This window comes from Novosphingobium fuchskuhlense, assembly GCF_001519075.1.
Taxonomy (GTDB): domain Bacteria; phylum Pseudomonadota; class Alphaproteobacteria; order Sphingomonadales; family Sphingomonadaceae; genus Novosphingobium; species Novosphingobium fuchskuhlense.
This window is the reverse complement of record NZ_KQ954245.1, coordinates 885,909-943,579: the sequence shown is the minus strand read 5'-3', so window position 1 is coordinate 943,579 and position 57,671 is coordinate 885,909. Positions and strand designations below refer to the sequence as shown.

Below are 57,671 nucleotides of genomic sequence, written 5' to 3'. Positions count from 1 at the left end.
GCGAGCCTGCGAATCGACCTGGCCTTCGCCGCCGTTGGCAACGGTATCGAGCACGCCCCAGTTGGTGACTGCGGCAACACCGTTGGCATCGTAGTAGATCTCGCTCGGCGTATGGGCGCCAGCGCCCAGCTCGCTCTGATGGTTCGCCCAGATGTCATAGGTCACGCCGCCGGTCGTGGTCAGCAAGCTGATCATGCGCGGCGTGTAGTCGACGATGTTGTTGATCTGGATCTGCGTGCCGTCAGTCGCGACATGGTTGCCGGTCGCGCTGGCCGTAACCGAATAGTCCGTGCTGTTGGCGCCGTTCAGGTTGAAGCCGCCGTTGGCGACGCCGTTGCTGTAGCTCTTCCAGTAGGTCTTGGCGGCGGCAAACGCATTGGCGTCGGTGCCGGTGAGCGCGGTCAGATAGTTGCCGTAGCTGGCGGCGTAGCGCGCGAAGTTCTGATCGACCGCGCCCCAGGTCGACTGGTCACCCACCAGGTTGTTGTGCAGGCCGCTGACATAGCGCGTGCCGGTAAGATCGGTCGGCGTGTCATAGGACGTGCCGTAAGCTGCCTGCGCCTGCGCGGCAGAAAGGCCGGTGCCATCCCAGATCTGCTGGCCATAACCATCGAAGATCGGGCCGGTGCCGTCCCATGCGATGATTGCGTTGCCCGTCGCATCGAACAGCGGCCGGAAGTTCACCTGTGCAGTGATGAAGTCGATGTCGGAGCCGTTGATCATGAACGGCTTGAGAAACGGATTAAGCATGGTCGATCACCCCGATTGTCCCGCCCAATTCAGGCAAGGTTTTGTAACAAGCGGACTGCTACCCGTGATGGAGATCCGATAAATCCGTGTAACGCGGTAGGTTAGCGCCTTTTTTTATAGTTAATACGGTGTTTAAATTTGGCACAAATTCTGTTTCGAAGTAATTTCTTATTTAGATTTTATTAACCACGACGTTTAACTGTGAAAATTGAGCAAAGGCGCTCCCAAACGCACGTAAAGCCCGCCGCGCCCGGGTTTGCCGGGGCGGCGAGCTGCCGGAAAGTATTTGGGGATGACGCACATGCGGCGCCGTCGTCCTGCCTGCAGAGGCAGGTTGCATGTCCGGACCGACGGCCCGGATCAGGCAGTTATCAGCAAATCCTGATAGGTAATATTGGGATGCGCGGAGCCGGTGCCCAGCACCGCCACCAGCACGGCCGCGGCGCCGCCGATGCCGTCGCTGTCGTAAAACAGCTTGCCGCTTGCCGAGTCGTAGATCACCCGGTCGCTGGCATCATGCGCGCCTGTCGCACCGGCGGCACTGTGGAATTCGTCCGCAGTCAGCGCGCCGGTATGGCCGAAACCGCCGAATGCGCTGCGGCCAAAGCGCAGCCTGTCGTGGTCGGCCAGTGAAAAGTCGGTGACCCTGTCGGCCTCGTTGTTGCCCGCCGGAAGATAATCGAACAGGAACGTGTCGCGCCCCGCGCCGCCGGTCAGCAGATCGCGGCCCGCGCCGCCTGAAAGCGTGTCGTCTCCGCCGCCACCCGCGAGCCGGTCGTTGCCCTCCGCACCGATCAGTATATTCGCAGCGCCATTGCCGATGATCAGGTTGTCGAGTTCGTTGCCGCGTCCCCCGATCGCGCCGGTACCCGTCAGCACCAGGTTCTCGACATATTCATCGAGCAGGAAACTAACCGAGGCGCGGACCGTGTCGGTGCCCTCGTTGGCGTGCTCGTGGGTGTGATCAAGCACGTTGTCGACGATGAAGGTGTCGTTGCCTTCGCCGCCCTCCATGTGGTCTGCGCCGGCCCCGCCGTCGAGCAGGTCGTTTCCGCCCTCGCCATAGATCGAATCGTTGCCGGCCTTGCCCTTCAGCACGTCGTTGCCGCCTGCGCCCAGCAGGTAATCGGCCTGCGACGTTCCAACGAGGGTTTCGTTGGCCACGTCATCCACCACGATGCGGATGGCCTGCGCTGCCTTGTGGGTTCCGTCGGATACCGACACAGTCACATCGTAAACGTTGTCGCCGCCGCTGTCGGCCGGGTTCTCGAAATCGGGGGCCGCGCGAAAGAACAGCTTGCCCGAGGCGTGATCGATCAGGAACAGCGCGGCATCCGCGCCTCCGCTGATGCGGTACGAGAGGATCGTTTGCGGGTCCGCGTCCCAGGCTTTGATGGTCGTCGCCAGCCGCTGGTTTTCCGCCACGTGGAAGCCGCCTGCATCCTGCGGCGCGATCAGGATCACCGGCGCCGCATCGGCTGCCAGCAGAAATTGCGCGTTGATATCCACCGCGTTGTTGAGGGTGGCGCCGCTGCGGGGGCCGCGATCTTCCCACAGCGCGATGACACCCTCCGGGCCAACTGCGGCCAGTGCCGCGTTGCTTTGGTTGCCGGCCGTCGAGGTGTTGACGAGGACTTCAGCGCCTGCCGCAACACCGGCCGCGTCGAACCCGCGCGCCTTGATTGCGGTGCCTTCGATATCGCCGCCCGTCAGGCTTGCATCGCTCCACGCGGCATAGAAACCGCCATTGCCCAGCGCCGCAAGGCTCGGTGCGGTCTGGTTGCCGCCCGTCTCGCCGTTGAGCAACAACTGGCCGCCGATCTTGCTGCCATCCGCGCCGAATATCTGCGCCGCGATTCCCGACCCGTCGGCATCGCCGCCGGTCCCGCTGCGGTCTTCCCACGCCACGACGAGCCCGCCGTCGGCCAGGGCTGCAATCGCTGGCAGGGTCTGGTTCCCGGCCGTCGCCGTGTTGGCCAGCAGTTCGCCCCCCACGCGCGCACCGGCATCGTCGAACAGCTGCAGCTTGATGCTGGCTCCGTCTGCGTCGCCCAGCGTGCCGCTTGCATCCTGCCAGGCCACGGCAAACCCGCCGCCAGCCAGTGCCGCAATCACCGGCGCGGACTGGTTCCCTGCCGTCTGGCTGGTGACCAGCATTTCGCCGCCCTGTTTCGCGCCCGCTGCATCGAATACCTGCGCGCGCACCGCCAGCCCGCTGGTGTCCGCGCCCGAAAGCCCGGCATCGTTCCAGCACACGGCAAAGCCGCCACTCTTCAGCGCCGCAACTTGCGGCAGGAACTGGTCGCCGTTGACACTGGTGTTGATCAGGAACTCACCCCCGATCTTCGCGCCATTCGCGCCCAGCAGCTGCCCCTTGACGCTCGCGCCCTTGCCATCGCCCAGCGTCCGGCTGAGGTCCTGCCACACCACGATGTAGCCGCCGCTCTCCAGCCGCGCCACACTCGGCCAGCCCTGGCTCTTGGCGGTTTCGCTGTTGATCAGGAACTCGCCACCCAGCCGAGTGCCGTCGATCTGCACGAGCTGGCCCTTGATGCTCGTGCCCGAAGGGTCGCCCAGCGTCCCGCTCCAGTCCTGCCATACCGCAAGACCATGCCCGCCTTCGCCCCAGCTGAACGCAGGGTTGATCTGGTCGAAGGCGGTCACACCGGGTACGCCGAATTCGGCACCGATTGGCTGCAGGTCCATGATGGGCTTTCCGGGCTGCGTGCTGCGTCAGACGAGGACGAAGTCGGTTGCCGTCAGCGCCGCATGGTTGGCAAGCTGCGCGATCAGCACGGCCGCCCCGCTGCCCGAGCCATCCGCGTCATAGAGCAGCGCGCCGGTGAAGTGATCGTAGATGATCCGATCATCGGCCTGCAGCGCCTGGTTGCCGAGCGCGAAGGCTGCCGCGCTCAGTGGCTGGCCTGCCGTGCCGATGCCGGCGAAGAGCGCGAGCGAAAGCTCGATCTTGTCGCCATCCGCCTTGGCAAAGTCGGCAATCACCGGCGGGGTGGCCGATCCTGCCGCCAGCACGAACGTGTCCGCGCCCTTGCCGCCGGCAAGGATGTCCGCACCGCCGCCGCTGATCAGACGGTCGTTGCCCGCGCCGCCCAGCAGCGTGTTGGCCCCGGCATTGCCGGTGATCACGTCATTGCCCGCGCCGCCGATCACGTTCTCGATCTGCGCCAGGGTGTCGCTGCCCGCGCCGCCGGTCGCCTTGCCGGTGACGAGGTTGACCGTGACCGCAGCCGTCGCCGTCTCATAGCTTGCGGTATCGATCCCCGCGCCGCCGGTCAGCGTGTCGTTGCCAAGCCCGCCGAGCAGCAGGTCGTCGCCCGCGCCGCCGCCGATCACGTCATTGCCCGCGCCGCCATTGAGGAAGTTCGCGCCCGCATCGCCGGTGATCGTGTCCGCGCCCGCGCCGCCGACCACGTTCTCGATGCCGATCAGCGTATCGGAGCCTGCTGCACCGGTCGCCTTGCCGGTCACAAGGTTGACCACCACGGCTGCCGTGGCGCTCGCATAGACGGCCGCGTCGATCCCGGCGCCGCCGTCGATCGTGTCGTTGCCGGCTTCGCCGCTCAGCGTGTCGTCGCCGGCCCCGCCTGTGAGCACGTTGGCCGCCGCGTTGCCGACAATGAGGTTGGCCAGCGCGTTGCCCGTCCCGTTGATCGCGGCCGTGCCGGTGAGGCCAAGGTTTTCGATATCCGCACCCAGCGTCCAGGTCACGTTCGCCTGCACCTGATCGATACCGCTGCCGCCCGCCTCGCTGACAACGTCCGTTGCGCTGCTGACGACATAGATGTCGTCGCCCGCACCGCCGTTCATGGTGTTGGTGCCAGCGCCGCCGTTGAGCGTGTCGTTACCTGCGCCGCCGATCAGCGTATCATTGCCACCTGCGCCGACAAGCGTGTCATTACCGCCAAGGCCCACGAGGCGGTTGGCATTCGCATCACCGGAGAGAGTGTCGTTCGCCGATCCGCCGGTCACGTTCTCGATCCCGCTCAGCAGGTCCGCACCTGCCTGTGTGCTGGCAGAAGCGCCGAGCGCAAGATTGACCGCAGCGGCCACTGTGGTTGCCGAAAGGTCGTAAGTGTCGATCCCGGCACCGCCATTGTAGCTGTCGATGCCGTCACCTGAAGCGGCCACGAAGCGGTCATCACCCGCCGCGCCGCTGATCACGTCGGCGCCCGCGCCGCCGGTGATGGTGTCTGCACCGGCGCTGCCGGTCAGGGTGTCATTCCCTGCAAGGCCGTTCAGCACGCCGGCTCCGGCCAAGGTCAGCTTGTCTGCCGCCGCTGTGCCGTTTACCTGCACCAGCGCCGCACCTGTCAGTGCCAGCGTCGCGCTGCCTGCCGTAGCGGCAATGCCATCGCTTACCTGATAGCTCAGGCTAACGCTCGCCGCCGAGCCCGGTACGGCGTAGTAGAGCCACGTTCCATCGCCCTGATCGACGAGCTGGCCCGCACTGGCCGTGAGGCCCGTCACTGCCAGCACCGCGCCGTGGTCGACGTCGCTCGACTTGCCGAGCAGTTCGGCCGAGGTGATCAGCCGTGCTGCCGCAAACTGGCCGGAAAGGCTGACCGCGCCCGCAACCACCGGCGCATCGTTGACGCCGACAACGTCGATGGTCACGGCATGGGTGGTGCCATCGATCTCCGAGATGGTGACGACGTCAGTCGCATGTTCGCCCTGCGCCAGCGCATCGGCGGCGGCGGTGGTGACATAGCTCCACTCGCCGTTGTTGTCCGCGGGCATGGCCATGCCGTCCGGCATCACCAGATTGCCGGCGAGCGTCAGCCTGCCGAGCCCGGCGGAGCCGGTGAAGGTGCCGGCAATGAAGCCCTGCTTCATCGGGTCGGCACGGCCGATCTCCATGAGGCCGGTGGTCGCCGCGCCGTTTTCGGTGGCCGATCCGGTGAAGTCACCGCCGATGCCGATCACCTTGAACGGGCGCATCATGTCGTGGTCTTCGTGGCTCAGGATGTGGCAGTGCCACACATAGTCGCCGGGGCGGTCGAAGGTGGCGATCACCTTGATGCCCTCGCCGGGGGCCAGCCACACGGTGTCCTGCGGTCCCTCATCGGTTGCTTCCAGCGGGATCGCGGCGCCGAAGTCGTTGTTGTAGTTGTCTTCGCCGCGCAGAACCACGCCGTCGCCGTTGGTATCGCCCGCACTGGTGCCATCGTTCACGGTCAGCTGGTAGCGGCCCAGCACCTGGAACTCGACCTGGTGGATGTGGATCGGGTGCGCGTCGGCGGTGACGTTGTAGAATTCCCAGACTTCGGTGACCGAGCCGGTGCCGTTCGTCAGGTGGACGATCTCGGTGACCGGGGTCATGTAGCCAAGGCCGCCGGCCGCCACCTGATTGCCGAACTGGTCCACGGTGTTTTCAGCCGTGCCGACAACCGGCATGATGCGGCCGAACTCGTCGGCATATTCGAACAGGCCCAGCTTGCGGGTGGTTGTCGCCGCGCTTTCCGGGATCGGCGTGAAGCCGGGGTTGAGAACGGTGTCCGGCGTCAGCGTGGTGTGGAACGCGGGAAGCGTGCCGTCGACGCGGAATTCCATGATCTGGCTGATGGGGTCGGCTGCCGTCGCCTGAACGACGCCGCCGGCGAGGGTTCCGTCCGGGGCAAAGCCCTTGAACGGTTCGTAGGCCGCGCTGGTGTTGATGAGGTGGACGGCCGTGCCGGTCGGCACGTTGTCGAAGTTGAACAGCAGCTGGTAGCGGTCTGCCGGGGCGAACACGATCTGCTCGTTCGGATCCTGCACACCATCGCCGTTGATCAGCACGACCGGCTTCTGCAGGAGGCCGCCATCGACGCCCAGCAGGGTCACCTTCACGTAGGGATTGTCGAGCTGGAGAATATAGATGCGCGAATCCGAGGCGTTGAGCAGCTCGAATTCGACATCGCCCTTGGCCACGTTCAAATGCGGCCAGGCGACGTTGTTGACGGTGATCACGTTGCCGTAGAACTCCGGCACCGCGGTCGGGAACTGGCCGCCCAGCGTCGCGTAGTCGGCCGGCAGCACGGAATCGACCGTATCCGCCGTGCCGGGAAGCACATCGCCGCTGCCGGCCGGGTAATAGAGCCCGCCGGTGGTGGTGAAGGCCTTGTCCGCGATGAACAGGGTTGTGTCGTTCGCGCCGAGCACGGCCGGCAGCACACCCATCTCCACCAGACGGGCATGGTTGTCATCGGTCAGCTGGTAGCCGCCGGCAAGCCCGGCATAAACGTTGAGCCTGGTCAGGCCCATCGTGTGGTCGTGGTACCAGATCAGCGAACCCTGCTGCGAATTGTCATAGCGATAAGTCGTGCTTTCGCCGGGCAGCTTCACGTAGTTCGGATAGCCGTCGTAGATCGCGGCGGTGTGGCCGCCGTGCAGGTGCGCGACCAGCTGGGGCAGGAAGGCGTTCGCAGCCGGGTTCGGGCCCATCGACATCAGCAGGGTCGGGTCGACCGGCAGGATATGCGGGCCTGCGGGGAGGCCATTGCTCCAGACCAGCGAGATGGGGGTGTTGGCCTGCGTGAGCAGCGTCGGGTTGTAGACCGGGTTGGCGGTGGGCTTGAGCGTGACGGCATCGATCGGCTCGCCGGTCACGGGGTCGACCAGTTCGTAGACCCACATCGTGGTCGCCGCACCGAAGCCGAGGCCGACATCAGTCTGAATCTGAACCGCTTTGAGGCCGAATCGACCGCCAGAAACTGCAGAAACAACTGCCGGCTTCGGAAGGTCGTTGGCAAACGTTATCGGTCCGACCTGCTCAAAAAACGCGCTCATTATATGGCCCCTGAAATAAATCGCTGCGAGGCCAGTGGATTTTCCAAAATAAATCGAATCAAGTAATAGTTCTACCTGATTCCACCGCCCGGAAAGCCTTTGTCACAGTTCATTTACCAGTTCAATAAGCACCAGTGATTAGACAATTGGGGCATTAAATAAGTATATATAATTACTCCAACGCGAATCTGTACTAATTTGGGACAGATTTGTATTCGGGGATGGGCTCGGGGCCAGCGCGTTATGGTTAATGCACTTTCCTACTGCGGCCCTTGGGCGCATCGCACAGCCGCTTTTTGAACTGGAATTTTGCGCGGCGCGCGCTGTCCTTCCTCACCTCGGTCGTCGTCATCGCGAGGCGGTTATTCGGTAAGAAACAGGCCATGTTTCCGTGGTTGGCGCCGAAACCGGGGGAAGCCCCGGGTTTTTGCTCAGAACAGTGTCAACTGTGTCAACCTGCCGCGCGGGGGATCGCGGCCACCGCCACTTCGACATCCGCCAACCCGAGCGGCGCGGCCCGGTGCGAGGCGATGATCAGGCCAGTGCCGTGGACGCCCAGCCAGTTCCGCAGCGCTCCGACCAGCGCTTCCTCGGTGCCGGCATCGAGACCCTCGGTCGGCTCGTCGAGCAGCAGCCAGGGCCGCTCGGCCAGCAGCGCCCGCGCGATCGCAAGGCGCTTGCGCTCGCCGCCCGAAAGCACGCCCCCGTCCTCGCTCAGCACCGTATCAAGCCCTTGCGGCATCCGCGCGATCCGCTCCCACAGCTGCGCCGTCCGCAGCGCGCGCTCCATCGCCTCTGCGTCGATTCCGGGCCGGGCCAGCCGCAGGTTGTCGGCCACGCTCCCCGCCAGCAGCATCGGTTCCTGCGGCGCGATCGCAACTTGGGTGCGGATCGCGGCAGCCGGCAGCATGGCCAGGGGCCTGCCGTCGAGCGTCAGGTCGTGCGCCGGCACGCGCATCCCCGCGAGCGCCTCGAGCACCCGCGTCTTGCCCGAACCGGATTCGCCTGTCAGCGCGATGCGGCTCCCGGGTGCAAACGTCGCGGTGCCAAGGCCAACCGTCTGCGCGGCGTCCGGCGGCACGGCGGTCACTGCCGGGGAGGGAGCTTCAAAGGCGGGCAGGGCGAGCAGCACGCGCAGCCGCGCGATGCCCTCGGCCACCGCCGCCTCGCGCGAAGCCGTGCGGGCAATGGCCGCGACCGCCTCGACGCTCGCACTTGCCGCCAGAACCGCCAGCGCGGTGATCGGGGTCGAAGCGGTGCTGGCCAGCAAGGTCGCCGCCGCCGCAAGCGCGCTGCCGGCGATCAGCAGCCCGCCGCCTGCCGCCTCGATCCGTGCAAGTCGCCGCTGCGCCGTATCGATCCGGTCTGCCTCGGCAACGAGCAGCGCGGTCACCCGGGGCGCGAGACCATAGGTGATGATCTCGCTCCGTGCCGCGGCATAGTCCACCAGCATGCGCCGGAGCGCTGCCGTCGCCGCTGCGGCTTCGGCTGCCGGCGCGGTGCTGAGCCGCTGCGGCAGCACCGCGAGCAGGGCCAGCAGCAGGACGATGACCGCGATATAGGTCAATGCGGCGAGCCATCCGGCCAGCGCCACCGCCGCCAGACCCGCCAGCACGGTGCCCGCCGCTGCCGGTATCCCGGGCCTGCGCACCACGAGATCCTCCAGCGCCGCAATGTCTCCGATCAGCTTCGCGCTTGCATCGCCGCTTGCAAGGTCGGGGGCGTTGCGGCTGTCGGCATGGGCCAGCCGCGTGAACAAGGTTCCGCGCAGCTCCGCCAACGCTTGCAGCGCCGCCTCATGCGACCACAGCCGCTCGCCGTAGCGCGCGGCCGTGCGCAAGACTGCAAGCCCCCGGATTGCCGCACTCGGGATCAGGTAGTTGAACGCTGCGATGGCCGCCGCACCGCTCCCAGCGGCAAGGGCTGCTCCAGTCAGGAACCAGCCCGACACCGCCAGAAGCACCAACCCGCCAATGCCGGCCGCGAGCGCCGCCATGAAGGCAAGCATGATGCGGCCTCGCACGCCCGGCGGCAGCTGCAGGGGGAAGTGCGCCCCGATCACAGCGCGATCACCGTGTCGGCGGCCGCAACCAGACGCTCGTCGTGCGTCGCGACAATGATGGCGCGCTGCCTGGCTTCCGAGGTGAGTAGCGCGATGATCCGTTCCGCGCTCGCGCTGTCGAGATCGGCTGTCGGCTCGTCCGCCAGCAGCAGCGCGCGGTCTGCGATCAGCGCTCGGGCAAGTCCCAGTCGCCGCCGCTCGCCACCGGAAAGCCATGCACCGTGATGGTCGATTGCGGTGTTCAATCCTTCGGCGCGCCGCGCGACGAGGGCGTCGAGGCCCACCGCGCTGACCGCTACGGTCACCGCAGCATCATCCGCCTCGGGTTTTCCGAGCCGCAAGTTGTCGCCGAGCGTCGTCGGCAGCAACAGCGGCACTTGCCCCGCCCAGGCAATGGCCTCGGCCGGCAAAGTGGCAATCGCGCCCTTGCTGGGCGCGACTTGTCCGGCGATTGCGGCCAGCAGGCTGGTCTTGCCGCTCCCCGTGGGGCCCGTGATGCAGACGAGGCCCTGCGCGCCGAGTTCCAGGCTCACCGGGCCGATGCGGTGCCCCGGCCATTCCACGATCACGCCGCGCAGCAGCACCGACGCGGCGCGGGCAGGGCGCTGCGAAGGCTGGGGCAGGTCGGCCAGCGCCTTTTCCGCCGCCTCGCCCAACTGCTTTTCGTGGTAGGCCGCGGCAAGCCGGCGCATCGGGAGGTAGAATTCCGGTGCCAGCACGAGCACGAAGAGCGCAGAGCGGTAGTTCAGCACTTCGATTGCGGGAAATGGCAGAAGGCCAAGCAGGCTGAACCCGCAATAGACCGCCACGAGCGCAACGCTCAGCGCCGCGAAGAATTCGAGCACCGCGCTCGAAATGAAAGCGGCGCGCAGCACCGCGATGGTCCGCGCGGCAACGTCTTGCGCCGCGCGGCCGGCGGCCCGTGCGATCCGGTCCTCTGCGGCAAAATGGCGGATGATCGGCAAGTGGCGGATACGGTCGACATAGAGCGCCGACAGCGCGGTGATGGCCGCCATCTGTCGGTCCGCCGCCTGCCGCGCTGCCCCGCCGGCGAAGATCATGCCGATGACGAAGGGGATCAGCGTCGCGAGAAGGATCAGTGCCGCGACCCAGCTCTGCAACGCGACGATCGCGGCGACGAGCAGGGGAGCCGATGTCGCGGATTGGCGTACCGGATCGAAGCGCGCGGCGCGGGCCTGCTCGGCGGCGATATGATCGATCCCGAGCGTGGCTGTCGCTCCGAGTGCCGGGCCGGACGGGCCAGCCAAGGCCAGCAGGCGCGGGAAAAGCTCGGCGCGGCGCGCCTGCGCCAGCAGACGGCCTTCGTCGAAGCCCAGCACTTGCGCGCCAACCTGACTGGCAAGTCGCAGCAGGCCGCCGAGCATCATCAGCGCACAGCCACTCGCCATGACGGCCATGGTGCCCCCCGCCAGCCTTGCCTCGAGCGCACTGGCCAGACCCCAGGCAAAGATGGCGGCTCCGGCGATATCTGATGTCCAGGCGAAGCCCGCCGCTTTGTATATCCTCATATGCGGGATTCGTTTATTCGGTCGCCAGCGGCAGTGCCAGACTCGGGCGCGCCGATACGCCCGGCCCGCGAAAGGACACAGGCGATGGATATGGCGGTGGTGGAGCTTTCCCGGCTGCAGTTCGCATTGACCGCGCTGTACCATTTCCTGTTCGTGCCGCTCACGCTCGGCTTGTCGTTCATTCTGGTCATCATGGAAAGCGTCTATGTGATGACCGACCGCCCGATCTGGCGGGATATCACCCGTTTCTGGGGCAAGCTCTTCGGAATCAACTTCGTGCTGGGCGTGGCGACCGGCCTCACCATGGAGTTCGAGTTCGGGACGAACTGGTCGTACTACTCGCACTATGTGGGCGACATCTTTGGTGCCCCGCTGGCGATCGAGGGGCTGATGGCCTTCTTTCTCGAGGCGACATTCGTGGGGATGATGTTCTTCGGGTGGGACAAGCTGAGCCCGCGGCAACACTTGCTCACGACCTTCATGGTCGCACTGGGCTCGAACCTCTCGGCGCTGTGGATCCTGATCGCCAACGGCTGGATGCAGCATCCGACCGGCGCAGCGTTCAACCCGATCACGATGCGCATGGAAGTGACGAATTTCTACGACGTGGTGTTCAATCCGGTCGCGCAGGCCAAGTTCGTTCATACCGTGAGTGCGGGCTACGTGACCGCGAGCGTGTTCGTGCTCGGCGTTTCGGCCTGGTACCTGCTCAAGGGGCGGCATCTGGAACTCGCCAAGCGCAGCTTTGCCGTGGCCGCAGCCTTCGGCCTTGCCTCGGCGCTCTCGGTCGTCGTGCTGGGCGATGAAAGCGGCTACACGCTCACAGACAACCAGAAGATGAAGCTCGCGGCGATCGAGGCAGAATGGCACACCGAACCTGCCCCGGCGGGGATCGCGGTGTTTGGCCTGCCCTCGAACGAAGGGCGCGAAACGCTCTGGGCGGTGAAGATTCCCTATATCCTTGGCATCATCGGCACGCGCAGCCTGACCGGGCAGGTCGAGGGGATCTATCCGCTCGTCGCCCATGCCCGCCTTCGGATCGAGCACGGGCTCGTCGCTTATGACGCGGTGGAAAAACTGAAGGTGAACCCCCGGGATATGGCCGCGCGCGCGCAGTTCGAGGGCGCAAAGGACGATCTCGGGTACGCCCTGCTGCTGAAGCGCTATGTGGCGGACCCTCGCGAGGCGGACAGTACCGCGCTCGACAAGGCGGCCTGGTCCACCGTGCCCAACGTGCCCGTGCTGTTCTGGCTGTTCCGGGGCATGGCGGGTATCGGCTTCCTCCTGATCGGCTTCTTCGCGGCGGCACTGATCATGGCGAATACACGCCGGTTCGACGCGAAGTGGTTCCTGCGTGCGGCGGTCCTGATGATCCCGCTGCCCTGGATCGCCATCGAACTGGGCTGGATGGTTGCAGAGATCGGGCGCCAGCCCTGGGCCGTCGATGGCGTACTGCCGACCTTCCTCGGCGCATCGAGCCTGACGACCGCACAGATCTGGACGACTATCGCGGGCTTCACGCTGCTCTACAGCACGCTGGCGGTGATCGAGGTGCGATTGATGCTGGCGGCGATCGGTAAGGGCCCGGAAGGTTATACGCCGTGGCAGCCGCGGCGCGACCCGGTGCCGCCTCCGGCAACGCCGAGCCCGTTCCACAGCGTCCCGGCCGAATGAAGGAGAGGCGCGATGGCGGTGCCGCTTGATTACGAGACGCTGCGGCTGATCTGGTGGGCGCTCATCGGCGTCCTGCTCATCGCGTTTGCCCTCACCGACGGGTTCGATCTCGGCGCGATGGCGCTGCTTCCGTTCGTCGCTCGCAACGATCTGGAGCGCCGCATGGTGATCAACACCGTGAGTGCAACCTGGGAAGGCAACCAGGTGTGGTTCATCCTCGGTGGCGGCGTGATCTTTGCGGCATGGCCCTATGTCTATGCCGTCAGCTTCTCGGGCTTCTACCTCGCGATGTTTCTCGTGCTCGCCGCACTGATCCTGCGGCCGGTGGGGTTCAAGTATCGCTCGAAGCGGCCCGATCCGGCGTGGCGGGCGCGGTGGGACTGGGCGCTGTTTGCAGGCGGACTGGTGCCGGCGCTGGTTCTCGGTGTGGCGGTGGGCAACGTGCTGCTGGGCGCGCCGTTCCGCCTGGATGGCAATCTGCGCACGTTCTACGAAGGCTCCCTCCTGGGTTTGTTCAGCCCGTTTGCCTTGCTGGCGGGTCTGCTGTCCGTCGCGATGCTGGTCATGCACGGTGCTGGCTGGCTGGCGATGAAACTGGAGCCGGGACCCGTGCAGCATCGGGCGCGGCAGTACGGCGCGGTGGCGGCTTTGGCGGCGGTGGCGCTGTTTGCCGCGGGCGGGGCCTGTGTCGCCTGGGGCGGCCTCGGTTTCCGCATGGCCGAGGCGGTTGATACGGGTGGGCCTTCCAACCCGCATCTGGCCCGCGCGGTGACGGCGCCGGGTGCGTGGCTGAACAACTTTGCGGAGCACCGCTGGATGATGACCGCGCCGGTGCTCGGCCTGTTTGGCCCGGTGGTTGCGCTGACCGGCCTGCGCGGACGACGCGATGCGCTGGCCTTTGTCGGATCTGCCTGCGCAGTGTCGGGGATCATCGCGACGGTGGGGCTTTCGATGTTTCCCTTCATCCTGCCAAGCGCGATTGATCCCGCGTCCAGCCTCACGGTCTGGAACGCCTCGTCCAGCCAACTGACCCTGTTCATCATGCTGGTAGTGGTGCTTGTGTTCCTGCCGATCGTGCTGGCTTACACCACATGGGCCTACCGGGTGATGTTCGGCCGGGTGAGGGCCGAGGAAGTGCGCCTCAATCCCGATCTTTACTGAGAGACAACCAATCGATGTGGTATTTTGCGTGGATCCTTGGCCTAGGCCTTGCCGTCAGCGTAGCGATCCTTAACGGCATCTGGCACGAGTTCCATTCGGACGAAGCCGGCGACCGGACCGTGCACGATTGAATGCGGCAAGGCGGGAGGGGCAAACAGCATGGACAGGCGCATAGCCGTCATTTCGGCCGCGGCGAGCGGCATCGGTCTCGCCATCGCCAAAGCGCTCTGCGCCGATGGCTGGCGGGTCTATGCCGGTGATCGCGACACTGCGGCGATTGCGGCGCTGGGATCAGGCAGCGAAACCCTGGCCGCGCGCGTGTGCGAGGTCAGCGATGCCGCCTCGGTGGAAGGCTTCTATGCGTGGATCGAAGGCGATCTTGCCGCGAAGGGCGCCGTGGGCATCGATCTTCTTGTCAACAACGCCGGGATCGCCGGACCGACCGCGCGGCTGGAAGACCAGCCGTTGGACGGCTGGAATGAAACGGTCGGTGTCAACCTCAATGGAACATTCCTGATGACGCGGGGCGCGATCCCGCTGCTGCGCCGCCGGGCGCCGGGCAGCGCGATCATCAACATGAGTTCGACGGCCGGTCTGTTCGGCTGCCCGCTGCGGGGCCCCTACGTGGCGACGAAGTGGGCGATCATCGGCCTGACCAAGACTCTGGCCATGGAATTGGGACCTGAGGGCATCCGCGTCAACGCGATCTGCCCGGGCAGCGTGGAGGGCCCTAGGATCGACCGGGTCATCGCAGCCGACGCGGCGGAGCGGGGGCTGACAGTTGCGGAGGTCGAGCACGAGTACAAGCGGCAGACTTCGCTGCGCACTTTTGCGACGGCGGGAGACGTGACCGCGATGGTGCAGTATCTGATGTCGCCGGCAGGGGCGCGCATCTCCGGGCAGGCCCTCGCGATCGATGGGCATACCGAAAGCCTGTCGCTGGATATGGAGGCCTGATGCGCGCGGTCTGGTACGAGGAAACGGGCCCGGCGGCAGTTGTGCTGCGGCTGGGTGAAATGGAGACGCCGCACCCCGGCCCGGGCGAAGTGCGCGTGCGGCTGCGGGCCTCGGGTATCAATCCCTCCGATGTGAAATCGCGCGCGGGGCTGCGCGGGCCCATAGCGTTTCCGCGCGTCATTCCGCATTCGGATGGTGCGGGCGAGATCGATGCGGTGGGTGAGGGTGTTTCGTCCGCGCGGATCGGGTCGTGGGTCTGGGTGTGGAACGCGGCATACAGGCGGCCCTTCGGCACGTGTGCCGAACACGTCTGCCTCCCGCAGGAGCAGGCCGTGCCGCTCCCGGCGCGCACGAGCTTCGAGGCGGGGGCCTGCCTTGGCATTCCGGCTTCGACCGCCTGCCATGCTGTGTTCGCCGATGGCGACGTTGCTGGCCGGACTGTGCTGGTGACCGGCGGTGCCGGAGCCGTCGGGCACTATGCCATCCAGCTCGCCCGGTGGGGCGGCGCGCGCGTGATCGCGACGGTCAGCGGGGCAGAAAAGGCCCGCGCGGCCGAGGCGGCGGGGGCCCATGCCGTGGTGAACTACCGCGAGGGCGAGGTCGCGGCAGCGATCCTTGCGGCCAACCACGGCAAACCGGTCGACCGGGTGGTCGAGGTGGAACTGGGCGGCAATCTTTCAGTCACCTCCGCCGTGATCGGCGAGGGCGGAGTTATTGCGGCATATGGCTCGATGGCGGATGCGGAGCCGAAGTTGCCGTTCTATCCGCTGATGTTCAGGCATGTGAGCTTGCGCATGCTGCTGGTCTATCTGCTGTCTGGCCGGGAACGCGCCGAGGTGATCAGGCGGCTGACCAACGCGCTTGAGCAGGGCGCGCTCAACCATGCCATCGCCGCGACATTCGATCTTTCAGAGAGTGCCAGAGCGCACGAGGCGGTCGAGTCCGGCACGCTGATCGGCAACACTGTGATCACGATCCCTTGCGTTTAGCGATTGACGAGGCGGCGGGCTTTCGCCCATCCCATGTACAACCGCGGCCATGAACCGATGCGCGCGGATCGGGGGCAAGATCAGGTGATGGCGGCTGAAGACCAGCATTTCGAACAGTTTGCGGGCCATCCCAAAGGGGTCTACTACCTCGCCTTCACCGAAATGTGGGAGCGCTTCTCGTTCTACGGGATGTCCGCGCTGCTTACGCTCTACATGGTGAAGGAGCTTTTGCCGCTCCATGGCGGCAAAGTGCTTGGCCTCGCCGCGCTGCGCCATGGGCTCAGTTTCAATGGCCCGATGAGCGATGTTGCCTTCGCCTCGATCATCTACGGCTGGTATGCGGGTCTCGTCTATTTCACCCCGATCATCGGCGGCTGGGTGGCGGACCGGATCCTTGGCCCCAAGAAGACGGTGCTGATCGGCGTCCTGCTGATGGCTGCAGGTCATGCGGCGATGTCGTTCTACGAAACCTTCGTTATCGCGCTGGCGCTGCTGATCATGGGATCGGGTTTCCTGAAAGGCAATATTTCGGCCCAGGTCGGCACGCTCTACCCGCGCGAGGATGAATCGCGCCGCTCGCAAGGTTACACGATCTTCGCGACCGGCATCAACATCGGCGCGGCCAGCGGTCCGGTGACGACTGGCCTTGTGGCCGCGATCTGGGGCTTTCATACCGGGTTCGCTGTGGCGGCTGTGCTGATGCTGGTGGCCATGGTCGGCTACATCCTCGGCCAGCGCCATCTGCCCGATGCCAAGCCTGTTGCGACCGCGCGCGACAAAGCACCGCCGCTCACGCCTGCCGAGCGCCGCCGCGTGGCTGTGCTGATCTTCGTCATCGCGCTGACATTCCCGGCCGAGATCACCTATCCGATGGTCTGGAGTATCGGGATCCTGTGGGTCGACCAATGGGTCAATCTCGCGACCCCGCTGGGAACCGTGCCTTCCAGCTGGTTTGCAGGCATGGATTCGTTCGGATCGATACTCGCGGCACCGATCCTCGTCGCGCTGTGGAGCTGGCAGGCCAAGCGCGGCCAGGAACCGGCCAATGTGACCAAGCAGGGCATCGGCACGGCCATCGTTTCCTTCGCGGCGCTGCTGTTTGCGTTTGCCAACTTTGGCGTGACCCAGCCGCACGGCGTCGGTGCGTTCTGGGCCGTTGCTGGCTGGCTGATCATGGGGCTTGGGTGGATGTATTACTGGCCCACCACCATGGCGATCGTCAGCAAGGCCGCGCCGCCGCGTGTCGCCTCGACCTTGATGGGCGTCGCGTTCCTCTCGCCGTTTGCCGCGCATGTCACCGCAGGCTGGGTCGGCAGCTACTTTGATACGATGAGCCCATCGGCCTTCTGGACCATGGACGCCGCGATCGGTGTCGTGGGGGCCACCGTGATCCTGCTCCTTCGCAAGCCGCTCATCCGTGAGCTAGATGGCGCTCCGGAAGCTGCCCGCTGATGGAACACACTGAATGGCAAGCGAGGATAGACCTTGCTGCGGCGCACCGGCTCGCGGTCCATTTCGGCTACAACGAAGGCATCGACAACCATTTCACCCTGCTGGTGCCGGGATACACCGACCGCTTCTTCCTTGCCCCGTTCGGGCTGCACTGGTCTGAAATCCGCGCAACGGATTTCCTCATCGTCGATTTCGCCGGCAACAAGCTCGCGGGTGAGGGGCCGGTCGAGGACACCGCCTTCCACATTCATGCCCCGCTCCATGCCGCCCGGCCCGATGTGCGCTGCGTCATGCACACGCATATGCCCTATGCGACGGCCCTCAGCATGCTGGAGGAGCCCGAACTCCTCATGGCGAGCCAGAACGCCATTGGTTTTGCGGGCCTCGTGGCTCAGTGCGACTACGCCGGGTTCGCGCTGGACAGCGGCGAGGGTCGGCGCATGGCGGCCGCGCTGGCCGACAAGACGGTGCTGCTCCTGCGCAATCACGGGGTGGTGACGACGGGCACGAGCGTCGCCGAGGCGTTCAACACGCTCTACTTCTTCGAACGGGCTGCGATGACGCAGATCCTGGCGCAATCGAGCGGACAGAAGGTGCGGCTGGTGCGCGAGCCCGTGCTCACCCTGACGATCGAGCAATATAGCACCTCCGCAAAAGTCGAGGGACAGGACCGCATTGATCTGCACTTCGCGGCGCTGAAGCGCATGCTGGATCGGCAGGGGTCCGACTATGCAAGCTGAGGCCGCCCCGCCTCGCGGCACCGGAGCGGTGGTCCTCGTCGGCCTCATGGCTCTCAGCCTGTTCATCAACTACGTCGACCGCGGCAATCTCGCGACTGGGGCTACGCAGATCCGCGCCGATCTGGGGCTGAGCGCCACAGCCTATGGCGCGCTAGGGGCCGGATTCTACTTCGCCTATGCCTTCTGCCAGCTTCCGGCAGGTACGCTTTCAGATCGGATCGGGGGCAAGCGGGTGCTGGCGCTGGGGGCGCTGCTTTGGTCTGTCTCGACCTTGCTGACAGGCTTCGTGCAGGGGTTCCTCGGGCTTTTCGTGCTGCGGATGATGCTGGGCATCGGCGAAAGCGTGGCCTTCACCACAACGTCGAAGATCATCGCGAGCAACGTGCCCAAGGCGCAGATGGGCCTTGCCAACGGGGTGATCGGCTTCGGCTATCTGGTAGGGCCGGCGGCAGGGACGCTGATCGGCGGCCTGCTGATGGCGCACTGGGGCTGGCGCACCACTTTCATGCTGTTCGGCGCGGTCTCGCTGCTGTGGCTTCTGCCGTGGAGCCGGGTGCATATCCGGGAAGTGAAGCCTGCCGACAATCGAGCCGGGGCCTCGGTGACGCTGCGGCAGATCCTCTCTCGCCGCGCGCTGTGGGGTGCGGCGCTGGGGCACTTTGCCGGCAACTGGAACTGGTACTTCATCCTCGGCTACCTGCCGATGTACCTCGAAATGCAGCGCGGCTTTTCCAAGGAGCAGATGGCCGAAGTGGTCTCGAGCGCCTATCTCGTCAATGCGCTTGCCGCGCTGTTTGCGGGGTGGGCTTTCGACAAGGCGATCCAGCGCGGCTGGTCGCCCTCGCTGACGCTCAAGGCGCCGCTGGCGCTGGCGCATCTGGCGGGGCTGGGCTGCATGCTGGCCATGCCGTTCATGCCGATCAGGGCCTGCATCGCGCTGCTGTTTGTTTACGAGATCTGTCTTGGCTTCTCATCGCCAGCCTACTTCATGATCCCCCAGATCATGGCTGGCCCATCCGCTGCCGCGCGCTGGGTCGGCGTGCAGAACATGATGGGCAACATGCCCGGGGTGATCGGCGTGTTCTTTGCGGGCGTGCTGATCGACGCCGGAAACGGCTCCTATGGCACCGCGTTCCTGCTGGCCGGGCTGGTCAACGTGCTGGGCCTCGTGGGTTGGGTGGCGATCCTGCCGCGCATTGCCCCGGTCGATTGGGAGACCGCTTAACGGCCTTTCCATTCCGGAGCGCGGCCTTCGCCAAAGGCGCGCGGGCCTTCCAGCGCATCGTCTGATTGCAGCATGGCCTGATAAGCGGGGATAGCGCCGCTGCGCATCAGCCGGTAGCCCGCCTCGACTTCCATACCCTCGGTCGCTCGCAGGATATCCCGTGCGGCAGTGAGCGCCAGCGGGGCCGACTGCGCGACAGTGGTGGCAAGCTCAAGCGCACAGGCCATCAGCGCATCGGGTTCGGTCACGCGGCTGACGAGATGGAGCGACAGCGCTTCTGCCGCGTCGAGGCGCCTTCCGGTGAGGATCATTTCGCGCGCGAGACGTGCGGGGATGGCCTTGGGGAGGCGAAGGAGGCCGCCGGAATCGGGGAGCATGCCAAGCTGTGCCTCGGGCAGCCAGAACTTCGCGGTCTCGCTCACGACGATGAGATCGGCCGCCAGCGCCAGTTCGAACCCGCCGCCGACTGCAAGACCATTGACCGCCGCGATCACCGGTTTGGTGAGGCTGAAGTATTCGGTGAGGCCGGCAAAGCCGCCAGGGCCGTGATCGGCATCGACCGCCTCACCATCGTTGGCGGCGCCAAGGTCCCAGCCTGCAGAGAAGAAGCGGCCGGTGCCGGTGATGATCCCCACACGCAGGGCCGGATCGTCATTCAGCGTCTTGAATGCGGCATGGAGTTCGAGGCTGGTGGCCACATCGATGGCATTCGCCTTGGGGCGATCCAACGTGATGATCAGGATGCCACCTTGCTGGTCGAGCTTCACGGCACTCATGCTTCTGCCTCCCTGATGCGGATCACAGCGTCTACGGCCACAGCGCCGCTCGGGAGCGCGAGCAGCGGATTGACGTCCATTTCCTCGAGCCGGTCGGCCTGCGTCGTCGCCCAAGTGGCGATGGCGGCGATGGCATCGATGAGCGCCGGCATGTCGCAGCCCGGCTTGCCGCGATAGCCGCCGAGCACCTTGAAGAGCGGCAACCGGGCAAGCGCGGCCGCGATATCGGACTTACCGACGGGGAGGAGAAGCTGCTCGGTCTGGCGCAGCAACTCGACAAAGATGCCGCCCGCGCCGAGGGTGAGGAAGAGGCCGAACTGCGGATCGCGGCCGACGCCGACGATCAGTTCCGCCACCGCGCCGCCGACCATTTCCTCGACCAGGAAAGTGCCTGAAAGGCGGCTCATGCCCTGGGCGGCAGCGAGCAGGGCCTCGCGGCTACCAAGGTTCAGAGCGACCCCGCCCAATTCGGTCTTGTGTGCAAGATTGGCGCCTACGGCCTTGAGCACCAACGGGAATGGTACAGGCAAAGCCGTGGCCGGATCTTCCAGCTCGGCGAGGGTGAAGACGGCGCCGCGGGCGATGGGAACGCCGGCGGCGGCAAGTGCGGCCTTGCTGCGGACTTCGTCCCAGACGGCAGGTTCACCGGGCAGGACCAGCGGCATTTCAGCGAGCGCGTCGGGTGCCGGCCTTGCCCATGCTTCGCCAATGCTGGCGGCAGCGGCAATGGCGCGGAGGGCTTCGGCGAGCCCGGCAGCGGGGACGATGCCCTCGGCAAGCAAAGCGGCTGCGACCGGCTCGGGCATCGTTTCGGCGAGCGAGCTGACCATCATGCGCACCGTGCCGGCGGGGGTGGGCTTGGCGCAAGCCGCACGGAAGGCGGCAAGGGTGACGTCCCAATCGGCGGCAGAGCAGCGGTCGGCGCGGGGGAAATCGAGGATCAGGAGCGAGGCTTCGAAGCCCGCATCCAGCATGGCGCCGAAGCAGGCAGTCTGTGCGGCCAGATCGCCCCAGATATAGGTGTGGTAATCGAGCGGATTGGCGACGTGGACCCGCGGGCCGAGAACATCTTCCAGCGCGGCCTGCGTGGCTGGCGGGAAGTCTGGCGTTTCAAGGCCGGCCGCTTCGGCAAGATCGGCGGTCAGCGAGGCTTCGCCGCCCGAGCAGCTTGCGCTGGTGATCCGCCGGGCGCGCAAGGGGCCCGCCACGTGAAGCAGCTTGAGCGTTTCGAGGAAGGTTGCAGGATCGTGCGCGCGGGCGACGCCCAGCCGCGCGAACAGGGCATCGACCAGCGCATCGGCTCCGGCGAGCGAGCTGGTGTGCGACATCGTGAGCGCGGCACCTTTGGCCGAGGCGCCGGTCTTCAGCGCCACGATCGGCACGCCTGCCGCGCGTGCGGCAAGACACGCCTCTGAAAAGCGCGCTATCGAGCCGAGGCCTTCGAGATGGAGCCCGATGGCGCTCACGCGTTCGTCCGCGATCAGGGCTTCGATCAGATCGGCAGGTGCCACATCGGCGCAGTTGCCGACCGAGATGACATAACCGATGGGGAGCCCACGCGCCTGCATGGTAAGGTTGAGCGCAAGGTTGCCGCTCTGGCTGACGATGGCGACACCGCGACCTTGATCGATGGGCAGGCAGCCATGCTGGTCTGGCCAGAGCGCCACCCGGTCGAACAGATTGAGCATGCCGTAACAGTTGGGGCCGATCAGGGGCACGCCGTGTGCCGCTTCGAGCAGGGCCGCCTGTCGGGCCTGTCCTTCCTCGCCGCTCTCGGCAAAGTCTGCCGCATAGCATATGGCACCGCCTGAGCCCTGCAGTTCCCCTGCCAGAGCAATGGTGGCCGGCGCGGGGGCCGCGATGAAAACCGCATCGGGCGACGCCGGAAGAGATGCCATGTCCGGGAAGCAGGGCAGGCCCGCCATCTCCGCACGCTTGGGGTTTACCGGCCAGATCGGCCCGGCAAAGCCAAGGGCACGGCACTGGCGCACCGCTTCTTCGGCCGCCTTGCCGCCGACAAGCGCCAGGCTGCGCGGGCGCAGCAGGCGGCTCAGTCTGTCCGCGCTCATGCCTCCAGCGGACGCAGCAGCGCGCGGCTGATGATGTGGCGCTGGATTTCGCTGGTGCCGTCCCAGATACGCTCGACGCGGGCATCACGCCAGAAGCGCTCGATGGGCAGTTCGTCCATCAGACCCATGCCGCCGAAGATCTGCAAGGCGTTGTCCGTCACCCGCGCCAGCGCCTCGGAGGCGAAGAGCTTGGCCATCGCGGCGTCGGTATCGGTCATCGTCCCCTGATCGTCCTTCCACGCAGCGCGGAACGTGAGCAGTTCGGCGGCTTCCAGTTCGGTCTTCATGTCCGCCAGCTTGAAGCCGGTGCCCTGGAACTTGCCGATGGCCTGTCCGAACTGCTTGCGCGTTGCGGCCCACTGCGTCGCCATCTCCAGCACGCGCTGGCCGCGCCCCACCGAGGTTGTCGCAACTTGCAGGCGGGTTGATCCGAGCCATTGGCCCATGAGCTCGAAGCCCTTGTCGAGTTCACCCAGCAGGGCCGAGGCGGGAACGCGGCAGTCCTCGAAGATCAGCTCGCACTGGTGGTAGCCGCGGTGCGAGACGCACCTGGGCCCGCGCCGGCGGGTGAGGCCGGGCGTGTCAAAATCGACAAGGAAGCAGCTGATTGTCTTCTTGCCGCCCGCTTCACCGGTCGCGGCGCACAGGATCACGAAATCGGCGACATCGGCATGGCTGATGAAATGCTTGGTCCCGTTGATGACGAAATCATCCCCATCCCGGCGCGCGAATGTGCGCATCGAGCGGACGTCGGAGCCTGCATCGGGTTCGGTCATGGCAAGGCAATCGTGGCGCTCGCCGCGGATTGTCGGGAGGAGGTACTCCTCGATCTGACTGCCCTCGCATCCGCGCAGGATGTTGCTCGGCCGCGCGATCATCATCTGCAGGCCATAGCTGGCGCGGCCAAGCTCGCGCTCCATCAGCGTGGTATCGAACGTGCCGAGCCCGCCGCCGCCGAGTTCGGCAGGCATGTTGACGGCATAGAGGCCGAGCTCCTTGGCCTTGCGCCGGATGTCTTCCGCGATATCGGCGGGCACGTTGTCCGTGTCTTCGACCAGTTTCTCGTGCGGGTAGAGTTCGGTCTCGACGAAGCGCCTGACCGTTTCGACCAGCATCTGCTGTTCGGAGGAAAGTTCGAAATGCATCACTTCTTGTCCCGTTTGATACCGATTGCGCGGCCGACTTGCGCCGGTCGTTCGAGCCCGGCGTGGGCGGCCAGCACCGCATGAACCCGTGCGTGCAGTTCGGGCGGCATGGGGGCCGACCGGCCTGCAGTCATGTCGACATGCACCAGCATCTGCTCGCCGGTGGCGAGAAGCTCGCCCGTCTCGCCGTGGTGCATGGTGTGGAAGATGTGCAGACGCTTGTCGTCGGCATCGATCAGCTGGAGCGCGAGATCGAGCGGATCGCCGAGGTGCGCTTCGGCCAGATTGAAGATCATCGTCTGCACGGTGAAAAGCGAATGGCCTCCGGCGCGATAGGCCTCGTCGATGCCGATCTTGCGGAAGAATGCGTCCGATTGATCTCCGAAAACAAGGAGATAGCAGGACTCGCTCATATGTCCGTTGTAATCGACCCATTCGCGCGGAACGGTCGGACGGATCAGGCGCAAGGGCGCAGGGATCGTCTCGCCGGGCTGGAACGGCTCCGCAGCCATGCCTTCCAGCGGCGTCTTAAGGCCGTGGGCTTCCTGATCACTTTGCGGCGGCATGGTCCTGTCCTTGCTTTTCGCCTTGGGGAGTGAGGGCAAAGCCTGCCCATTGGCAAGCAGCCGCGGTGTGGCCATCCGGAAATCTAATTGCCTGCATCACGGCTGTTTAGCTCTCGCAGCCGACCACGCGCAGATGCCAAGCGTGGTGCCCTTGGGCAAACGGGCAGGTTCGACCAGGCCGGGCAGCAGCCGGGCACGGCCCTTCATGCAGGCCAAGGTCTCGCCGCCATGGCCGGCGACATCGAGCAGGAGTTGGTCCCAGTGCCGGTACTGCACATCGTGGCCTTCGCCCGGGTACCGGCGAAAGGTGACCTTGCCCGCAACCTTGCCGGCCCAGTATTCGCCTTGCGCGGGCGGGACGAGCGGGTCGGCCTCGCCGTAGTAGAAGAACGCGGGAGCGGGGAAGGCAGTGACTGGCGCCGGTGCATCGCAAAAGCGGTGATACTCCCGCGCGACGGCTCGGGCGTCACCCTGCTGGCCGGCGATGAAGTAGGCATGCGCGCCCTCGTCCGCGGCGCGGTCGATGAAGCCGGAGACCTTGGCGGCGACGCCATCCGGCGGCATGGCCCAGAATACGCGCGGCGCACCGACCTGCTTGCCGAGCATGGCCTCGAGCGCAGCGGGCTCGGCCTTGCAGACGGGACTTTCGGCAGGTGCGGCAGCGATGGCGGCGAGCATGTGCCACGAGGTGATCCGTTCGGGCATGGCAGCGGCAATGTGCCCGGCATAGGCACCGCCGCCCGAAATCGCGACGACCGCGAACTTGTCGACGCCGAGGTGGCCAAGCACCTGCCGCACTTCGCTGGTATAGTCGGCGAAGGACCACGCCGGGTCGAACGCGGTATCGCCGAGGCCATTGCGTTCGACCGCGATGATGCGGACCTTGAGCTGGCGGCGCAGGGTATCGAGGAACGCGACGAGTTCCGGTGCGCGGGCACTGGTGCCGACGCCGCCGATGAACAGCATCGTCCGCCAGCCAGCCTCGCCGGTGTCGGTGTAGTGCACCGTGCGGCCCTCGCTGGTCTTCAAGCTGACAACCGGGGTGCCGATCGGATCGAAGTGAGCGGGAAAGGCGATGGCCGGTGCAGGGCGCGCCTCTGCCGGCGCTGCAAAGGCCAGCGCAGCAACTGCCAGCGCATGCCGGATCATCGCACCGGCTCCGTTTCGAGATTGCGGTCGAGATCAGGGATCATCGCCAGCTCGGCAGCAAGGTTCATCGAGCGGCAGAGCAGGAGATAGACTATGGCCGCGACCGGCAGGCCGACCAGCATCGAGATATCCGCGCCGCCAAGGCTCTTTGCGACAGGGCCGACATAGAGTTCGGTCTTGAAGCAGGGGATCATCGCGATGAAACCGACCGCATAGGCGGTCAGGCCGCGCCAGTTCCAGCGGCCGTAGATGCCGTCTGCCATGAACATCGCGCGGATCGAGTAGCGGCCCCTCCGGACGAAGAAGAAGTCCGCAAGGTTGATCGCTGTCCAGGGGGTGAACAGGTAGACAAGGATGCCGAGAAACGCCTCCAGCCCGTGGAGCACATTGCCGCCCATCGCGAGCGAGAGCGACAGCGAGGCGACGAGGCAGACCACCAGCGCGGCGAGCCGGGCGGGTGCGCCCAGCCGGACCGGGCGCAGGCTGTCGATCACGCTCAGCAGGGTAAGCGAGGAGCCATAGAGATTGAGCGAGGTGATGGTGATGAGGCCGAAGAAGCTGCTCGCCAGCATGACCATGCCGAACCCGCCGAACATGGAATCCGCGCTGCGGCGCAGTGCCACGACAATGTCGGGATCGGTGAAGGTCGCCCCGGCGAACGCGCCCACCAGCATCATCCAGGTGCCGCCGATGAAGGCCCCGCAGAAAGTCCACAGGAACGCGGATCTGATGCCGACCTCGCGCGGCAGGTAGCGCGAATAGTCCGAGACATAGATCGACCAGCTGAGCTGGTAGCCCGCCGCCGCGAAGAACTGGACGAGGAAAAGCGTGGACTTGAACGGACCGGGCCGGAGCAGAGTTCCGAGATCGACCGTTGCGAAGAAGCCCGCAGTATAGACTGCCAGCGCGGCCAGCATGATATAGGCCAGAACGCGCTGCGTGGCGTGTATGACGTCATAGCCGATCCCCGCAACCAGCGCGGCGACAAGGCCGAACAGGATGATGGCCGGCGCTTCGGGCAGGCCGACGAGTTCGTGCAATGTGCTCGCCGCCAGCGACTGGTTGAGCGCGTTGAACCCGATATAAGTGACGAGCGCCACGACCCAGACCAGCAGCGCGCCGATATAGCCGAACTGCGGGCGGGACTGGATCATCTGCGGCAGGCCGAGGTGAGGCCCTTGCGTGCAGTGGAGCGCCATCAACACCGTGCCGAAGGCGCAGCCGCCGGTCACCGCAAGGCTGGACCAGAACAGGTCGAGCCCGCCGACGACGCTGATCGCGCCGGTTGCGAGCGTCGCCAGATGGGCATCGCCCATGAACCACACCGGCCAGAGATGATGCACCTTGCCGCGCCGTTCGGCGAGAGGGACGTAGTCGATCGAGCGGCTTTCAACCAAGGCCATGCTGTATGCGCTTCCCCCTGCGGCTGCTGCTATCCCGGCATCCGGATCTGGCGGCCTTGGCCCTCCGGTGGCGGCAGATGGGCCTGCCCGGCCACCAGCGCCTGCGCCGCCTGCTGCATCGCCTCCGGTGCCGGCGCAGACTTCTCGGCTGCCGCATCGACATGGACCAGCATGTGTTCGGCGGTCGCGATGACGGCTTCCTCCGCCCCGCGCACCATCTCGTGGAAGAGGTGGAGCCGCTTGCCATCGGCGGCCAGCACGCGCGTGCGCACTTCCACACTGTCGCCCAGCCGCGCCTGCCCGAGATGGCGGATATGCGTCTCGACCGTGTACCACGAGTGGCCGGCAGCAACGTAGTCCGCGCCCGCGCCGATGGCGGCCAGAACTACATCGGTCGCATCGCCGAACAGCTTGAGATAGCAGTATTCGGTGAGGTGCTCGTTGTAGTCGATCCACTCCGGCTGCACGGGGGTGGCGATGGTCAGCATCCGACCATCTTCGCGGACCGAACCGATGGCGGCGCCGGTGCCCTTGCCGGCTTCCGCCAGCCGCGCCCGGTGCGCGCGGGCGATCTGGCCCGAGGCGAAATCGTTGCGCTCGAGGGCGTGGGTCAGGTCGACAAGGCAATCGTCACGCAGCTTCTCATAGGTGCGCAGGTCGATGCCGCCCGCCTGTTCATCGGACTGGCGGGCGATCGTCTCGATCAGCTCGTCAGTCAGCTTGGGGCCGATCAGCTTGGTCCAGGGCCATTCCATCGAGGGGCCGAACTGATGGAGGAAGTGGCGCATGCCTTCCTCTCCGCCAGCGAGGCGGTAGACGAGGAACGTGCCCATGAACGACCAGCGCATGCCTGCGCCGAAACGGACGGCGTCGTCGATTTCGGAGGCGGTCGCGATCCCGTCGTTGATCAGCCACAGCGCCTCGCGCCAGACGGCTTCGAGCAAGCGGTCGGCGATGAAACCGTCGATCTCCTTGCGGACGTGGAGAACCTTCATGCCGATCCGCGTGTAGACGGCAGCGGCGATGTCCTTCGTTTCCTGGCTGGTCTGGTCGCCGCCACAGATTTCCACGAGCGGCAGGAGGTACACCGGATTGAACGGGTGGCCCACGACCAGCCGGTCGGGTCGCGCCATGCCGGATTGCAGCTTTGTCGGCAGCAGGCCCGAGGTTGACGAGCCGATCACCGCATGGGCGGGCATGGCCGCATCCATTTCGGCAAGCAGGCGGATCTTGAGATCCTCGCGCTCGGGCAGACTTTCCTGAATGAAATCAGCCTCTCGCACCGCGTCCTGCAGACTGGCTGCAAAGGTGACGGTTCCTTCGGCTGGCAGGGCGTTGCCGAACAGGCGGGTGAGCGCGCGGCGGGCATTGGCGATGACAGCTGCGGTCTTGCGCTCGATCTCGGGGTCGGGATCGAAGATCGCGACGTCGATGCCATTGAGCACAAAGCGCGCGGCCCAGCCGGCGCCGATCACGCCGCCGCCGACGATGCCGACTTTACGGATTTCAGGTGCCATCATTGTTCTTTCAGCGCTTCTGCAGCTTGAGCCTGGTGCGGACCTCGGCGGGAGTCAGGATCCGTGCGCCCATGCCGGTAAGGATTTGGACCGCGCGTTCGGTCAGCTGGCCATTGGTCGCAAGCTGGCCGCGCCCGAGATAAAGGTTGTCCTCGAGGCCAACCCGCACATTGCCGCCCGCAAGCGCCGCCATGGCCACGAACGGCAGCTGGTTGCGGCCGATCGAGAAGCCGCTGAACACCGCGCCCGGCGGCAGCTGGTGGACCATCGCCATCGTGGTGAGCGGGTCGTCCGGCGCGCCATAGGGGATGCCCATGCACAGCTGGATCATCACCGGATCATCGAGCAGCCCGTCGCGGATCATCTCCTTCACGAAGACAAGATGCCCGGTATCGAACACTTCAAGTTCAGGCCGCACGCCAAGGCGCTGCACTTCGGCTGCCATGGTGCGCAGCATGCCGGGCGTGTTGGTCATCACGTAATCGGCTTCGGCGAAATTCATCGTGCCGCAATCGAGCGTGCAGATCTCGGGCAGCAGTTCCTGCACATGGAGCAGCCGCTCCATCGGGCCGACCATGTCGGTGCCGGCTGCGTCAAGCGGGAAGGGGTTCTCGCCCGGTCCGAACACGATATCGCCGCCCATCCCGGCGGTGAGGTTGATCACGACGTCGGTGTCGGAGGCGCGGATGCGCTCCACCACTTCGCGGTACAGCGCGACATCGCGGCTGCCTTTGCCGGTTTCGGGATCGCGCACGTGAATATGCGCGATGGCCGCGCCCGCCTTGGCGGCCTCGACCGCGGCATCGGCGATCTGCGCCGGCGTGATGGGCAGGCCCGGATGCTTGTCGGCGGTGTTGCCCGAACCGGTGACAGCGCAGGTGATGAACGTCTCGAAATTCATTCAGGGTCCCTCTCGGCCTTTGCCGCAGAGCTTAGTCAGGCCGGGCGGGATTGGAATGCCGAATTGTGCGGATCGCGGGAAATCGGTGCCAGCCTCAGTAATCCTAATGGTGAGGCCAAGCGCCGCTCATACTTGGAGCATCCTCGCCATCGCGCCGAGCAGGTCACGCGTGAAGGCTTTGGCGGTGGGCGCCTCGGCAATCGCGTTGAAGGCGTGGATCGCACCGGGATAGGAGTGCAGTTCTACCGGCACGCCCGCTTTCACAAGGCGCAGCGCGTAGTCGAGGTCCTCGTCGAGGAAGAGATCGAGGCTGCCGGTGCCGATCCACGTAGGCGGGAGGCCGGCTAGGTCCTCCGCCAGCGCGGGTGAGAACCAGCCCTTGCGTGCGTCACCTGCCTGATAGTCCCCGCGCAAGGCTTCCCAGCCGAACTGGTTATGCACGCGGGTCCAGACGAACTCGCCGGTGACCGGGTTGGCATAGGGGCAGGCATCGCTGCCGGTGCGATGGTCTAGCATCGGGTAGGTGAGGAACTGCGCGGCGAGCGCGGGGCCGCCGAGATCGCGCGCCATCAGCGCGGTTGCCGCAGCCAGTCCGCCACCGGCGCTTTCGCCTGTCACGCCGATCCGGGCCGGATCGATCCCGAGGTCCTCGGCATGCGCCGCAAGCCACTTGAGTGCGGTGTAGCAATCGTTCTGCGGGGCGGGGAAGGGGTGATCAGGTGCCAGCCGGTATTCGACCGAAGCAACCGGAATGCCGAGCGCCGCCGCCATTCCGGAGGGTGCCGGTTGCATCGACCGGGCGGAGCCGATCACCATGCCGCCGCCGTGGATGTGGAGCAGGGCGGCGCGGCCCTTCGTGCCGGGCGCGGGATCATACCAGTAGATTTCCAGCGGACCGCCTTCGCCTGCGATCACCTTCACCTCTGCCGCGATCGGCGGCGCACCGACAAAGGCGAAGCGGTTTTCGGATTCGGCGCGGATGGTCGGCAGATCCTCGCGCGTGAAGGCGTTGTCCGGCAGCAGATCGATCAGCGGCAGGAAATCGGGATCGACAAGATGGCGGGTGGTCATGGGGCATCCTCGTGGTTCTGACTTGGCGCTTCTGGCTTGGCGCTCTTCGCTTCTTCATTGCGGCGCGGTTGCTTCTCGGCAAGGGGCAAAGTGCGCCGGCGGGTCGGGCAGCGTTTCGCACCGCGCACCTGCGCGACGCGGCGGTTGTGTTTGCCGCTCCCCGCGCGCAGAACCGCGGCGAGGGATCCACGGGAGAGACCATGACGACCGTCCGCGAGGCGACTTTCGCCCTGCTTGAAGCCTATGGAATGACAACGGTGTTCGGCAATCCGGGATCGACCGAACTGCCGATGTTCCGCGATTTTCCCGAGCATTTCCGCTACGTTCTCGGCCTGCAGGAATCGGTCGTGCTGGGTATCGCCGATGGCTATGCCCAGGCGAGCCGCAATGCCGCGCTCGTCAATCTGCACAGTTCGGCGGGGACCGGACACGCGCTTGGCAATCTCTTCACCGCCTACAAGAACCAGACGCCGCTGGTGGTAACGGCCGGGCAGCAGGCGCGCTCGATCCTGCCGTACGAGCCGTTCCTCTATGCCCAGCAAGCCACCGAATTCCCGCAGCCATTCGTGAAGTGGGCGTGCGAGCCGGCGCGGGCGGAAGATGTGCCGGCAGCGATCGCGCGGGCCTATCATGTCGCGATGGAGCCGCCGTGGGGGCCGACGTTCGTCTCGGTGCCGATCGACGACTGGGACCGGGAATGCGATCCGATCCCGGTGCGGCGGATGTTTGCGCGCAATCCGGGCGATCCGGCGGCGCTGGCGGAAGCGGCGGCGGCATTGGCCAAGGCCGAACGACCTGCCTTCGTGGTGGGCGCAGGCGTGGCGCGCGATGGGGCGTGGGATCAGGTGATTGCGCTTGCCGAGCGGCATGCGGCAGGCGTGTGGGTCGCGCCGCTTTCCGCCCAGTGCAGTTTCCCCGAGGATCACCCGCTGTTCCGCGGGTTTCTGACGGCCGGACGCGAGGCGATTGTCGAGAGCCTTGGCGGGCATGACCTGATCCTCGTGCTGGGCGGGCCGATGTCGCTCTATCACGTCGAGGGCTTCGGGCCGCACGTACCGGAAGGAGCGGGCCTGTGGTTCATCGGCGACAACCCGGTTCATGCCGCGTGGCTGCCGGAAGGCAACGCTGTGGTCGCCGATTGCCGGCTGGCGCTGGACACGCTGCTGGCGGGGCCGGAGCCGGTTCGACGCGCGCCTCTGCCGCCGCGGGCCGTGTTGCCGAGGCTCGGCGGCGGCGTGATGACCGATGCCTATCTGCTGCAGCAGATCGCGGCACTGCGCCCGAAAGGTTCGATCATCGTCGAGGAAGCGGCATCGAGCCGGGGCGCAATGCACGACCGGCTGCCGATCCTTGCGCGCGACACGTTCTACACCACCGCCAGTGGCGGGCTTGGGTATGGTCTGCCGGCCGCGATCGGAACGGCCCTTGCGCGAACCGGCGACAAGGTGATTGCCGTGCTGGGTGACGGGGCGAGCATGTACGCGATCCAGGGGCTGCACACGGCGGCGCAGTTGGGCACCCCGGTCAGCTTCGTGATCGTGCGCAACGGGCGCTACGAAGCGCTGCACAGCTTCGGCCGCAAGTTCGGCATGCAGTCGCTCCCGGGCACGCAGTTGCCGGAGCTGGATTTCTGCGCGCTGGCACAGGCGCAAGGCGTGGTGGCGCGGCGGGCGGAAACGGCGGCGGAGCTCGACGCCGCGCTGAAGTGGTCGTTTGCTGCCGATTTCCCGAGCCTGGTGGAGGCTGTTGTCGATTGAAGGAGGGGACATGACCATACCGACCGGAGCGTTCATTCAGGTCTGCCATGTGGTGGACAACCTTGAGGCGGCCTGCGAACGCTATAACCGGCTGTTTGGCATGGGGCCCTTCATTGGCGGCGGAAACGGTGTGCTTTCCGACCATGTCTATCGCGGCCAACCGGCCGATCCGATCCGCATCCGCGGCGTCTTCGTGCAGAGCGGCGATCTCAATATCGAGCTGGTCGAGCTGGTTTCGACCGGGCCGAGCGCGTTTCACGACATGTACCCCGATGGCGGGCGCGGTGGGGGCGGGGGCATCCACCATATGGCGATGTTCTGCGAGGACTACGAGGGAACGCGGGATCGCTATGTCGCGGCGGGGATGCCGGTCGCGAGCGAGTTCGTGGTCAGCTTCGGGGCGCAAATCTGCTATATCGATGCGCGCGAGACCATGGGCCAAATGATCGAGCTCTATCCCGAAAGCCAGATCATCCGCGGCATGTATGCGCGGGCGCGCCATGAAGCGGAGAATTGGGACGGCAAGCAGCTGATCATTCCCTGGTAGGCTAGGTTGGCTGCTGGCCCCAGCCGCCGCCGCCCGGCGTTTCGATCACCAGCATGTCGCCGGTTTCCAGCGCCGCTTCGGCGCGGCCCGGAATCGTCTCGATCCGGCCATCGGCGCGTTCGATCCATTGCCGCCCGGGCGCGCCTGCCGCGCCGCCCGCCATGCCGAAGGGCGGCACTTCGCGCGATGAGGATACGAGCGTGGCGACCATCGGTTCAAGCGCGCGGACGGCGCGCACGGCGCCATCGCCTCCGCGCCATCGGCCTGCACCGCCCGAGCCTGCGCGCGTCCCGAAGCGTTCGAGACGGACAGGGAGGCGCGTTTCCAGCACTTCAGGATCGGTGATGCGAGTGTTGGTCATATGGCACTGCACAGGCCCCGCGCCGTGCCAGCCCGGGCCTGCGCCCATGCCGCCGCCGATGGTTTCGTAGTACTGATGGCGGTCGTTGCCGAACAGGAAGTTGTTCATCGTGCCCTGTGCGGCAGCGGCAGCGCCGAAGGCGGCGAGAAGGGCGTTGAGGACTTGCTGGCTGACTTCGGTGTTGCCCGCTACGACCGCGCGCCCCGGATCGGGATCGAGCAGCGAGCCCTTGGGGATGATGAGCTCGACCGGGCGTAGGCAGCCGTCATTGAGCGGAATGTCGCGCCCGACGAGCGTGCGCAGGGCATAGAGCACGACGGCGCGGGTGACGGCGGCGGGTGCGTTGAAATTGCCGCTGTCCTGCACGCCGGTCCCGGTGAAATCGATGCGCGCCGAGCCCGCCTCCTGATCAACGGTGACGGAAACCTTGAGCGGGCGGCCATCGTCCAGCCCGGTTTCGAACGTACCGCCCTCCAGCCGTGCAAGAACGGTGCGGACGGCGGTTTCCCCGTTGCCCAGGACGTGAGCCATGTAGGCCTCGACCTCGGCAAGGCCATGGCGGTCGACGAGCGCGGCGAAATCGCGCGCACCGGCCATGTTGGCGGCGACCTGAGCCTTGAGATCGGCAAGGTTGGCATCGGGATTGCGCGCGGGCCAGGGCGCATCGATGAGGAGGCGGCGCATCCCAGCCTCGTCCAGCACGCCGCTGCGCACGAGAAGGACGTTGTCGAGTACGACGCCTTCCTCTGTCAGCGTGGTTGCATGTGGCGGGCTGGAGCCAGGGGTGGTGCCGCCGATATCGGCGTGGTGGCCGCGATTGGCGACGAATGCGACGGGGGCATCGCGATCTGCCGCGAAGACCGGGGTGATGACGGTGATGTCCGGCAGGTGCGTGCCGCCGTTGTAGGGATTGTTGAGAACGAAGGCGTCGCCGGGTTTCAGATCGTCGCCGCGCGCCGCCATGATCGCGCGGACGCTCTGGCCCATCGCGCCGAGGTGGACTGGAACGTGCGGCGCGTTGGCGATCAGGTGGCCCTCGGAATCGAACACCGCGCAGGAGAAATCGAGCCGCTCGCGCATGTTGACGCTGGTGGCAGTGCTGCGCAGCACTTCACCCATCTGTTCGGCCAGCGCCATGAAGCGGGCGGCGTAGAGTTCGAGGAGGACAGGATCGGGCCCCTTCGTGCCGGTGGTGGCGAAGGTCTGAGCGGCAGGAGCCTGCGCGGTGAGCAGCAATTCGCCGCGCGGCAGGACGCGACCGTGCCAGCCGGGCTCGATCACGGTCGTGGCGAGGCCCTCGCGGATCATGGCGGGGCCAGTGATCGCGGTGCCGGGCGGCAGGGCGGCGCGGTCCCAGACAGGCGCGCGATGCCGCACACCTCCGGAAAACAGCGGGACTTGGTCGATGGGTGCCGCGGACGTGGTGGCGCCGGGCAGGGCCTCGTCGGCTACTGCGTCCTGGGCGGCGAGGATTTCGACCACGATCTCGGCAACGGTGAGCGCGCGGCCGGGCTCCGCATAGCCGAAGCGGGCGTGGTGCTCGCGTTCGAAGGCGGTGCGCATGGTTTCTGCCGAGGCCAGGGGGATGCCAAGTGCGGTGTCTGTGCCGGTGTAACGCAGGCGGACCGTGCAAGTGGTCTGTGCGGCCGGCGCTGCGAGTTCGGCCGCGGCGGAGGTTGCGAGGGCATCGCTTTGCGGGGCGAGCCAGTGCAGCGCGTCGTCATCCAGCGCGCGTTCAAGGGTGGCCGTGCGCAGCGCGCTGCGGCGGGCAAGGCCCATGCCGAGCGCGGAAAGCACACCGGCGAAGGGGTGGATGAGCACTTCGCGCATGCCCAGTTCGGCGGCAACGAGGCAGGCGTGCTGGCCGCCGGCGCCGCCGAAGCACTGGAGGACATGGTCCCGCACGTCGATCCCGCGGCCAAGCGCGAGCCGGCGGATCGCGGCGGCCATCGCGGCGACGGCGACGGCGAGGAAACCCTCGGCAACCTGCTGCGGGCTGCGCGCGCCGCCCATCTGCGCGGCAAGGCCTGCGAAGCGGGCGGCGACCACGTCGGCATCGAGCGGCTCATCCCCGCCGGGGCCGAAGATCGCGGGGAAGTGTGCCGGGCTGATCTTGCCGAGCATGACGTTGGCATCGGTGAGCGCAAGCGGCCCTCCGCGCCGGTAGCAGGCGGGGCCGGGGTCTGCGCCCGCGCTTTCCGGCCCGACCCGGATGCGTGCGCCGTCGAACGTGAGGATCGAGCCGCCGCCCGCTGCAATGGTATCGATGGCGAGCATAGGCGCGCGGATATCGGCACCGGCAACCTGTGCTTCGAAGGTGCGCTCGAACTGGCCGGCATAGAGCGCGATGTCGGTCGAGGTGCCGCCCATGTCGAACGCGACGATGCGCGCAAAGCCCGCGGCCTCGGCCGTGCGCGCCGCGCCGACGATGCCGCCTGCGGGGCCGGAGAGGATGGCATCGCGACCGTGGAAATCGGCGGCAGCGCTGAGTCCGCCGTCGGAGCGCATGAAGGCGAGCGGCGTATCAGCGCCGAGATCTGCGGTGACGCGGCCGACATATTCACGGAGGACCGGCGAGAGATAGGCGTCGACCAGCGCCGTGCGCCCACGTGCGACAAGGCCGATGGCGCTGCTGGCTGCATGGCTGGCGGTGATCTGGGTGAAGCCGGCTTCGACAGCGAGCGCGGCGATCCGCGCTTCCATGTCGGGATAGCGCCAGCCGTGGATCAGCGCGATGGCGCAGGCCTTGATGCCGGCGGCGCGGTGGCAGGCAAGGGCGGCGCGCACGGCGGCCTCATCGAGCGGGGCCAGCACTTCGCCCGTCGCCGCAACCCGCCCGCCGACTTCCTCGACCGCTGCGTAGAGCGCTTCGGGCAAGCGCACATCGAGATCGAACAGGCGTGGACGCGCCGTGTGGCCAAGCTGGAGAAGGTCCCCGAAGCCCTTGGTGATCAGCAGCAGTACCGGTTCACCCTTGCGTTCGAGCAGGGCGTTGGTGGCGACCGTGGTGCCCATGCGCACTTCGACGATGCGGCCCTGCGGGATCGGCGCGCCGGGGGCAAGGCCGAGAATGCGGCGGATGCCGGCCGTGGCGGCATCGCCGTAGTGCGCGGGGTTTTCGCTGAGCAGTTTGGCGGTGTGAAGCCCCCCTCCTGGCGCGCGCGCGACGATATCGGTAAAGGTGCCGCCGCGATCGATCCAGAAATGCCAGCCCGCCGATGTTGCTATGGTCTGTGTCACGCGGCCCACAGCCCTTCACTGAGAAAGCGGGCCATGCGGGACTCGTCGGCGCTTACATCAAGGCCATGCGCCGCCAGCCAGGCATCGTTGTAGAGCGTCGAGGCATAGCGTTCGCCCGAATCGCACAGGATCGAGACGATTGCGCCGTCTTCCCCACGCGCCGCCATTTCCGCCGCGATGCGGGCGCAGGCGACGAGGTTGGTGCCGGTCGAACCGCCGACACGGCGGCCGAGATGGCGCGAGAGCGCGCGAGCGGCGCCGATGGAGGCACGGTCGGCCACGACTTCGGCGCGGTCGATCACGCTGGGCACGAACGAGGCTTCGACGCGGGGGCGGCCGATGCCTTCGATATGGCAGGGCTCGCCGGAGCCGTTGCTTTGCGTGCGGTCCTGCCAGTGGCGGTGGAAGGCGGACGAGGCGGGATCGGCAAGGCACAGCTGCGTGGGATGGCGATAGTAGCGCAGGAACCGGCCGATGGTGGCGGACGTGCCTCCGGTTCCCGCGCCGCACACGATCCATGTTGGTACGGGGTGCGGTTCGCGCCACATCTGCGCAAACACGCTCTCGGCGATGTTGTTGTTGCCGCGCCAATCGGTCGCGCGCTCGGCGAAGGTGAACTGGTCCATGTGATGCCCGCCGCATTCCGACGCGAGCCGCGCGGCCACGGCATGGACGGTGCCGGGATCGGCGACCGGATGGCAGGTGCCGCCCAGCGCCTCGATCGCCGCGATTTTCTCGCGCGCGGTCCTCTCGGGAATCACCGCTATGAAGGGAAGACCGAGCATGCGCGCGAAATAAGCCTCCGACACGGCGGTGGAGCCGGATGAAGCCTCGACCACTGTCGTATCCGGGCCGATCCAGCCGCTGCACAGCGCGTGGAGGAAGAGCGAGCGGGCAAGGCGGTGCTTGAGGCTGCCTGTGGGGTGGCTGCTCTCGTCCTTGAGGTAGATCGCGATCCCCGGCAGCGCGGGGAGCGGCACGGGAAGCAGATGCGTGTCGGCCGAACGAGCGTAGTCTGCCTCGATCCGTCCGATTGCCCAATGGACCCAAGTCTGATCCTCCAGCGCCTGCATGCCCGCTCCTTTCGGCCGTCACTGGCCGAGGTTCGCTTAGGCGAGGGGCGGTGGAGGCTCAAGGCCGGTTGCGGAACCGGGGGGCACGCCCTTGCCAAATCGGTGGAGATTTGCGGGCGCCAGTTGGCACCAGACGTGGTACGGCTGGGGTGTAAATCCCGCTCGAATCCGCCGATGGGGCGGGCGGCGGACTGGGGACGAATTGAGGCAAGCGATGAGGATCTGCCCGAGCAGCCGCTCTGTCAGCGCACTGGCGCTGGTCGCGGGCCTGTTGGCACCGGGTGCCGCACAGGCCGCGCCGAACGACGATCTGGTCGGTCCGCTTGTCAGCGAGACCTTCAGCGCCATCGGTGCCTCGGCAACGGGCAGTTACCCCGGCGGCGGGCTCAGCGGTGCAAGCGCTGCGCAGGCGGCTGCCACCATCGCCTACGACGCCTCGCGCGGGACTTACACGGTGACCGCCGGCGGCAAGACGCAGAGCTTCGCTGCGGGTGACCGCGATGCCACCCAAAGCAGCGCGCAGCTCGACGTCTACGTTCATGCCTCGCCTACTGTGCAGGAATCGCTCACGCTGACCCGGGGCGCGACCAGCGGGCGTTTTACATACCAGTATGTCGGCGGCGGATACTGGCAGCGTGCGACGACGGCAGGCGGAGGCCAGGGCAGCTTCGATGCCTTCGTCTATGGCATGCCCACCGCGACCAGCGCGGTGCCAAAGACCGGCTCGGCAAGCTATGCGATCGACATCCTCGGCGCGGGGACCACGTCCAATGGCGCGGCCGGGATATCGGGCACCGGCTCGTTCGATGTGGCGTTCGATACGGGCAAGTTCCTTCTCTCGGGAAACATGACACCGCTCTATAACAGCCTGCTGCATCCGGTGCTGCTGCAGGCCCAGGGCACGCTCGCTTCGGACAAATCCTTTCACGCACCGATCACGGTCAAATTCGATCCCGATACCTTCCGCGGCACACTCGACGGCCGCTTCTTCGGCCCGCAGGCGCAGGAAGTGGGCGGTGCCTGGTCGCTCACGCAATATGTCGGGATCGGCATCGTCAACGCGATGGTGGGCACCTTCATGGGCCGGCGCGGGAGCGGCGGCAGCGTGTCGACGCGCTTCAACAGCCCGACGACGAGTTTCGCGCTTGGTGGCGACGGCTACACCGTCACGCAGGCGACGAACAAGGGATCGCGCAAATCCGTGGCCGGTTTCGCTGTGAACTATGCGGCAGGCACCGATACGTTTGCCATCTCGCGCGGCAGCCGCGCGTATAGCGAACAGTTCTACAGCCGGGTTACCACGCAAGGCAGCAACGGCATGTATCCGGGTCAGGCGCAGGACGCGCTGCTCGAGATCGATGAAGGCGATGCGCTGTCCTACGTTCGCGGCGGGCAATGGCTGCGTTATGGTACCGATCAGGCATCGAACGATGCTTTCGTGTTCGGCTACCAGACCACGCTTGTGCCCGTCACCGGGCTGGCGGCCTACGATATCTATCTCAACGGTGCCTATCTCGATCCCACGGACCACTCAGGCTCGGCCGGGCTTGCCGGAAAAGGCACGCTGCTCGCGGATCTCGGCGCCGGGAAATACACGTTCTCGGGCACGGCGGGGATGACCACGCTGGGCGGCGGCTACGCCCCGCTTGACGGCACGTTCAGCGGTTCGGGCAAGATCACTGCAGCCAAGAACCAGCTGGCCGGACCGATCACCTTCTCGTTCGATTCGCTGGGAACGGTGACCGGGCGGGCTGGCGGCCATTTCTATGGTCCCGGTGCCGCCGAAGTCGGTCTGGCGTTCGGCGCTGTCGCCTCGAAGGGCTCACTGTCGGGCACGCTGATCGGTGCGCCGAGCGAAGCCACCGCCGCATCCTCCCGGGCGGTTGCGGCCTACGGCAAGGCCACGACCTTCACGTCGCGCCCGGTCTACCTCGAGCTGCCCGGGGGCTATCCCGGCTATTTTCAGGCGCAGACCTTCGAAAACCCGAATGCGCTGACCTGGGACCCGGCCAAGCAGCAGTACAGCGTGGCGCTCGACCAGTATGCGGGCAAGTCGCTGCCGATCACGTTCGGCCCTGCGCAGGCCTCTGCGGCCGCGAGCACGGCGCTTTACAACGGCTATGCCTTCACGGCGGACGGGCGCAAGTGGACGGCGCAAGTCTACAAGCAGGGCAGCAGCGAGATCAAGCTGACCTACACGAGCTTCGCGCGGATCACGACGCCGATCGTGAACAAACCGGGCGTGGTCAGCAAGGACGTGTTCTACTGGGTGCCCTTCGGCAGTGAGACATCGGCGACCATGATGCCCCGCACCGGCAAGGCGACCTATCTGCTCGCCGTGCGCGGTGATGCGGTTCTCTACAGCGTGAAGCGCGAGCACCTTGCCGTCAGCGGAACCGGCACGATGGCGGCCAACTTCGCGACCCAGCAGTTGACGATAACCACCAACCTCACCGGCACCACCGATGGCGCGGAGGTCGTGAAGCTGGGCAAGATCACCTATGGCGGCTGGATTCAGGGCGCCGAATGGGGCGGCGGGGCCACTCTGGCGGGCGGCCGGTCGAACACGGTGCGCGGCTACTTTTTCGGGCTCGACGCGCGCGAGGTTGGGGGCAACTTCATCTATTCGAACCTGGTCGACTATGCCGGCTTCGCTCGTGAAGTGGCCGGCACCGGGGTGATCGTTGGTACGCGCAAGTAGGGCACCGGGATTGCCGAAGGCTGGGGCAGGGCGGGCCGTTCCGGCGGGGTTCTGCCTGTTTGCGCTAGCCCTTGCGCAGGCACCCGCAGCGCAGGCCCAGCCCGCGACGGAAACTGCGCCGGCGGCTGTGGAAATGGGAGCGGCGGAGCTGTTCCACTATGCGGAAAACGCGGCGGCCGCAGGTGATCGGGCAACGGCGATCGCCGCTTATCGCGCGCTGGCGGGTGATCCCCATATCGAATTGCGCAATGAAGCGCGGTTCCGGCTTGCGCAGATGCTGGCCGAAGAGCCGGGGAAAGCGGGCGAGGCGGCCATCTTGCTGCGCGCCATTCTGGCGGAACAGCCGGGTGCGGCGCGGGTACGGCTCGAACTGGCGCGGATCGAGGCGGCGATGGGTGACCGCGGGGCTGCAGCACGCGATCTGCGGCTTGCCGCGAGTGGCGGGCTTCCGCCGCAGGTCGAGCGCATGGTGCGCTTTTTCAGCAATGCGCTGTCGACGGCCAAGCGCGCGGGCGGCAGCCTTGAAGCGACGGCGGTGGGCGACAGCAACATCAACCGCGCTACCCAGGCCAATACGCTCGCCACCGTGATCGGCGATTTCGTGCTCAGCGATGATGCGCGCGCGCGCGCCGGGCTGGGGCTTTCGCTGCAGGGGCAGGCCTATTGGCGGGGCGGGATCGACCGCACTGGCGAGGTGCTGGCCAGCGCGTCGCTGTCGGCCGACCTGTTTGCACGGCAGAGCGCGTTCAACGACATCGCCTTTTCGCTCCGGGCAGGTCCGGTGCTGCGTCCGGGCCACGACCGGCTGGCCCTCACCGCAGGGCCCGTCTTGCGCTGGTATGGCGGCGCGCCTTATAGCCGTGCGCTGACGGTGAGTGCGGACTGGCAGCACGTGCTTGGTGCGCGTGCGCAGCTGCGGCTCGTGGCGACGGTGGCTTTGCTTACGAACAGGCGCAATCCGCTGCAGGATGCGATCAACAGTTCGGGGCAGATCATGCTCGACCGCGAATTTGGTCGCCGCAGCGGGGGCGGACTCCAGATCAGCGCAAGCCGCACGCTGGCGCGCGATCCGGGCTATTCGGACGTGACCGCAGGCGCCAGCGGCTATGCCTGGCACGAATTCGGCCGGCTGAGCAGCGTGCTGTCCGTGGGCTGGAGCCACCTGGAAGCGGACACCCGGCTGTTCCTCTATCCGAAACGCCGGACCGATGATCGCCTGACCGTGACCGGCAGTCTGACCTGGCGGCGCTCGCCCCTGGCTCGCTTCGCTCCGTTCGCGCGGGTGCGCGCCGAGCGCAATGTCTCGACAGTCGGCCTCTACGCCTATCGCCGGTTCGCCGGCGAACTCGGGATCAGCGCCGCCTTCTGACCCCCCGTGTCATGCAGACACGGCAAGTCCGGTGGCTGCTTGCCATGCATGGCTGAGGCTAGCCGGATCGCCGGTCCCGAAGACGTGCCGGTCCGGCCGCACGAGCACAGCCTCGGCACCATGCTGTTCGAACCACCGGGTCAGCTGGTGAGCGAAGGGCGCAAGCCCCGGGGTCTGGAGGTCGTCTCGAACGATCAGCCAAGCGTCCCTCCCAAGCGCGTCGTCGAGCTTTGCGCCGTCACTTGCGCAGGCCTGGGGGAAATAGCTGCCCGCGCCCGGGCTGCCGGTGAGGATCGCGCCGGCCGAGATCGGCGGATAGCCCGGCGGGCCTGACGGCAGCTTGCCCAAGGCGCGGCCGATACGCATTTTGGTATCGCGCAGGAAGGCGCCCCAGCGGCTGGTGGTGCAGACCATGCGCCCCATCATGATCGCCATGGCAATGGTGGCGCGCAGGTTGGGCTCCCGTTCGGGCTGGTAGGTATCGAGCAGGCTGTCCGGCGCCTGACCACTGATCACCGCGCCCAGTTTCCACGCCAGGTTGGCGGCATCGCGCAGGCCCGAGCACATGCCCTGTCCGGCAAAGGGCGGGGTCTGGTGCGCGGCATCGCCGGCCAGGCAGACCCGGCCCTGCCGCCAGCTGCGGGCGATGCGGGCGCGGAAAGTGTAGACCGCCTTGCGTTCAAGCCTGACGGCGCCTTCGACGTTCCACGGTTTCATCAGCTGCGCGATGAAGGCATCGTCGCTGACCTGTTCCGGGCTCTCGCCCGGCAGGATCATGAACTCCCAGCGGTGACGGCCTACGCCCATCAGCACGCAGGTGGTGGGCCGCCTGGGATCACAGATCTGCAGGTTGGCTGTGGGCAGGCGCGCAGGATCATCGACCAGCATGTCGACCACCAGCCATGGTTCCTCGAAAGCGAGATCGTCAAAGGCGATGCCCATCGCCTTGCGCACCGGCGAGCGCGCACCGTCCGCGCCCACCAACCAGCGCGTGCGGATGCTGCGCGGGCCCTCCGGGGTGGTGATTTCGGCGGTGACGCCGTCCGCATCCTCGGCGAAAGCGCCAAGCTCCCAGCCGGAGTGCAGCGCAGCCTCGGGACAAGCGGCGAGACTTGTGCGCAAGGCCTGCTCGACCGAGGGTTGGTGGATCATGTTGGCGCCCGGCCAGCCGCCAGGGCCGATCCGGTCCGACCCCTCGAAACTGAGCAGCACCTTGCCTTTGGCGTTTCGGAATTCGTAGCGCGAGGCGCGGCGGCAGGTTGCCATCACGGCGTCGGCCGCACCCGCCTCCTGAAGGATGCGCATGCCTTCGTGATCGATGTGCGCTGCACGGGGAAGGGGATAGATCTCCTCATCCTTTTCCGCGACGATCACTTTCACGCCGCGCTTTGCCAGAAGCACGGCGAGCGTCACGCCGGTCGGGCCGCCGCCTGCAATCAGCACATCGCAATCGAAGCCCATTGCCTCAGCTTTCTGCGACCATAGTGCCCTCGATGTGGCTGAGCTTGTCGATCTCGCAGCGCACCACGTCCCCGGCCTTGAGGAACTGGCGCGGGTCCATTGCCGCGCCGACACCGCCCGGGGTGCCGGTGAAGAGGCAGTCGCCGGGCTCGAGCGTCATGCCAACCGAGAGGTGCTCGACTTGTTGCCAGATGTTGAAAACGAGGTGCGACGTATTGGAATCCTGACGCTTTTCACCATTAACGAAGCAACGAAGGCCCAGCTCGTGGGGATCGCCCACTTCATCGGCGGTCACGATCCACGGGCCCATCGGAGCATGGGTGTCGAAGCTCTTGCCCAGCGACCACTGCGGCGATGCGTGCTGCCACAGGCGCTCGGTGACGTCGTTGCCGACGCAGTAGCCGAAGATCGCCGCAGGCGCATCGGCGGCCGAGACGTGCTTGCCGCCCTTGCCGATCACCGCGACGAGTTCGACTTCGTAGTCGGTGGTCATCTGACCCTTGGCGATGGCGATTGCGGCGTATGGTGCGTTGACGCTGGTCTGCGCCTTGGTAAACCACACCTGCCGTTCAGGTGTTTTCATATTGGATTCAGCAATATGATCTGCATAATTGAGACCGATCGCAAAGATTTTTCCGGGGCGCTGGATGGGCGCCTCGAGCGTCACGTCGGCAAGTGGAACGCCGCCGCCTGCCGCGGCCTTCGCGGCCAGATCGTCTTTCATGGCGTCCCAGTCGCGGATGAGATCGATCATTGTGCCGTCGTAGCCGGTATCGACGATCTGGTCGCCCACGACGATCCCGGTGCGGGTGCGGCCATCGGCGCTATAGGTTGCGAGCTTCATGCTGAGCTTCCTTCGGGTTTGCGGCGGAAAAGGCGGAGCACGCGCAGGCGCAGCGCCATGAAGAAAGCGACAAGGCCAGCCGGCGGCGCGAGCCGCCCGGCGAGCATGGGATGCGGCGAACCCCACTGGACGGCGAGCAGAGCCTGCATGGTCTGCTTTTGCGGCGGATCGCTGGCGGTGAACAGGTCGCCGTCGGTCCAGTGCTCAAGCTCGTTGCCGAACGGATCGAGCCAGTAGTCGAAAATCTGGCTGCCCATGATATGGCGGCCCACACCCCAGGCCGGTTTGCGCCCGGCAGCTTTCAGATGCTGGTGGCCGAGCATGAGGTCATCAAGATTGGCAACCTCGAACGCGGCGTGGAGCAGGCCGGCCGGGCCGGGGAGCTGAGCCAGGAACAGGGTGTGGTGATCGCTTGGCCGGTCACCCCGATCGCAGCGCAGGAACGCGCCAAGCGGAACGTCCTTGGCGGCTTCCACCTCATCTGAGGTGAGCAGGCCGAAGCGCGCCTTGTACCAGGCTTCGGATGTGCGGAAATCGCGCACGCGCAGCACCGCGTGACCGATGCGCTGGATATGGGCAGGGGCGCTTTGGAGCCGGACGGTCTGGCGCAAGCGGGGCTTTGCGGCGGCGGTATTGCGCGGCGGATCGGTCAGGGGCGGGCGGGCTTCCTCCCCAGCCTGCTCCGCCACGACTTCGACCCCGTAGCCATCGGGATCGGTGAGGCGCACAACATGGCCACCGCCGGGTTCGGCAAGGACTTCGACCGGGACGCCTTCGGCCTGCGCCAGTTTTTCCAGATCCCCGCGTGAAGCAGCACGCAGGCCGACTGCCAGGAAGCGCGCTTCACCCGGCTGCGTCACATGGACGAAGGGACGGCCATCGTAGGCACGGCCATAGAGGCGTCCACCGTGTTCGAAGGTTTCGAACCCGAAGTCCTCCAGAAAGCGGCGCATGGTGGCCAGATCAGGCGCGGCAAAGCGGACGTGCGCGATGTCCTCGATCTTGATGACCGGCATGCCGTACTCTCCCGACTGGCCCGCAGCTATGCCCGCGAGTCGCAGTTGACTATTCGGTCAAATATCTTGATTTTGACCGAATAGTCAAGTATGGCCCGTGCATGGTTTCGCTTCCCCTTCTTTCCCCGCGCGCCGCAAGAACCCGCGGCGCCCTGATTGCGGCCGGTTTTGAACTGCTGGCGGAAAAGCCGATCGATGCGATCCCTATCGATGAGGTCGTTGCGCGCGCGGGTGTTGCGAAGGGCAGTTTCTTCAACCATTTCGCTGACAAGGCTGCGTTTGCTGCGGCGATTGCGGACGAGGTCCGGCTTGAGCTGGAAGAGCGCATCACCACGGCCAACGCTGGCGAGGCCGATCCCTTGAAGCGGATTGCCGGCGGCATGCGCGTGGGCGCGGGGTTTGCGATGGCACAGCCCAAGCGCACGATTGTGTTGCTGCGCAGCAGCGCGAGTTCGACCCTCACGTCGCATCCGCTCAATCGCGGGCTGGTGGACGACATCGAGGCTGCATTTCGCGCGGGGCTCATCCGCGATGCGGCGCGCGAGGCCGGCGTGCTTTACTGGCTGGGCCTGTGCCAGGTGCTGCTCGCGAACCTGGTCGAGGAATTGCCGGGTCCTGCGGCAGCACGCGAGCGCCTCGCGGCTATGCTGATGCTGGGGCTTACCGGGCTGGGTGCATCGCCGGAGCGTGCGCAGGCTATTGTGGATGCAGGAAGTGCGGAACCTTAGGCAGGATCGCGCAGCACGACGGTGAGATGGACTTTAAGCGGTTCCACCGGATCGACGTTGGCGAGGCCCCGCGCCACATCGAGCGGGGCATGCCAATAGTCGCCGGTGCCCACGGCATGGCTCTCATGGCCCAGCGTGGCGATGCCGCGCCCGGAAATGATGTAATAGAACTCTTCGTAAGCCCCGGTGCCATTGCGATCATCGGTGAAGTGGACGTGGCTGCCTTCTGCGGCGCCGGGCGGGATCTCGAGGATGAGGAAGCGCGCCGGGGCACCATTCCCGTCAAAACGGAAGTGGCGAACGGTGACACGGCCAGGACCGCCGCGCATGGCCTCGATCATCTCGCGGTCTTCGCGTTCATTCTCGATCGGGCTCGATTTCATGCGTTCAGATGGAACCCAGCTTCATGAAGAACGACCAGCGGTCCGCGCGCAGTTCGTCGGCCGTCAGTGAGCAGAGGTCCTGCAATTCGCTGCGCAAGGCCGTGCCGAGGCGCTTGATCGTCTCAGCATGGTTGCGGTGCGCACCGCCTACGGGTTCGTAGATCACGCGGTGGATCACGCCCAGTTGCATGAGATCGGGCGCGGTCATCTTCATGGCTTCGGCCGCATCGGGCGCCCGGTCATTGCCGCGCCAGAGGATCGAGGCGCAGCCTTCGGGCGAGATGACCGAATAGACCGAATGCTCGAGCATCAGCACGCGGTTGGCGCTGGCGAGCGCGACCGCCCCGCCCGAGCCGCCTTCGCCGACGATCACAGCGACAAGCGGCACGCCGATTTCAAGGCACTTCTCGGTGCTGCGGGCGATGGCTTCGGCCTGCCCGCGCGCTTCCGCATCGACACCTGGGAAGGCCCCGGGCGTATCGACCAGGGTGATAACCGGCAGGCCGAAGCGGTCGGCAATCTCCATCAGGCGTATCGCCTTGCGATAGCCCTCGGGGCGCGCCATGCCGAAATTGTGCCGGATACGCGAGGTCGTGTCTTCGCCCTTGGCATGGCCGATGACCATGACCGCACGACCCCCGAGCCGCGCAAAGCCGCCGATGATGGCCTGATCGTTGCCATAGAGCCGATCTCCGCCCAGCGGCAGGAATTCCTCGAAGAGACCCTGCACGTAGTGGACAAAGTGGGGGCGCAAGGGATGACGCGCCACTTGTGTGCGCTGCCATGGGGTAAGCCGGGCATAGATATCGCCGAGCTGGCGGTGCGCCCGCTCGTCGAGCATCAAGGCCTCGGCCTCGCCGCTGCCGCTCTCGCGAAGCGCAGCGGCGCGCTTTGCGAGAGCTTCGATCGGCTTTTCGAACGCAAGGTATTCCATCAAGCCGTCCCGGTCACACTGTCATCGACATCCCGCGATAGATGCGCGCACGATAGCGCGAATCCTCGGCATCGGGGAGAGGGGTGCCGACAAGGAGCACGGCGCGGGCAAAGCGCTTCACTTCTTCGAGATGCTCGTCGAGATCGCGTGGTTCTTCCGAGCGGACGCGGCGGGTGAGATTGATCTGGTTGACCGGCGCGCCGTGGACGAGGCGCTCGTTCTCCACCGCGAGCGTGGCGGTGAACGAGTGCAGCGTCGTCTTGATGAAGTTCGCGAGGGCGAAGGCCGGGCTCTTGTCGCCCATCGGCACGTCGGGCGAGACGAGGACGAGCTGGCAATCATCATAGAGCGAGGCCTTGCGGGCAACGCGGAAATGATTGGTCAGGTTGTCGCCCACCAGAGCGCGGAACTCCTCGGGGCTAAGCAAAGCGTCGGTAGCGAAGAGCCTGTTAGGCAGTGGCTGCATCGGGGTGGAGACGATCGTGGTGGGATGACCCCAGCGGCGGATCGCCTCGTCCATGGCCGCCTCGATGCCGCCTTCCAGCCCGACATATTCAAGCGGCGGGTTCTCTATATCGTCAAGCTGCTCCTTGAGCGCGGCAAAGGCGCCCTCGGTGCCGGTCATCATCACCACGCGCGCGACATGGCAATCCACGATGAACTGGCGGGCCGTTTCGGCGAGATAGTCGGTGAGGTGCTCGCCGATCATCCACACGGTGCGCCCGCGCATCTGATCGAGCCGCTCCTGCTTGGGGCTGCCGAACAGCTCGCGCTCTGTGGTCGAACGTTCGACGCTGAGGCCGCCCGAGGGCATGAAAGTCTCGCCCGAGACGGCGCGGTCGGCGAGGAAGAACACGGTCGCCTGCGCCACGTCGGTTTCGGTCGGCATCTTGCCGAGGAAGAGCTGCGAGAGCACGCCGGTACCGACTTTCTTGGCTTCCACCGCGATCTTGTCGCCAGGGAGGAAAGGTTCGTCCTCGGGCGGGGTCTTGAGCAGCCAGTCACGGTTCGCCTCGGGCGTATCGGGCCGCTCGGCCCATTCCGGGGAATCGAGGAAATAGCCGGCCCCGCGCAAACGGCTGACGAGCTTGGCCGCGATGTCCGGGGTCATAAGGTACCGGTCCCAGGTGCAGACGCCGTCCCCCTCGCGCGCGCAGGCCAAGGCCAGCTCGCGGATTTCGCGCGGATTGTTGGTATCGTGCGACATGCGGACGGTGTCGTTGCGCGAGAGGCGGCTGAGCAGCGCTTCGACCCGCACGCCCCGGCGCAGCGATTTCACCGCCGCAGCATGGATCGCGTTGAGGCGCTTGTTGGCGAGGATCAGCTTGCCGCGCCGCTCGAAGAGGCCCGGCTTGCCGCCGGTGCCCGCAAGACGGTCGCCGTCGACGGGACCGGGGGCGATGGCGTTGAACTGCACTTCGGGTCCGAGGTAGCGTGCCATCGATTCCACCATCGCGCGCTGGCCGGACTTGGAGACGGCATAGTCGGCGCGGTTGGGGTAGGCGACGGCGAGATACTTCTCGCCGCCGAAGTAGGACGAGACGTTGAGCACGTAGCCCGATCCTTGCGCCTTCATGATCGGCACGACATGGTGCATCAGAATGAAGTTCGAGATGAGGTTCGCGTCGAGCGTGTAGTTCCAGGCATCGAGGCTCATGTCGACGACCATCTCTTCCGCGCCCGCTACGCCGGCGTTGTTGATCAGGTAATCGATCCGCCCGAAGGCCTTGATCGTGGCATCGACCGCCGCCTTGAGGCTCTCGAGGTTGCTGACGTCCATGCCCGCCATGGTCTGGACGCGGCGCTCGACGCCGGCAAAGCCGATGTCCTCGAGTTCGCTGACGATGCGGGCGCGGGCGACGGCCAGTTCGCTTTCGCGCCGCGCGACCATCATGACCTTGCCGCCCGCAAGCGCGAGCAGGCGCGCAACCTGCCCGCCGATGCCCGCCGAACCGCCGGTGATCAGCGCGACCTTGCCGAGGTGCAGGCCGGTGATGTTCTCGCTGAAGCCCGCCATCGCCTTGCGCGCGCCTGTCGCCTCGCCAATGCTGCGCGGCACGTAGAGCGTGACTTCGGCGATCTTGCTTTCCTTGATCAGCACGCGCGCGGCGTGGCCTGCGGCAAAGCGCGTGTTCTCGCTTTCCGCATTGCTAAAGCGCACGATCTGGTTGCCCCATTCGCCCTGACGGCGGCGGCCATGGGCGACGTCGATCTCGCTTTCGTCGCGCCAGATGCGGATCAGCTGCTCGATCGCGGCGCGCAGCATGTTGGCGTAGACGTTGTCCTTGCCGTCGCTGGCGTTCGACATGAAGATGAAGCGCGGTGCCTGCAGCAGCGAGCCGTGGCGCTTCCAATAGCGGCTGAGCGTGCGGGCGAGCGCCATCGCGCCAACGAGTTCGACATCCATGAAGGTGTCGATCATGTCGTCCTCGGCATCGACGAGGCGGCCGCCGAATTCCTGCGGGCCGAAGACCGGCAGGAAGATCGCACCGGTGATCGGCGTGTTGGCATCGGTATAGGCCGCAAGCGCGGCTTCGATCGTGGCGGGTTCGGTGCGGTTGAAGCGCACGATAGTAAGCGCTTCGCCGATGCCTTCTGCCTTGGCGCGTGCCTGCGCGATGGCAACGTCGGCCTGGCGAGGTACGCCGAGCAGCACATTGGTGCCGCAGGCGATCTGGATCTTCGCGATCTCGAGCGCTTCTTCCCAGTTCTCGCCGGCGACGACCAGGATGGCGAGCCCCGCGCCGTCCATCGAGCGCATGGTCGGGCGCGCGAGGTACGTCGAGCGCTCTTCCTTGCGCACGGTCATGCCGTGGGTCACTTCGAAATCGTGGCCGTTGTAGGCGGCGGATTCGTCGCTGCCGAGGAAGACGCAAGTGGTGGCGATATCGTCGGGCACCGGGAAGGTCTTGGCCTTGGGCGCGCCGCCGGTGCTGCGCTCCAGCGACATCATGTCGAAGAAGGTCTGCGCGGTGGTGCCCTGCTCGTCGCCGCGCATCGTGTCCATCGCGGCGAAGACGGTGCGGATGCGCTCGCTCTCGATCGGGCCGGGGAAGACGAGATTGACGCGGATGCCGCGGGGCCCGAGTTCGAGCGACAGTTCGCGCGACCATGCGTTCATCGCTGCCTTGGGCACGACATAGGCCGCGCGCGCATAATAGGGCGTGCGCGAGAAGATCGTCGAGACGTTGATGATCGAGCCGCCCTCGGGCATCGCTGCGGCGACCGTGCGGGCAAGGTTCCACGCCACGCCGAAGATGTTGCGCATGGCGGCGGGCACCGTCTCGGTATCGGTCGAACCGCGCTTCTGCAGGGCGGCGAGTTCTTCCGCGTCGAAGGGAAGCTGCTCGATCGGCTGCTTCGGGCCGGCAGAGCCCGCATTGTTGACGAGGATATCGATGCGGCCGAAGCGGCGGACGACATCGGCCACGCCGTCGCGAACCGATTGCGGATCCCCGCCATCGAGGATCACGGTGGCAAGGCGCGTCGCATCGACGCCGCTCGCTGCGCGCATGGCTTCTGCGGCGGCTTCGAGGCGGGCCTCGGTGCGGCCGGTCATCACCACGGTGGCGCCCTCGGCAAGGTAATGGCGGACGATATAGCCGCCGAGATTGCCGGCCGCGCCCGTGACGAGGGCGATCTTGCCGGCGAGGCGGCCATTGGCAGTGGTGGCTGCCTGCGGTGCGGGATCGATGGTCTTTGCCTTGGCCATGTCACTCTCCTGAAAATATGCGCGCGACGTACCGCGCTGGATTGAGGTGGAATTTGGCCTGGGGAGGGCAGCTGGAAGCGGGGGCCGGGCTAATCCGGCGCGGTTGGTCTATGCATGGGCGCCCTCCGCTGCGGTGACCGCCCCAAGGACGGCCCAGGCTTCAAGCAGCGCGTCGCGGCTGCGCAGGCCCATGGCGGGGAGAGCGTGATTGACGACATAAGTCGCGCCGGAGTGGCGGTTGTCCCACATCGACTGGTGGGCTTCGGGCAGGCCGTCCCAGCCGACAACTTCGGGCTCGGTCACCTCGAGGAGGCTGGCCGCGATCATGTCGTTCATGCGCGCGACTTCGAAGGCGTTGCACAAGTGCGTACCGAGGATCGAGGCCGTGGGCATGAGGATCTTGCGCTGGCGAGTCCAGACCTGCGGCGCGTAGAAGGTGAAGCGGCTGCCGGTCAGGTCCTCGGCAAAGACGACGCGGCCGGTGAAGGGCTTCACCAGCGAGGTCGAGACGCCGAGCGTGTCCTGCCCGGTCCGCTCGAACACCAAATCGGGCGCGCCGCGCGGATTGTCTGCCGAGCGCAGGATCTTGCCGATGGCACTGCCGAACGGCTTCATCACGCGGTCCTGATAGTCGCGCACCGCGGCCTTGAAGACTTCGATATCGGCCTTGGCATCGGGCAGGCGCGGCATCGTGTCGGGCCAGAGGAAGTTGTCCCCCTCGCGCCGGCGGATGCTCTCGAGGCTGACGATGCCTTCGATCGCGTCTTCCAGACCCAGCGAGCCGAGGAATTCGCGCTGGCCGTCGGTGGTCGTGGCGACCACACTGCGGGCGTTGAAGCGGCGCGCGGCCTCGATGATTTCGAGGCCCATGTCATCAAGCAGCGCGTCGGAGCCGGGACCGTAATAGATCAGCACCGCCTCGCCGCCGCGCAGCGCCGCCCGGCGCAGCATTTCTTCGGGGCTTGCCGCACCGGGCTTGCCCATGAAGCTGAAGTGATAGCCCGAGGATGCGCCGTAGAAAGCCAGCGTGCCACCTTCGGCGAGAAGCTGGAAACTGCGCGGGAAGGCGGTCTCCCCGGCGTGGCTGACGACGTAATCGGCCAGCTTGCCGCCGTTGAGCGCCTTGTACTCCTCCACCAGCGGCGCGCCGGCAGCTTCCCAGGCGCGAGCTTCGGCGGCGTCTTCCGGCACCGTGGTGTAGAGCGCGGCGAAGCGCGGGTCCTTGCGGTTGATCGCGCCGACCGCGCCCTGCTGGCCGGTGATGAAGGCGGCGCGGTCCGGGCTGGAGACGAGGCCGGTCACTTGCAGGCCAGTGCGTACCGAACTGCGCAGCGCATCGAGCCCGGTGCCGGTGGCAGCGCCTTCGACGAACAACGTGCGGCCCGGAGCGATCTGCAAGGTGGTGAACAGGCAGCGCGAGATCGTGCCGAGATTGAGCACATAGCTCCCCGCCTGCTCCAGCGTGAGGTTCGGCGGAACCTTGTGCATCTGCGGCGCCTGCACGGTGAGGAACTGTGCGTGGCTGCCGGTCTCGGTCTCGTAGCCCTGGATCGAGAAATCCGCGAACATCGGATCGTTGCCGACCGCGGGCGAGAGCAGATCGTTGGTGCCCGAATAGACGGTGACAAGATCGCCGACCTTGATGCGGCCTTCGCTGCGTGTCTCGCTGCCCAAGGCCGCGACCAGCGCGATGCCGCCCGAACCGGTGATCTGGACGTCTTCCTCGTGGCTATCGAAAGGCGAGACGGGAATGCCCGTTAGCGCCCAGATGTCGTTGAAGTTGACCTCGCTGGTCAGCATGTAGAGCAGCGCCTCGTTGGGCGCGGGCTCGGGCACCTTGACGATGAGCTCGCGCTCGTGCGTCGCGGGCGGGCCGAAGCGCGGGGCGCCGGTATCGGGATCGCGCGCGATGCCGAAGGCGTACTGGTAGGGCGGGATCGCGGTGACGCCGGGATAGAACGGTGCGCCGACCGGCAGGAGGTCGCCGTTCGCTTCAAGCTCGGCAGCGCGGGTTTCGTGCTCGCTGTCGATCCATACGCCGTCGCGGCGGACGGGGAGCGGGGGGGCGACCTTGTCCATGAACTGGCGGATGCCCGTCTTGCCGCCTTCGGGATCGATGATCGCTTCGGCGAACAGCGCGGCCTCGCGGGCGAGTCCGGCGGAGATGCCATCGGCGAGGCCGGTGCGGACGGCATCGAGCGCGCGTGTCCCGGCCTGGCCGCGTCCGGCCCAATCGAGCTGGCGCAGGATGCGCTGGAGGAAATCGTCCTGAAGCACGGAATCGAGATCGACGGTGGAGGGCTTGTCCCACAGCACGGTGGCTTCCTCGCGCGCGGCGAAGGCCTTGCCCAGCGGGCTTTCTGCGCCCCGTTTCACCCAATCGCGCACCATCGCGTGGGCTTCGGCAAGGGCATCGCGGTGGCCATCTGCCAGCGCATCGACGAGGCCAATGGCCTGGGCCTGTGCCGCATCGATGCTGCGTCCGCCGAGGATCAGATCAAGCGCATCGCGCACCCCGGTTGCGCCATGGCGATCTGCCAGGAGGCGCGGCAGGCGCTGTGTGCCGCCGTAGCCCGGGAGGAGGCGCAGGCGGATTTCGGGCTGACCGAAGCGCGCGGTGGTTTCCGCCACGCGGACATGGCAGGCAAGCGCGAACTCCATGCCGCCGCCCAGCGCGACGCCCTGAACCGCCGCGATGCAGGGCTTGCCCATCAGCTCGATCTTGCGGAAGGCAAGCTGCGCGTTGTTGGGCAGGACGAGCGCTTCATCGTGGCTGTGGATTTCCTCCAGCATCTGCCGGATATCCGCGCCCGCGACGAACGAGGAGGTGCCCTCGCCAGTGAACACGACCGCGACCACATCGTCCTTGCGGCTGAGGTGTTCGACGACGATCACCAGCTCGTCGATCGCGCGTTCGTTGAGCGCGTTGACCGGCGGATTGGTGACGGTGACGGTGGCGACGCGCTTGCCCGGCGCTACGGTGTTGTATTGAATGAGAAAGTAGCGATAGCGCTCGAACAGGGACTGTTCTTCCGACAGACGCTGCTGGCGCTGCCAGGCGTCGATCGCGGTCTTGAGCTCGGTCAGGCTTTCCGGGTTGCGCAGGGTGGTGACGTCACCCAGATCGCCGCCTTCGACCAGCGCGCGGACCATGCGGCGCATGTACTTGCCCGAGCGGGTTTCGGGGAACTGGCTCACTTCGATGAAATCGGCCGGAACCGCGACCGCACCCTTTTCGGTGCGGACGAGGTTGAACAGGCGCTGGCGGTCTTCCTCGGTCAGCTTGCGGCCTGCGACGGGGACGACGAAGGCGAGCGGGGTCAGCCCCTTCTCGCGGTGCGGTGCGCCGACGACGAGGACGTTGCCGACCGGCGAGTTCGGATCGAGCGCCTTGTCGCGCAGCACCGCGCCTTCGATTTCCTCGGTGCCCATGCGGTGGCCAGAGACGTTGATGACGTCATCCGAGCGGCCATGGAACGAGAACGAGCCATCGGGGTGCGCAATGGCGAAATCGCCCTGCGTATAGGCCCAGGCGCCCTGCCAGCGGCTCCAGTAGCCGGATTCCCAGCGGCCTGCGTCACCTTTCCAGTCGCCTTGTACGGAGCCGTCCTTGACGCGGAAGTTCTCGACATCGCCCCAGATCGTGCGCGCAAGATAGGGGTAGGGGGCGGCGATGACGATCTCGCCCTTTTCGCCCGGTTCGGCGCGGCGCCAGGTAACGCCTTCGGTTCCGGCGCGGGTGAAGGGGGACTTGCCCGGGGTGGCGGCTTCGTCTTCCACCCACACGTCGCCGACGATCCACGGCAGCGGGAAGGCGTGCGCATCGGCCTTCAGCGGGAAGTCCGCGTTGCCGTAGAAATGCGTCCAGGCAATGCCGCCATGCTCGGTCGCCCAGTAGCTGTTGATGTACTGCCGGGTCACGTGCTCCATGCCGAAGGCCTGCACGGATGGCGAGGTCGGCTCGGCGCAGAACGTGGCCACGCGCAGGTGGCTCATGTCGTAGCGCTGCACATCCGCCAGGTTCGACGGATCGGACATGATCGACTTGAGGAAGGTGACACCCGCCTTGAAGATAGTGACCTTGTGGCGCTCGATCATCGAGGCGAAGCGGCCCGCGTGAGGGAACACGGGCGAGCCTTCGGAAACGACCGTGGTGACGCGCGAGAGGAGCGAGGCGGAGATCTGGTAGCTCTGGCCGGTGATCCAGCCCGGATCGGCAACGACGAAGATGGTATCGCCGGGGCGCGCATCGAACGCGACCTGCATCGAATGCGCGATGCCGGCTGTGTATCCGCCGTGGACGTGGACGATGCCCTTGGGCTTTCCGGTGGAGCCCGAAGTGTAGATGAAGAACAGCGGATATTCGGAATCGACCGGGAGCGGCTTCGAGGAAGCCCAGATCGCGCGGACGAAATCGGCGTCAGGCAGCGCCAGCAGCGCGTCTTCACTGGCGACGCCAGCCTTCTGGAGGATGGTTTCCAGTGCCGCGTCGGTCAGCTCGTGGCTCCAGCGGTCACGTTCTGTGCGCCAGACGATATCGGGCTGCGCGGTGTGGCGCACGACGATCACGGTATCGACGCGTGGCGGCAGAGTGACGAGGCTTGAGGCGATCGCAAGGCGCACGCGGGCGGCATCGCTCGCCCCGATTCTGCCTGTTTCGCCGAGCCGGATCAGTGCGCGTCCGACCCCGCGCATGACATCTGAGCGTTCGACGGTGACTTCGCCCGCCAGCGTTTCCGCGACGGTATCGGTGATGACGGCAGCGTCCTCGGCAGGCAGGCCGAAGTCGGTCGCGGCGAGAACCGACAGCGCGGTCGAGACCGGCACGTAGTTGTCGAGCGCAGGGTCGGTGTAGGCGGTCTTGAAAGCGGCAACCTGCGCGTTGCGGTAGCTGCCATCAGAGGTGACGATGACGCGCGCACCGGCGTCCGCGATGCGGTCGGAAAGGGTCTTGTCGCTGAAGCCGCCAAAGACGGCGGTGTAGACGATGCCAAGCCGCTTGGCCGCTTCGGTCCAGAAGATCTGGGGCACGATGCTCGGCATGTTGAGGGCGATACGGTCGCCCGCCTTGAGGCCGAGACTTTCAAGCGCAACGGCGCACTTGGCGACTTCGAGCAGCAGCCGCTTGCGGCTGACGGTGAAGGTATCGACCGGCGCACCGCGCCCGCCGTCCGCCGCCATGTCCCAGCGGTCGCCTTCGAAGATCAGCGCGGCTTCGGCACCGTGTCCAGAAAGGACATGACGGTCGATCTCGTTGAACGCGGCGTTGGTGCGTGCGCCGGTGAACCAGCGCCAGTGGGGCGGGGTGCTGTCGTCGAAGGCCTTGGTCCAGGGAGCGAAGCTGGCGGGCAGGTCGGGCGTGACGGTGACACCAGTGGCAGCATCCCAGCCGGTCCATGCACCAGCCTCATCCCTTGTCAGCCACGCGCCATCCGGCCCGCAGCTCGCAACGAACCAGTGAATGCGCCGCGCCGCGATATCGCCGTGAAAGGCGCCCGGATCGGTGAGCGCGGCAGCGCGCATGGCTTCCCAATCCTGACGCGTGCGCACCGGATTGATTTCGGCCTGCGGGGCCCTCTCGATGATCTGGGCCTCGGTCATAGCCGAATCGCCTCTCCCTGCTCGTGTTACGAAAGATAGGGAGCCTCATTGTGACAGGCTTGGCAATATCTGCACTCTTAAAGCGGAGAACCCGCAGGAAACTGCGAAAAATCGGGTAAAACGGGAAATATCGTTTGTTTTTCGCACTATGCCAGAAAGGGGCGTTTTTTGCCGTATGGTTCATAAACTGGGTCACAAAATAACCCATTAGGTTAATTGTGCTTTACTGCGAGCAAGACCCCATCAGGCTGTTATCCACAGGATAAGTGACACAATTTTTCCGGAATATTACGGTCTGTTGTGCCATTTGCGAGCTGCATGAGCTGCCGTCCACACATCGGAATCGAAGGGTTCGGTTCGCTTTGGTCCGCCCAAAATGCCCCTTGGGGCATGTGCGGCGAGCTGAGCGAATTACGCTGCCTGTTGCAGCATAGACGCACATTTCGGGCGGTTTCAGCGCACCGCGATGCCGAGCTCGGCTTCCATCATCCGCCGCATCTCGAATTTCTGGGCTTTTCCGGTGACCGTCATCGCGAAGGTTTCGACCACACGGATATGGCGCGGCACCTTGTAATGCGCGATCCGGCCGCGGCAGTGGGCAAGGATAGTCTCCGGCTCCAGTTCGGTCCCTTTGCGGGCTATGACCCAGGCGCAGACTTCCTCGCCGTATCGTTCGTCGCTCACGCCGAAGACCTGCGCGTCAGCCACATGCGGATGGGTAAGCAGGAACTCCTCGATCTCGCGCGGGTAGATGTTCTCGCCGCCGCGGATGATCATGTCCTTTATGCGGCCGGTGATGCGGACATAGCCGGCGGCATCCATCGTCGCGAGATCGCCTGAATGCATCCAGCCCTCGGCGTCGATCGCTTCGGCAGTCTTTTCCGGATCGTCCCAGTAGCCGAGCATCACGGCATAGCCGCGCGAGCAATATTCGCCCTGTTCGCCGATCGGCAGGGTCCGCCCGTCCGGCCCGACGATCCTGGCTTCGGCATGGGGATGGACACGGCCCACGGTGCCGACGCGCTCTTCCAGCGGATCGTTGCGGGCGGTCTGCGTCGTCAGCGGGCTCGTTTCGGTCATGCCATAGCCGATGGTGACCTCGCTCATGCCGAGGCGGCCGATCACTTCGCGCATCACAGTGACGGGGCAGGGCGAACCGGCCATGATCCCGGTGCGCAGGGTGGAGACATCGGTCGCTTCCAGCGCGGGCTGGCCTAGCACCGCGATGAACATTGTCGGCACACCATAGAGCGCGGTGCAGCCTTCCGCCTCAACCGCCTGCAGCACGGCGGCAGGATCGAAGGCCTCGGCAGGATAGACCATCGCCGCGCCGCTGGTGAGGGCGGCCAGGTTGCCCAGCACCATGCCGAAGCAGTGGTAAAGCGGGACGGGAATGCAGATGCGGTCCGCCTCGGTCAGCGCAATGGTCTGCCCCGTGAAATAGCCGTTGTTCAGGATGTTGCGGTGGGTGAGCGTGGCGCCCTTGGGAAAGCCGGTGGTGCCGCTGGTAAACTGGATGTTGATCGCATCGTCTGGCGAAAGCGCGGCTGCTGCCGCTGCGAGTGCCTCGCTGTCCGCCGGGACATCCAGCGTGGACCACGGCAGAAAGTCATCATGGGCTTCCCCGCCAATCGTCACGGTGGCCCTGAGATGCGGCAATCGTTCAGGGCCGATCTCGCGAAGCATGGCGAGATAGTCGCTGGTCTTGAACCGCGCGGCGGTGACCAGCACGTTGCAGCCGACCTTGTTGAGTGCGTATTCGACCTCGTTAACCCGGTACGCGGGGTTGATCGTGACGAGTACCGCACCGATCCGCGCGGTGGCGAACTGGACGAGCGTCCATTCCGCGCAATTGGGCGCCCAGATGCCCACCCGGTCGCCCGCCACGACGCCGAGGCGGAGCAGGCCGGTCGCGATCCGGTCGACCGCCGCGTCGAGCTCCGCCCAGGTGTAGCGCAGCCCCTGGTGGCGTGAGGCGAGCGCCAGTCCATCGGCCCAGCGCCTCGCTGCATCGCGCAGCGC

37 protein-coding genes (2 of these 37 cut by a window edge) are annotated in these 57,671 nt (G+C 66.3%); 13 read left to right on the top strand and 24 right to left on the bottom strand.

Going from position 1 to position 57,671, the window contains the following annotated elements; genetic code table 11:
• The 5 genes from AQZ52_RS13855 to AQZ52_RS13835 all read right to left on the bottom strand — a co-directional run.
• On the bottom strand, nt 1-750 hold the 5' end (the start) of the coding sequence (locus AQZ52_RS13855; protein ID WP_067911872.1) for a peroxidase family protein. It extends 5,751 nt beyond the left edge of the window; the window shows 750 of its 6,501 coding nt (coding positions 1-750); it begins with the start codon at nt 748-750; its stop codon lies beyond the left edge, outside the window.
• A gap of 360 nt (nt 751-1,110) precedes the next feature.
• A complete protein-coding gene (locus tag AQZ52_RS13850; protein WP_067911869.1) occupies nt 1,111-3,456 on the bottom strand; it encodes a calcium-binding protein in 2,346 nt (781 codons plus the stop codon).
• Between the two features lie 27 nt (nt 3,457-3,483).
• Entirely contained in the window at nt 3,484-7,536 is a 4,053-nt protein-coding gene (locus AQZ52_RS13845; protein ID WP_067911867.1) for a multicopper oxidase domain-containing protein, read from the bottom strand.
• 451 nt (nt 7,537-7,987) lie between these two features.
• Complete coding sequence (locus AQZ52_RS13840; RefSeq protein WP_067912242.1) at nt 7,988-9,544, bottom strand: ATP-binding cassette domain-containing protein; 1,557 nt, start codon at nt 9,542-9,544, stop codon at nt 7,988-7,990.
• Between the two features lie 50 nt (nt 9,545-9,594).
• Nucleotides 9,595-11,127 carry an ATP-binding cassette domain-containing protein gene (locus AQZ52_RS13835; RefSeq protein WP_067911864.1) on the bottom strand — a complete coding sequence of 511 codons (1,533 nt, stop codon included), beginning with the start codon at nt 11,125-11,127 and terminating at the stop codon, nt 9,595-9,597.
• Between the two features lie 84 nt (nt 11,128-11,211).
• Here AQZ52_RS13835 and AQZ52_RS13830 point away from each other — a divergent pair, with 84 nt between their 5' ends.
• The 8 genes from AQZ52_RS13830 to AQZ52_RS13800 all read left to right on the top strand — a co-directional run bounded on the left by AQZ52_RS13830 (nt 11,212) and on the right by AQZ52_RS13800 (nt 19,325).
• Entirely contained in the window at nt 11,212-12,801 is a 1,590-nt protein-coding gene (locus AQZ52_RS13830; protein WP_067911862.1) for a cytochrome ubiquinol oxidase subunit I, read from the top strand.
• Nucleotides 12,802-12,813: 12 nt separating this feature from the next.
• Entirely contained in the window at nt 12,814-13,962 is a 1,149-nt protein-coding gene (gene cydB, locus AQZ52_RS13825) for a cytochrome d ubiquinol oxidase subunit II (protein ID WP_067911859.1), read from the top strand.
• Nucleotides 13,963-13,976: 14 nt separating this feature from the next.
• A complete protein-coding gene (gene cydX / locus AQZ52_RS18200; protein ID WP_082697968.1) occupies nt 13,977-14,093 on the top strand; it encodes a cytochrome bd-I oxidase subunit CydX in 117 nt (38 codons plus the stop codon).
• 28 nt (nt 14,094-14,121) lie between these two features.
• Nucleotides 14,122-14,919, top strand: coding sequence for an SDR family oxidoreductase (locus tag AQZ52_RS13820; protein WP_067911856.1), 798 nt, complete (start codon nt 14,122-14,124; stop codon nt 14,917-14,919).
• Nucleotides 14,919-15,908, top strand: a complete 990-nt coding sequence (locus AQZ52_RS13815) for an NADPH:quinone reductase (RefSeq protein ID WP_067911853.1) — start codon at nt 14,919-14,921, stop codon at nt 15,906-15,908. Before AQZ52_RS13820 ends, AQZ52_RS13815 begins: the two co-directional genes overlap by 1 nt.
• A gap of 87 nt (nt 15,909-15,995) precedes the next feature.
• Complete coding sequence (locus AQZ52_RS13810; RefSeq protein ID WP_169793748.1) at nt 15,996-17,360, top strand: peptide MFS transporter; 1,365 nt, start codon at nt 15,996-15,998, stop codon at nt 17,358-17,360.
• Nucleotides 17,360-18,100, top strand: coding sequence for an aldolase (locus tag AQZ52_RS13805; RefSeq protein WP_067911847.1), 741 nt, complete (start codon nt 17,360-17,362; stop codon nt 18,098-18,100). Before AQZ52_RS13810 ends, AQZ52_RS13805 begins: the two co-directional genes overlap by 1 nt.
• Nucleotides 18,090-19,325 (top strand): MFS transporter, encoded by a 1,236-nt coding sequence (locus tag AQZ52_RS13800; RefSeq protein WP_082697966.1) that lies wholly within the window; start codon nt 18,090-18,092, stop codon nt 19,323-19,325. The genes AQZ52_RS13805 and AQZ52_RS13800 overlap by 11 nt, the downstream gene beginning before the upstream one ends.
• Here the strand turns inward: AQZ52_RS13800 and AQZ52_RS13795 are convergent.
• The 9 genes from AQZ52_RS13795 to AQZ52_RS13755 form a co-directional block, all read right to left on the bottom strand.
• Entirely contained in the window at nt 19,322-20,101 is a 780-nt protein-coding gene (locus tag AQZ52_RS13795) for an enoyl-CoA hydratase-related protein (RefSeq protein ID WP_067911841.1), read from the bottom strand. The two genes, AQZ52_RS13800 and AQZ52_RS13795, sit on opposite strands and share 4 nt — an antisense overlap.
• Nucleotides 20,098-22,170: an acetate--CoA ligase family protein gene (locus AQZ52_RS13790; RefSeq protein ID WP_067911839.1), complete on the bottom strand. Its 2,073-nt coding sequence runs from the start codon at nt 22,168-22,170 to the stop codon at nt 20,098-20,100. The genes AQZ52_RS13795 and AQZ52_RS13790 overlap by 4 nt, the downstream gene beginning before the upstream one ends.
• The gene (locus AQZ52_RS13785) at nt 22,167-23,315 is read right to left on the bottom strand and encodes an acyl-CoA dehydrogenase family protein (protein ID WP_067911836.1); all 1,149 of its coding nucleotides are present in this window, start codon (nt 23,313-23,315) and stop codon (nt 22,167-22,169) included. Before AQZ52_RS13785 ends, AQZ52_RS13790 begins: the two co-directional genes overlap by 4 nt.
• Nucleotides 23,315-23,881, bottom strand: a complete 567-nt coding sequence (locus AQZ52_RS13780; RefSeq protein WP_082698031.1) for a thioesterase family protein — start codon at nt 23,879-23,881, stop codon at nt 23,315-23,317. Before AQZ52_RS13780 ends, AQZ52_RS13785 begins: the two co-directional genes overlap by 1 nt.
• A gap of 96 nt (nt 23,882-23,977) precedes the next feature.
• Nucleotides 23,978-25,030: an alpha/beta fold hydrolase gene (locus AQZ52_RS13775; protein ID WP_082697964.1), complete on the bottom strand. Its 1,053-nt coding sequence runs from the start codon at nt 25,028-25,030 to the stop codon at nt 23,978-23,980.
• Complete coding sequence (locus AQZ52_RS13770; RefSeq protein WP_067911833.1) at nt 25,027-26,433, bottom strand: purine-cytosine permease family protein; 1,407 nt, start codon at nt 26,431-26,433, stop codon at nt 25,027-25,029. Before AQZ52_RS13770 ends, AQZ52_RS13775 begins: the two co-directional genes overlap by 4 nt.
• A 29-nt stretch (nt 26,434-26,462) precedes the next feature.
• Entirely contained in the window at nt 26,463-27,950 is a 1,488-nt protein-coding gene (locus AQZ52_RS13765; RefSeq protein WP_067912236.1) for a carnitine 3-dehydrogenase, read from the bottom strand.
• A gap of 10 nt (nt 27,951-27,960) precedes the next feature.
• Complete coding sequence (locus tag AQZ52_RS13760; protein ID WP_067911830.1) at nt 27,961-28,851, bottom strand: beta-keto acid cleavage family enzyme; 891 nt, start codon at nt 28,849-28,851, stop codon at nt 27,961-27,963.
• 126 nt (nt 28,852-28,977) lie between these two features.
• Nucleotides 28,978-29,922: an alpha/beta hydrolase gene (locus tag AQZ52_RS13755; protein ID WP_067911828.1), complete on the bottom strand. Its 945-nt coding sequence runs from the start codon at nt 29,920-29,922 to the stop codon at nt 28,978-28,980.
• An 11-nt stretch (nt 29,923-29,933) separates the two neighbouring features.
• On the opposite strand from AQZ52_RS13755, the gene mdlC reads away from it, so the two are divergent.
• Both mdlC and AQZ52_RS13745 read left to right on the top strand, forming a co-directional pair.
• Nucleotides 29,934-31,679: a benzoylformate decarboxylase gene (gene mdlC / locus AQZ52_RS13750; RefSeq protein ID WP_240481637.1), complete on the top strand. Its 1,746-nt coding sequence runs from the start codon at nt 29,934-29,936 to the stop codon at nt 31,677-31,679.
• A 10-nt stretch (nt 31,680-31,689) separates the two neighbouring features.
• Nucleotides 31,690-32,226, top strand: a complete 537-nt coding sequence (locus AQZ52_RS13745) for a VOC family protein (RefSeq protein ID WP_067911825.1) — start codon at nt 31,690-31,692, stop codon at nt 32,224-32,226.
• A gap of 1 nt (nt 32,227) precedes the next feature.
• Here AQZ52_RS13745 and AQZ52_RS13740 read toward each other — a convergent pair whose 3' ends face one another.
• Nucleotides 32,228-35,827: a hydantoinase B/oxoprolinase family protein gene (locus AQZ52_RS13740; protein ID WP_240481636.1), complete on the bottom strand. Its 3,600-nt coding sequence runs from the start codon at nt 35,825-35,827 to the stop codon at nt 32,228-32,230.
• Nucleotides 35,824-36,900 (bottom strand): PLP-dependent cysteine synthase family protein, encoded by a 1,077-nt coding sequence (locus tag AQZ52_RS13735; RefSeq protein ID WP_067911819.1) that lies wholly within the window; start codon nt 36,898-36,900, stop codon nt 35,824-35,826. Before AQZ52_RS13735 ends, AQZ52_RS13740 begins: the two co-directional genes overlap by 4 nt.
• Nucleotides 36,901-37,114: 214 nt before the next feature.
• Between AQZ52_RS13735 and AQZ52_RS13730 the strand changes: the two genes are divergently transcribed.
• Together AQZ52_RS13730 and AQZ52_RS13725 are read left to right on the top strand one after the other, a co-directional pair.
• Nucleotides 37,115-39,601, top strand: a complete 2,487-nt coding sequence (locus AQZ52_RS13730) for a HupA family protein (RefSeq protein ID WP_067911816.1) — start codon at nt 37,115-37,117, stop codon at nt 39,599-39,601.
• Nucleotides 39,602-39,611: 10 nt separating this feature from the next.
• On the top strand, nt 39,612-40,970 hold the full coding sequence (locus AQZ52_RS13725) for a porin family protein (protein ID WP_156424936.1): 1,359 nt from the start codon (nt 39,612-39,614) through the stop codon (nt 40,968-40,970).
• 9 nt (nt 40,971-40,979) lie between these two features.
• Here AQZ52_RS13725 and mhpA read toward each other — a convergent pair whose 3' ends face one another.
• Genes mhpA through AQZ52_RS13710 form a run of 3 tightly spaced genes read right to left on the bottom strand, consistent with a single transcriptional unit; the run spans nt 40,980 to nt 44,291 of the window.
• Nucleotides 40,980-42,431 carry a bifunctional 3-(3-hydroxy-phenyl)propionate/3-hydroxycinnamic acid hydroxylase MhpA gene (gene mhpA / locus AQZ52_RS13720; RefSeq protein ID WP_067911813.1) on the bottom strand — a complete coding sequence of 484 codons (1,452 nt, stop codon included), beginning with the start codon at nt 42,429-42,431 and terminating at the stop codon, nt 40,980-40,982.
• A 4-nt stretch (nt 42,432-42,435) separates the two neighbouring features.
• The gene (locus AQZ52_RS13715) at nt 42,436-43,275 is read right to left on the bottom strand and encodes a fumarylacetoacetate hydrolase family protein (protein WP_067911810.1); all 840 of its coding nucleotides are present in this window, start codon (nt 43,273-43,275) and stop codon (nt 42,436-42,438) included.
• Nucleotides 43,272-44,291: a VOC family protein gene (locus tag AQZ52_RS13710; protein ID WP_067911807.1), complete on the bottom strand. Its 1,020-nt coding sequence runs from the start codon at nt 44,289-44,291 to the stop codon at nt 43,272-43,274. Before AQZ52_RS13710 ends, AQZ52_RS13715 begins: the two co-directional genes overlap by 4 nt.
• A 101-nt stretch (nt 44,292-44,392) precedes the next feature.
• Here AQZ52_RS13710 and AQZ52_RS13705 point away from each other — a divergent pair, with 101 nt between their 5' ends.
• Nucleotides 44,393-45,019 carry a TetR/AcrR family transcriptional regulator gene (locus tag AQZ52_RS13705; RefSeq protein WP_067911804.1) on the top strand — a complete coding sequence of 209 codons (627 nt, stop codon included), beginning with the start codon at nt 44,393-44,395 and terminating at the stop codon, nt 45,017-45,019.
• On the opposite strand, the gene AQZ52_RS13700 is transcribed toward AQZ52_RS13705, so the two are convergent.
• The 5 genes from AQZ52_RS13700 to AQZ52_RS13680 all read right to left on the bottom strand — a co-directional run.
• The gene (locus AQZ52_RS13700) at nt 45,016-45,402 is read right to left on the bottom strand and encodes a cupin domain-containing protein (RefSeq protein WP_067911802.1); all 387 of its coding nucleotides are present in this window, start codon (nt 45,400-45,402) and stop codon (nt 45,016-45,018) included. The two genes, AQZ52_RS13705 and AQZ52_RS13700, sit on opposite strands and share 4 nt — an antisense overlap.
• 4 nt (nt 45,403-45,406) lie before the next feature.
• On the bottom strand, nt 45,407-46,339 hold the full coding sequence (locus AQZ52_RS13695; protein ID WP_067911799.1) for an acetyl-CoA carboxylase carboxyltransferase subunit alpha: 933 nt from the start codon (nt 46,337-46,339) through the stop codon (nt 45,407-45,409).
• Nucleotides 46,340-46,349: 10 nt separating this feature from the next.
• Nucleotides 46,350-50,048 carry an SDR family oxidoreductase gene (locus tag AQZ52_RS13690; protein WP_067911796.1) on the bottom strand — a complete coding sequence of 1,233 codons (3,699 nt, stop codon included), beginning with the start codon at nt 50,046-50,048 and terminating at the stop codon, nt 46,350-46,352.
• A gap of 108 nt (nt 50,049-50,156) precedes the next feature.
• Nucleotides 50,157-55,649, bottom strand: coding sequence for an AMP-binding protein (locus tag AQZ52_RS13685; RefSeq protein WP_169793747.1), 5,493 nt, complete (start codon nt 55,647-55,649; stop codon nt 50,157-50,159).
• Between the two features lie 453 nt (nt 55,650-56,102).
• On the bottom strand, nt 56,103-57,671 hold the 3' portion of the coding sequence (locus AQZ52_RS13680; protein WP_067911793.1) for an AMP-binding protein. It continues 66 nt past the right edge of the window; only the last 1,569 of its 1,635 coding nucleotides appear in the window; its start codon lies beyond the right edge, outside the window; it ends in the stop codon at nt 56,103-56,105.

Bases quoted from the DNA above. Each gene is read 5' to 3' on its own strand.
- AQZ52_RS13785 (WP_067911836.1), bottom strand. From the start codon at position 23,315: ATGCATTTCGAACTTTCCTCCGAACAGCAGATGCTGGTCGAAACGGTC.
- mhpA (WP_067911813.1), bottom strand. From the start codon at position 42,431: ATGGGCTTCGATTGCGATGTGCTGATTGCAGGCGGCGGCCCGACCGGC.
- AQZ52_RS13795 (WP_067911841.1), bottom strand. From the start codon at position 20,101: ATGAGTGCCGTGAAGCTCGACCAGCAAGGTGGCATCCTGATCATCACG.
- AQZ52_RS13690 (WP_067911796.1), bottom strand. From the start codon at position 50,048: ATGGCCAAGGCAAAGACCATCGATCCCGCACCGCAGGCAGCCACCACT.
- AQZ52_RS13780 (WP_082698031.1), bottom strand. From the start codon at position 23,881: ATGCCGCCGCAAAGTGATCAGGAAGCCCACGGCCTTAAGACGCCGCTG.
- AQZ52_RS13815 (WP_067911853.1), top strand. From the start codon at position 14,919: ATGCGCGCGGTCTGGTACGAGGAAACGGGCCCGGCGGCAGTTGTGCTG.
- AQZ52_RS13840 (WP_067912242.1), bottom strand. From the start codon at position 9,544: ATGCTTGCCTTCATGGCGGCGCTCGCGGCCGGCATTGGCGGGTTGGTG.
- AQZ52_RS13710 (WP_067911807.1), bottom strand. From the start codon at position 44,291: ATGCCGGTCATCAAGATCGAGGACATCGCGCACGTCCGCTTTGCCGCG.
- cydB (WP_067911859.1), top strand. From the start codon at position 12,814: ATGGCGGTGCCGCTTGATTACGAGACGCTGCGGCTGATCTGGTGGGCG.
- AQZ52_RS13770 (WP_067911833.1), bottom strand. From the start codon at position 26,433: ATGGCCTTGGTTGAAAGCCGCTCGATCGACTACGTCCCTCTCGCCGAA.
- AQZ52_RS13805 (WP_067911847.1), top strand. From the start codon at position 17,360: ATGGAACACACTGAATGGCAAGCGAGGATAGACCTTGCTGCGGCGCAC.
- cydX (WP_082697968.1), top strand. From the start codon at position 13,977: ATGTGGTATTTTGCGTGGATCCTTGGCCTAGGCCTTGCCGTCAGCGTA.
- AQZ52_RS13735 (WP_067911819.1), bottom strand. From the start codon at position 36,900: ATGCAGGCGCTGGAGGATCAGACTTGGGTCCATTGGGCAATCGGACGG.
- AQZ52_RS13830 (WP_067911862.1), top strand. From the start codon at position 11,212: ATGGATATGGCGGTGGTGGAGCTTTCCCGGCTGCAGTTCGCATTGACC.
- AQZ52_RS13760 (WP_067911830.1), bottom strand. From the start codon at position 28,851: ATGAATTTCGAGACGTTCATCACCTGCGCTGTCACCGGTTCGGGCAAC.
- AQZ52_RS13765 (WP_067912236.1), bottom strand. From the start codon at position 27,950: ATGGCACCTGAAATCCGTAAAGTCGGCATCGTCGGCGGCGGCGTGATC.
- AQZ52_RS13845 (WP_067911867.1), bottom strand. From the start codon at position 7,536: ATGAGCGCGTTTTTTGAGCAGGTCGGACCGATAACGTTTGCCAACGAC.
- AQZ52_RS13810 (WP_169793748.1), top strand. From the start codon at position 15,996: ATGGCGGCTGAAGACCAGCATTTCGAACAGTTTGCGGGCCATCCCAAA.
- AQZ52_RS13850 (WP_067911869.1), bottom strand. From the start codon at position 3,456: ATGGACCTGCAGCCAATCGGTGCCGAATTCGGCGTACCCGGTGTGACC.
- AQZ52_RS13745 (WP_067911825.1), top strand. From the start codon at position 31,690: ATGACCATACCGACCGGAGCGTTCATTCAGGTCTGCCATGTGGTGGAC.
- AQZ52_RS13730 (WP_067911816.1), top strand. From the start codon at position 37,115: ATGAGGATCTGCCCGAGCAGCCGCTCTGTCAGCGCACTGGCGCTGGTC.
- AQZ52_RS13790 (WP_067911839.1), bottom strand. From the start codon at position 22,170: ATGAGCGCGGACAGACTGAGCCGCCTGCTGCGCCCGCGCAGCCTGGCG.
- AQZ52_RS13820 (WP_067911856.1), top strand. From the start codon at position 14,122: ATGGACAGGCGCATAGCCGTCATTTCGGCCGCGGCGAGCGGCATCGGT.
- AQZ52_RS13835 (WP_067911864.1), bottom strand. From the start codon at position 11,127: ATGAGGATATACAAAGCGGCGGGCTTCGCCTGGACATCAGATATCGCC.
- AQZ52_RS13715 (WP_067911810.1), bottom strand. From the start codon at position 43,275: ATGAAGCTCGCAACCTATAGCGCCGATGGCCGCACCCGCACCGGGATC.
- AQZ52_RS13700 (WP_067911802.1), bottom strand. From the start codon at position 45,402: ATGAAATCGAGCCCGATCGAGAATGAACGCGAAGACCGCGAGATGATC.
- AQZ52_RS13755 (WP_067911828.1), bottom strand. From the start codon at position 29,922: ATGACCACCCGCCATCTTGTCGATCCCGATTTCCTGCCGCTGATCGAT.
- AQZ52_RS13705 (WP_067911804.1), top strand. From the start codon at position 44,393: ATGGTTTCGCTTCCCCTTCTTTCCCCGCGCGCCGCAAGAACCCGCGGC.
- AQZ52_RS13800 (WP_082697966.1), top strand. From the start codon at position 18,090: ATGCAAGCTGAGGCCGCCCCGCCTCGCGGCACCGGAGCGGTGGTCCTC.
- AQZ52_RS13775 (WP_082697964.1), bottom strand. From the start codon at position 25,030: ATGATCCGGCATGCGCTGGCAGTTGCTGCGCTGGCCTTTGCAGCGCCG.
- AQZ52_RS13685 (WP_169793747.1), bottom strand. From the start codon at position 55,649: ATGACCGAGGCCCAGATCATCGAGAGGGCCCCGCAGGCCGAAATCAAT.